A 56,880-nucleotide genomic window follows, 5' to 3' on the forward strand; every position below is an offset into this window, starting at 1 on the left:
GACATCTGTCATGGGATGAACTCCTGGTGAGGGGTTGGTCTTCAGCAACCAAATCCTCCCACCAGGGGGTCATTCCCGCCAGCCCCAAGGCGCCAGTCGAGCGTCAGCGAGTTCGTTCAATCTGGTCCGATCCCCCTAACAAGGTATGACAGAGACGGCGTCGAGGCATATATTGTCTTTGCGACCCGAAGGCTCGTGGCCTGTGCCTATGAGGCTTCTTTCTGGCCCGGTCATCCCAGCGATGATCGGGCCATTTTTCCGTCACGGATGGCGATCGCCTAGCCAATGCCGGATGACCGCCACGATATAGCGCTGGTCCTGGACGCTCAGCCTTTGACCGGCGGTGATCCCATGCCATTTGGAGAGGCAGCTTCGGCAGCAGGTCGCCGTTGCATGCTGGGCGACGAATACCGGATGTCCGCGCATCGGCGTCTGTTTGCCGTCATTGAGCGGCAAGGCCGGCGCCAGCCGCTGGGCGATGAAGTCTTCCGCATGGGCAAGGATCGTCTCGATGCCCCGGTCAGTCAGATAGGCCTGTTCCTTCGCGTTCAAACGGAAACGCGATCGGAATGCCGATCGGGCAAGGCGCGCGAAGATCGGGGTGAGATCGTCCATGGCGATGCCATATAGGGCGTCGCCACGATCTTGCATCTTGTTATCGATGCAACGGGCTGCACTTTTCTGATTGTGCCCGACGGGAGGCGCCCCGCGCTTACCGCGCGGAGCGCCGGATCGATCAGCCGTTTAACTCATCCTTGACCGCATGGGCTATCGTCCTCACCGGCACACCGGACTGATCGACGCCCTATCCCTCTACCGGGCTGATGTTACCTGGCTCCACCCCTGGCTGGTTCACCCTTTGAAAACGCGGCACCGGCAATCGCCCGCCGGTGCGCCGCATGGCGCCGTGCCTTCGATTTCAGCGCTTGCAGCAAGTATCGACCCGTCGATCACCCATTCCGCGCTCTCTCGCGGGGCGGAAGGGAGCGAGGTCGGTGAGGGCGTGCCCTTATGAGAGAGCCGCGTGTGAGGTGCGGGCAGGGACCAGAGTGGAGGAGGATTTTGGAGGGTGTCGCATTCGAATGGTCGAGAGCGGCATCATCCAAGGAGTTGAAGTCATGAATATCGGTGAAATTCAGAATGTGAACGGTCGTCTGACGGGTTCGATCGCCACGCGCACCATCGACCTGCCGCGCATTGGTCTACGCAAGGTCGAAAGCACGAGCGATCGCGCGCCGCTGTACGAAATCCTCACGCTCAATGTCGCCCGCCGCTGGGTCCAGATCGGCGCGCTCTGGGAAGCTGCCTCGAAAAAGACCGGGGAAGCCTTCCTTGCCGGTTCGGTTGACGATCCGGGCCTGCCCGAGCCACTCCCCGTCGCGCTCTTCCCGACTGACGAGGGCGGCTATACCATCGCCTGGCGCCGTGAGACGCTGCGTGCGGAGTTCAACGGTGGCTTCGGAACGTCGCAGCGTTCCTATGACGAGAGTGGGCAAACCGGCTTCGGTGAAAGCACCGCCGGCGCCGATGGCTCGCTGATGGGTAGGAATGATCTCGACGACGAGGTTCCCTACTGAGAACCCAGCGAAGCCAAATATGGGCCGGGAGAGCATCCGCTTTCCCGGCCTTTTTGCGTCCAATTTCCTTCCTTCAACTGTGAAAGGACCGCGCCATGGCCAGTGCCCCGCGCAGCAGCATCGATCGCTTTGCCGATCTGCCCACCCTTTATGCCGAGATGACCGCCACCCCTGAATTCCAGGCAGCCTTTGGCGACCCGCTCGGCCTGTCGATCGTCTCGCCGGGCGAGGAATCGGGGGAATATGACATGCCCGAACCCATCGCCGCGCAGGCGGAATGCGGCGGGATCGTCGCCGCCATCTTCGACCTGTTTTCGGATACCCGCCTTGAGGCGCTGGCGCCGGAAATCGCCTGGGGTATCGTTAACAGCTTCCATTTCGTTTCCGGGAAGCTCGAACGGCAAGAGGACCGACTTGGCCAGGAGGTCGGTGAACTGGCCCGTGAACCGGACGTCAGCGAAGTCTACACGACGTCCCTGGAGGAGAAGCAGCTCCTCTGCCAGTCAGTCGCCGAGCAGCGCCATGCGATCGAGTGCATGCGCGATTATGCCGCCGAAATGTATCGCGCCTTGTCGGGATGGCCCTGGTCGCCCGCCCGCGGCACTAAGGCGTCAACCGCATCGAGCGCCAGCCAGATCGCGGCCCTCGACTTTCTGCGTGCACGTACCCTTGCCACGCGCGAGAAGCACATGCCGCAGGGGCCGATCGTGGTCGTGACCGGGCCTGCCGACTGGCACGACTGGAAGCTCATCTGGGATCGGCTCGATCTCATCAAAGCGCGTATCCCGCACATGACCCTCATCACAACCGGACAGAGGCGAGGCGTCGATCAAATCGCGGCGGCTTGGGCGGCACGGACAGAAATTGGCGTCCCGGTCGTGGTCTACGGCCTGTACGGCTCGGGGCGGAAAACCGCCTTCAAGCGGAACAGGAAAATTCTCGAACTGAACCCCGTCGAGGCGCTGCTCTGTGAGGGGTCGGGGGTCCAGGCGAACCTCTACCAGTTGCTGCGGGAGGCCGCTGTTCCGATCCACGCCTTCCACCGGGGGGACCAGGCAGCCGACACGCCGGTGCTGGCGCGGCAACGCGGTCAGGCAAGCAATCTGAGGGAGGCGGCCTATGGCTATTCCCGAGTATCTGCGCACTAATTTCCAGACCCTCCTGCGCGCGGCGGGGGACGGCAATCTCGCCCTCATGGAATGCCAGGATGGGCAGACGGGTGAACCGCGCTTCGTGATCTGTGCCGTCGGCCGGGCTGGATCGGAATATGTGATGACCCCCTTCGGTCATCTGGTCGAAGGCAATCCCTATGACGCCTATGTCCCGCCGATCTGACGGAGCAGGCGCGAAACCAATATCCTCCCAGGGATCGGTAGCCCCCCGGCTGCCGGTCCCTTTTTTTTATCCGATGGGAGAGGGCGCACTGTCCGTTATGGGCCTGTTGGGCGGACGCTGCGCCTGGACCCAGCCTCCATGGGGGCATCGAGCCCCCATGGAGGCTGCCTCTCTTCTTCTCTCAACAAGCGGGATAAGTTTACACGGGGAACCCCGGCAGCCTCAAGGACGACGGGGCCCCACCATTTTTTCTCGCGGGCGGGTGTTAGCACGCCTTCGCCACCTCCGCGCGCGCGAGAAAAAATCGTGACCCCCATCGCCGCTTCGCGGTCGTGGCTGCGCCACGATCCTTGACCCCGCCGAGGCAAGCCCGTGTGGAAGAGGAGACCTCTTGAAGAGAGAATGAAGGAGGTTCCGATGCTTTACACGACCGACCGCGACGCAACCCTGGATCGTTTCGCCAACGCCTTTGTCGAGACGACCGAGAGCTACCGCATCACCCCCGGAGACGACGTAACGAGTGCGCCGATGCCCGATGGCGAGGTGGTCGCCCTCGCCACCGAGTTGCTGGTCACGACCATCTTCGACGTCCTGCGCGACACCCGGCTGGAGGCCATGGCCGACCGGATCGCGTGGGGGATCGTACACAGCTTCCACAAGGTCGCCGGCCAGATCGAGGGGGAAGCGGATAAGGCGGCGATGGCGGTCCGTCGGCTCATGGAACAGAATGACGGGAGCGAGATTGGCAGCGTCGAGTTGGAAGAAGCACAGCTGCTCTGCCAGTCACTCGACGAAACCCAGGATGCGCTGGCATGCATGCGGGACTATGCCGCAAAGACCTATCACGCCGAGACGGGACGGCCCTGGTCAGCCCCGCGCGCCTCGCTGGTTTCCTCCAAGCGGACCGCATCGGTGGTGGCGGCGACCGACTTCCTGGCGGCCCGGCGCAAGCGGCAGATCGATGCGCATGCGCCCCAGGGGCCGGTCGTGATCTTTTCGGGTGGACAGGTCTGGGAGGATCATCGGCTCCTCTTCGCGACGCTGGACAGCATCCGGGCGCGGGTGCCCACGATGATACTCGCGACGACCGCCCAGGACAAGGGCTGCGATGCGGTCGCGGCGGCATGGGCAGCGCGCAGCGGCTGTCATCTCATTCCCTTCAGCCTCGACCGGAAACTCGGGAAACGGGCGGGGTTCGCGCGCAATGAACAGCTGCTGAGGCTGCGTCCGGTAGAGGCGGTGGTGTGCCAGGGATCGGGGCTACAAAGCCATCTGGCGCGCGAGGTGCGGAGGCTCGGCGTTCCCGCGCATTTCTTCGCCCTGGCCGATCAACATCAGGCGCGCGTCGCACGATAGGAAAGGCTGCAAAAGGCAATGGAGGCGGTGGAGCATGCAGCTCCGCCGCCTCTTTTTTCGAGCGAGGGGAAAGGTCGTCGCGTTCAGGGACCCGGACAGAGGCCGCAAGCGCCCTCCGCCCGCGCCCGTTACGCGACGATGCAGGGTCAGCCAGGCTGACCCTGGCCAGCTGCGCGCGGCTTCGCCGTGCTCGCTGCAAGGTCGCCGTGCCGGCGAGAGTCAAGTCGAGGGAGCTGCCGTCGGTAGTGCCTTTAGCGCGGTCACGGCAGCGGCGCCGCCAACCCGGATCGCATGGGCAAGAACGTCCTTGAACTCGCGCTCGGACAGTTGCTCGACGGGTATGTCGCCAGTCAAAGCCACATATTGCGCGCGGAGCGCCCGGCGCACTGTCTCGGCCTCCTGAGCGAGCCTCTTCTGCTCACTGTCGATTTTGGCGAGCCGCTCGCGATCAGTCATCTTGGGCATGGATCATCCTTCACAATGAGGAAGATTGCCCGCCATCCTGTATTTTCCTCGAAAGGTCGCTGCGATGCAAGGATATGATATGGCCGGCGTGCCGCCGGCAGAAGTTAGGAAACCCCCTTCGGGGGTGCCCCGCGCCTCCCGGCACGAGGCAGCGCAGAGCACAAGGCTCTGCGAAGAGGGGACGCACGCCAGGGGCGTTTTGTAATGCACCGTACGCACGGGTGCTGCGGGCGTGAATTTCCAGCATTTGCGCGGGTTTCCGCTGGCACAATCTGGCGGCCATTTTGGCACAGCTCGGCAGCCGGCGGCTGCCACCGGGCGCGGAATGAAAGGTTAAGTCGCTGATCTGGCTTGGCACTTTCTGGCTGCCACTGGCAGTTTTCATAAGCTATTGAGTTTGCAGCATAATTGTGCTATAAAGATGGCGCTTCATCACGTTTTCGCGTGTCGGATCAGGAGTCCGGCGCGTGGCACGAATTACCATAAGAGTAGATGACGACCTCTTCGCGCGCCTCGCCAGTCAGGCGCGGGGCAGTGGCGTCGGCACGGCAACCTATTGCCGCGACATATTGGATCGGTTCGAAGGCGTCGACCCGAGCGGCTATCATGCCCGCTTCGACGAACTCCATGCGACCGCGATCCAGGCCTTCGCGATCCTCGCCACCTCGGTCGGTGAGCGCTCCCCCGAACTGCTCCAGAAAGGGCTGACCGAAGCCCGCCGTCTCCTCCGTGAAAGGGGGCTGCTCGATGTCGGGCAGGACCGGCCATGAGTATCTTCCGGCACGACACGCTTGGCTCCTGGACGAGGGGCGGGCAGGCCATCGTCCACAATGTTCGGATGACCACGCAGGTCTTCTACCAGACCTTCCTGGCCGGGCTGGTGATCTGGATCGGCGGTATCATCTGGTACGCCTGCGAGGTGTCATCCTCCTATGAGCGGTTCGTCCTGTTCAAGGTGGGGCAGGCAACAATCATGGGGGACGCCATACCGGGCAATGTCACCCCCATTCTTTTCGGGACACCAGAGGGGCGCCAATATTGGACCAGCCCCAAGGCGCTCGTTGAGTCGGGTATCGCCCACAAGACGCTAGCGGCTTTTGAGTCCTACCTCATCCACGGGGCGCTCATCTCCGGTGCCTTCACCCTCATGGTGCTGTTCTGGGCCTGGTTCTATTTCACTCGGACCGGGAAGGGCCTCGGCTCCAACCAGTTCTTGCGCGGTGCCCGATTCGGCACTGTCCGCCAGGTCCGGCGCGCACTCTGGCGGCATGCCAAGGGCAGCTTCGAAATCGGCGGGGTCAATGTTCCCGATGCCTTCGAACCGGAACATATTCTACTTTGCGGTGCCCCCGGAACCGGGAAGACCAACATCATCGTCAAGATGCTCGACGGCATCCGGCAGCGGAAGCGGCGGGCGATCGTCTATGACACCGCCGGCACCTTCGTGGAGAAATTCTACCGGCCCGGGATCGACGTTCTCCTCAATCCGCTCGACGCTCGGACGGACTGCTGGTCTCCCTGGGTCGATGTGCCGCGCGACTATCATTATGACCAGATCGCGGAATCTACGATCCCCGAAAAGACGGGCGATCCCTTCTGGGCCAAGGCTGCGAGGGGAACTCTCGTCGCCGTCCTGCGCAAGCTTGCCCGGGAAGAACGGCCCCTCATCTCGGTGCTTCTCGACATACTGTTGCGCTCGAAGCTCAAGGACCTTGCGACTTATGTGAGCGGGACGGAGGCAGCTGCCTTCATCAGCCCGGAAGGGGAGCGAACCTCGGCGGGTGTCCAGGCAGAACTGGCCTCGGTGATGCGCAGCTTCTCCTATCTAGACGATACCGCGGACGGGCTGTCGATCCGCGACTGGGTCGCCCATGACACGGACGACAGCTGGCTCTTCATCACCGTGAAGGCGGACCAACTTCCCTCGCTGCGGCCCCTCATAACCGTGTGGCTCGATATCGCCATCAGCGCCATCATGAGCATGACGCCGGACCGAAACCGTCGGCTATATTGCGTCATCGACGAGCTTCCGACGCTCCAGAAACTGCCGTCGCTCTCCGACTTTCTGGCCCGTGCCCGGAAATATGGCGGGTGCGGCATTCTCGGCTTTCAGAGCTATCCGCAGCTTGAAGCCACCTATGGCATCCAGGATGCCGCCGCGATCACCGGTTATTGTTCGACCTGGGTTGCGCTGCGCGCCAACGACACCCCGACGGCCAAGCATGTCAGTGAGAATCTGGGGCAGGTCGAGCAGATCGAAGCCAATGAGGGCATGTCCTACGGCGTCAACGATATGCGCGACGGCGTGAACCTTTCGCGCATGCAGGTAACCCGGCCGTTGGTGATGCACACGGAGGTGACCAACCTTCCCAATCTCGCCGGATATCTCCGATTCGGCCGTAGTCTCCCCGTCGTCCGGTTCGAGGACAGGTTCAACAAGGTCGCCTCGGTCAGTGCGGCTTTCGAGGAGCGCGTGGCGCCCGCCATCAGGCTTGAGGGCGAATCGGTCACGCCGCCGCAATCACCGCCTGTACCGCCGCCGCCGCCTCGACCGGCCGCCCCGAAACCCAAATCTCGTAAGCCCCGAATCGCGCGGGACGAGGCGGAGCGGCCCCTGCCGCCTGTCCCATCGACTGGCGCAGCGATGGGAGACATCACCCCTTCGGAAGGTGGTGATCCCGGCGAGAGGAACACCCCTGCGGGTAGGTCTGAAGCGGCACCGCAACTGGAACTGTTCGGTAAGCCGGCCGGGTTTCGGCTCCGTCAGCACGGCCGTCACCATGGCACCCGCAATTCGGCGAGGCCGGCATGATCCATCCACGCCGCCTCAAGGGCACCGCCGCCAATATCGCCCGCTACTATACGGTCGGCGACTATTATACGAAGGGTGACAGCGAACATAGCGAATGGGGCGGAGCGATTGCCCAGGATCTCGGCCTCGAGGGCAAGGTCGACAGCGCTATCTTCGCGCAACTGCTGCAAGGTAAAGTCGGGGGACAGCAACTCGGGCGCCGACGCGAAGGCGGCGAAATCCAGCACCATCCCGGATGGGACTTCGCCGTAAATGCTCCAAAATCGGTATCGGTCATGGCGCTCGTCGGCGGGGATGAGCGAATCATAGAAGCCCATGAACGGGCCGTTGGTGTCGCGCTTTCCTGGATTGAGGAGCATGCCGCGACTCGCCAACGAATCGACGGCGAGATCACCGAGCGCACGACCGGAAGGCTCATCTTCGCGCGTTTTACCGAGCACGCCTCGCGCGAACTTGATCCGCATCTCCACACCCATGTGGTGGTGATGAACATCACCAATGACGGGAATGCGGAGCGCTTCCTCAGCCTCGAAACACGGGCGATGTACGCCGAGCAGATGGTAGCGGGGCAGATCTACCGGAACGAGCTTGCCCATCTGCTGCGCGAGCGCGGCTATGAGGTCGAGTTTGATCCGCGCAAGGGGCTGTTTGAAATCCGCGGCGTTCCCCGTGACCTGATCGCGGACATGTCGCGGCGCTCTGAACAGATCGAAGCCCATGCCAGGGAGCATGGCCTCACCGGACAGGCTGCACGCCGCGTGTCCTTCTACGCGACTCGGGGCGCCAAGGAGAAGGTCTCGCTCGAAACGCTTCATGGTCAGTGGCATATGCGTCTCGGCCAGCATGAACAGGCGGTCAGCGAGACGCGGAGCGCAGCGGAACAAGTTGGGGAACGCGCCGTCGAAGTTGCGTCCCAACTGGCGGCTCGCTCCATGCTTTTCGGGATTCGGCAATCCGAGGGGAAGGAGGCGGTCAATAATCTCGGACGCTTGCTCCAGGTCGCCCTCGCATCTCATGTCGGCGAGGTCCGGTTGCGCGATTTGCGCCCCTTGGCCGAGGATCATGAGGCCCGGTGGAAACTCCTCGCGACGCGGCATCCAACGGGGGATGAAGTTCTCACCCGAGGTCGAACGACCAGGCGTGCGGCACGGTTGGAATTGGCCCTCTCGGATCAGCTTGCCCTCGCTCTTGGCGATTCGAGGCCGCTCGCATCGGCCGAGCGCTTGATCGAGGAGGCCAGGTCAGCCGGCCTCAATGCCGGGCAGCGGGAGGCGCTGCTTCATCTCGGGACCAGTGCCGATCGCGTGATCGGCGTGCACGGGGTCGCCGGGGCGGGCAAGTCGACGCTGGTCGGCGCTCTGCGCGAAGCCGCAGATCCAACGGCAATCCTGATTGCCGCCGCTCCCACATCATCGGCCGCCGATGAGCTAGGCAAGAAGGCGGAGATTGAATCGCGTACGGTCGCGAGCCTGCTTGCAGGCGGCGGGCGGGGATTGGATGATCGGCACACGCTCGTGATCGACGAGGCCGGACAGCTCGGTAACCGGCAGGCGATTCGCCTTCTGGAGATCAGTCGCCTCACGGGGGCTCGACTCATTCTTCTGGGCGACAATCTCCAGACCGGGGCGATCGAGCAGGGCAAGCCCTTCTGGTTGATGCAGAAGTTGGGCCTGCCCAAGGTTGAGCTCACCGAGTCGATCCGGCAGCAGAACCGGACCATGCGCGCGGCGGTGACCCAGGCGCGCCTCGGCAATTATGGGGAATCCATCGGGCATCTCGACAAGATCACGAGCGGCGAATCGAGCGAGATGCTTGCCGCGAGCCTGGTGGGTGAGTGGACCCGGCTCAGTGCCGAAAGCCGGGGGCATACGAACATTCTCGTCCTCGAAAACGCGACCCGCCTCATCGTCAACACGAAGGTCCGCGAGGCGCTCAAGAGGGAAGGGGCCGTTGCCGCCGAGGACGCTCGCCTGTCGATCCTGGCGCCCTCGGGCATGACCAACCAGGAGAAACAGTTCGCTCGTTTTTATACACGCGGGCAGGTGGTCACCTTCGCCCGCGACAATGCGGGTCTGGGGATCGCGCGTGACGCGGAATATCGCGTGACCGGCCTCATGCGCGATTCGCGTGGTCGGCAGAAGGTCAGTTTGGTCGACGAGAACGGTCGGACGATTCAGTGGGATCCAAGGCTCGGGCGCGCGTCCCAGATCAACGTTTTCAAGGAAGAGGACCGCGAACTCTCCGCCGGCGACCGGATACAGTGGCGGCTGGTGAACCATGAACTCGGCATGAAGAATGCCGAACGGGGAACGGTCGAACGTCTGGATGGGACCATCGCCGCGATTCGCTGGGACCGGGACGGCCAGGTGCTTCAGGTAGACCTGTCCCAGCACCGGACCTGGGACCATGGCTATGCCGAGACAATCTATGCAGCCCAGTCCAAGACTTATGATCGGGTTTATGTGCTGGCGCCGGTCAACTCGCCGCTGGTCACCGGCCAGAATTATTACACCGCCATCACGCGCGCCCGATTCGGCGTGAAGCTCTGGACCGAGGATCCGGGCCGGCTTGCGGAGAAGCTGACCCAGAAGTCGGGGGAGAAGACCTCTTCGCTGGAGGGGCTTGGACGGATCGATCGGAGCAGCGTCAGAGGCCGGACTCGCCAGCATGGCGAGCGGTTGGAGAGGCTCCGCGAGCAGCAGCGTCTCGACCGCGAGAATCGCAGGGCAGAGATGGCGGCGGCGCGTGCGAATCGCGCCAATCAGCGACCGACGGGCCTTGCCGGCCTCCTCGCCACAAGAGCGCAATCGGCGGCCCGCACTCTCGATCAATGGCTCGTGGCCCTTATTGATCGGGGGCGAAGCACCACGGAGCGCGAGCCTTCCCGGGAACCATCAGGTCGCGAGCCTCAAGCGCCCACGCCAACTCATGATGACGGTCAAAATCGGGGAGGCGGCCATGATCGCTGATCGAATCGGATTCCGCGCTCCGTTCATCCTTCTTTGTTGTGTCATTCAGCCTGCCTTTGCTCGGCCTAACCTCCCGCCGGATCATGAGAACAGGGTTGGGCAGTGCATTCGGCAAGCCGCCAATGGTCGGCCCTGGCTTGAGCGAACGCTTTGGGGGTTGAGAGATCAGGAGAGCGGTTGGATCGGCGCGGAAATCGCCAATAGCGACGGGAGCCACGATCTGGGGCCGCTTCAGATAAATAGCTGGTGGGTCCCCAAACTGGCGGCGATAATCGATCGACCACCGGGACAGGTCCGTGCTTGGCTCACGCATGAGCCCTGCTTCAATGTCCAGGCGGCGCGATGGATATTCCTGTCTGCGCTATCGGAGACGCATGATTATTGGAAAGCTGTGGGTGCCTATCATAGCCCAACCGACTGGCGGCAACGACGCTATGCTGGCCTGGTTGCGGCGAAACTGGTCAGGCGGTTTGGCTCTTCCACCTTCCTGGAGGGCGATCGTCATGTCGGGAACTGATAATGGCAATCAGGGGAATCAGGATCGCGCGATCAACATGCTGATGCGTCGCGCTTCGCGGAATAGGATCTTGCCGAAGAAGCCGCCGCCCATTGAGGTGCCGATCGAGGTGGCCCTGTTCGAGGGAAAGGCGGTAATGCAACCGTTCTGCGTCAGGATCATGGTGGCAGCGCAGATGCTCGGGGTCGGACGCACAAAAATCTACACGCTGATCAAACGCGGGGAGCTAAGGACAATAAAGCTGGACGGATCGGTGCTCATTACGATGACCAGCCTTGAAGCATTTGTTGAACGATACGCGAACGGTGGCCCCTCAGGGTCGAGATGAAAAGTCAAAACCCCGAATCGCGTGGCTATCCCAAAGGCGCCCGTGCCATAAGGGCGGCGTCTGATTTGAGAAATGCCTCCAACTCATTGAGGTGGCGTCGCCCAAATCGGAAGAGGCGCAAGATATGGGAAGGCCTGTCGGGTTCATCGATAGCCAGATATTGGCCGACCGTAAGGCTTGGCTCCTGGGCCAGAATTTGGCGAGTCTGCCAATTCAGGGGAAGCTCGCAGAGGGGTGTCTCCGATGTCACGTAGACATCGGGCGGTATGCGCTCGAGAGCTTCCAACGCCGCAGCGTGGAGCTGGGAAGCGCGACTCGGGGAAATCCCGAGCTCTCGGCCGATTTCTCTGAAGCTTACGCCACACTTTCGTCGGGTCAGAACGAATGCGCGCCGGGCCTCCACATCTGTCATGCAAACCTCCAGAAGGCAGATAACCTATCTAAAATGTTGGAAAATTCCTAGCCGGGCCGGTGGAAGCTCTGGACCGCATCAGGCTACCTCATCTAGGCTTTGCGCGTCAGCATGTTGCCCGCTCTCCGCGAGATTTTGTGATCTTCCCTGAAGATAGTCGGCCCAATCGGCCATGACCGACTTCCGCTTTTCGAAGGCATCCTTTCTGCGGTACGCGCGGGTGACTGAGCTTCCCACCTGATGCGCTAATGCATGCTCAATGACGGTTTCCGCATGATCGGTCTCATCGCCCATATAATCGCGAAAGCTACTGCGCATGCCATGAACAGTGAACTGCCCGAGATTCATCCGTCGCATAAGCAATGGCATCGCCATTTGCGACAAAGGGCTATCGGGCCTCTGACCGGGAAAAATATAGTCGTTGGGCTTGCAGGGCTTTCCGGTTGCAACCGCCTTGAGCACTGCGATTGCTGCGGGCGACAAGGGTACCCGGTGCTCGATCCGCATCTTCATCCGCTCAGCCGGGATGGTCCAAATGCGGCGATCCAGGTCTACCTCGCGCCAGCGAGCAAGCAAGGTTTCACTGGTCCGCGTCGCGCAAAGGACTGTCATTTCGAGGGCGCGGGCTGTCGGGGCTTCCCTCTTTTGCAGGGCTTCGAAGAACTCTGGCATATCCTCATACGGGATCGCTGCATGGTGCCCGGTAACGAGGCGCTTCCGCTTTGGCAGTAGAAATTGGAGGTTGCCCTTCCATCTTGCCGGGTTTTCCCAAGGGCTTTGAATGTGCCCCTCCGCCTTGGCAGCGTCGAGAACGTTTTCTATTCGCCCTCTGACCCGACCGGCAGTTTCAGCGAACGTCGTCCAACTGGGTTTCAGCGCTTCCGCGACATCCTGTGGGGAGATCTTATCAACCGGGATGTCGCGAATCCCCTTTGCGTGCTTCTCCAGCGAGTTGGTCCACTGCCAGATATGCTTCGCGTTGGACCAACCGCCCTCATGGGCGGCAATATATTTCTTGGCGTAATCAAGAAACGTTGGGGGGCCAGCCACTGGCCGCGCCTCCTGCTTCGCTTTTTCGCGCTCGACTTTTTCCTCTTCCTTTTCCGTCTGGCGCAGCTCGATGGGATCATGTCCCTCTTTCAGCAAATTTCTGGCCGCTGCCGCCATCTCTCTGGCGTCGTCGAGCGTATAGGCAGCGTAGGAGCCCAGGCCCATCTCACGTCGCACCTTGTCGCGGTTCCAAATGAACTTCCAGCTTTTGGAGCCGTTGGTCTTGATCCGGAGCCAGAGGCCACCTCCATCACCATACCAACCTGGCGTGCTGAGCGTCTCCAGCCGTCGCGCTTTTAGTTTGTGTATCGACCTGCTCATTCTTAATCTGCCTCACACATAGCCAAGGCCTAATTTGGGCCAAATATTTGAGCCCCATCCGGGACCTAAATTGGGGCCAATTTTCAGCGCGTATCTGTGCGAACAGATTTGAACGGAATTAAACGTTTCTGAACAAATGGCCTTGATTTTATATAACAAAATCAAGGGCTTTCGGCAAGATTTCTCTAGGTATTTCAGCGGCTTAAAAGGTCTAATTGGAACGACCTCGGCTCCACCAATCCCTTCCGGGATTGACCGGAAGGGACTTTACCGCCGGCGATTTCGATGCCTATGGCGGTTTCATGACAGATATGCTTTCCGAAGGCCGCGCCGCTGCGACGGTGGTCATCCTGCGCGACCGCGCGGATGCCGCCGCGGAAATCCTGATGATGGAACGGGCGTCCAGCATGGCCTTCGCCGCGGGCGCGCTGGTCTTTCCCGGTGGCGCGGTGGATGCGGGCGATCATGCTCTTGCAGCGAAGATCGCTGGTGGCCTGCCTCTGGACGAGGCGGCGGCGCGGATCGCCGCCATTCGGGAGACGCTGGAGGAAAGCGGTCTCGCCATTGCCTTCACATCGCCGCTGGCGGCCGATCGGATCGCGGCCATGCGGCAGGCGCTGGGGGCAGGGGCCGGGCTTGGCGACATCCTCAGCGATCATGGGCTGGAAATCGCGCTGGACCGGCTGCTGCCCTTTGCCCGCTGGCACCCCGCGCGCCTGGAGCAGGCGCAACGGGTGTTCGATACCCGCTTCTACATCGCTGAGGCGCCGGAAGGACAGGCCGCGAGCGTCGATGCCACCGAAAATGTGCAACTGTTCTGGAGCAGCGCAGCGGAAACGCTGGCCCGATGCGACCGGGGCGAGGGGCAGATCATCTTTCCGACGCGGCGCAATCTGGAGCGGCTCGCCCAATTCGGCCGCTTCGATGATCTGGCGGCGCATGCCCTGTCGATCCCGGTCGAGAAGGTGACGCCCTGGTTCGAGGAGAGAAATGGGGAACCGCATCTCTGCATTCCCGATCATCTCGGTTATCCGGTGACGTCGGAACCAATGGGGACGGTCCGGCGTGCTTGAGGCATGCGCCGAATCCACCTCTTCCTGCGCCGCCTTGTCCATGTCGCGGCGGTTCTGAGCCTTTGCCTGATCGGCTATGCCTATGTCAGCCGCCGGCCCCAGAATATCCCCTGGACTCGGCTTGATCTATCCCAGCCGATCGGCCTCTTCACCGGCCGCAAGCTTGCCTCGCTGACCGGCCGTCCTGCCGAGTGCCGCGCCCTGCTGGATCGGGCGGGCGTTGCCTATTCCCGCATGAAGCCGGGGGGCGAGGGCCAGTGCGCCCATGCCGACGCCGTGCGGCTGACTCCGGTCAAGGACGCCATCGCATGGGAACCGGCGGCGGTCGCGCCATCCTGTCCGGTTGCGGCGGCGCTCAAGCTCTGGGAATGGCAGGTGGTCCAGCCCGCCGCCCAGCGTCACTTCGGCCGCGCGGTTCGGAAGGTCACGCATTTCGGCGCTTATAGCTGCCGCCGCCTCTATGGACGCAGCGCAGGGGATTTCAGCGAGCATGCCACGGCCGACGCCATTGATGTGGCCGGTTTCATCCTGACGGACGGACACCGGATCGGCGTTGCGGCAGACTGGAAGGGAGGGGGAAAGGACGCGGATTTTCTGCATGAGGTTCGTGACGGCGCCTGCGGGTTGTTTTCGACCGTCCTTTCGCCCGACTATAATGCCGCACATCGCGATCATCTGCATCTCGATCAGGCGGAACGCGGCGCCTGGGGCGGGCGGGCCTGCCGATGAGGGCCTAGAGCATCGTGCGCAAAAGTGGGAACCGGTTTTGCGTTTAAAACGATGCGACAACAAAAGCTTAGAGCGCGTGGCCTGCGCACGATTTAACGCAGCGCGCTCTAGCCAATATCGCCCTCGAACAGGGAGCATGAAGGGTCTATGATCCATGCGCCTGTCAGACAGGGGAGGACATCATGCCGCAATTCGTGATCGAACGGGACATGCCCGGCGTCGGCCAATTATCGGGCGAGCAGCTCAAGGGCGCGTCGCAGGGCTCCTGCAATGTGCTGCGTCAGCTGGGCCCGGATATTCAATGGGTTCACAGCTATGTCACCGACGACAAGATCTATTGCGTCTATCGTGCGCCCAGCGAGGAATTGATCCGCCGGCATGCGGAAATGGCGGGATTCCCGGCCAACAGCATCGCCCAGATACGCGCGACGATCGATCCGACGACAGCGGACTGAACTTGTCCGGGGCGACGGGGTCCGCTGCGAGGCGCGCATGCTTTTTGACGGCAGCGGGCGATGGCAGAATTATCGCCAGGCTTCGACGACCTATTGCCGCAGTCTTTCGATCGCCTGCGCCAGCGCGACATAGAGCTTGCCCATGTCCGATGAAAGGATCGCAACGCCCAGCGCATTGCCGTCGCGGGCCGACAGGATGATCCGCAGCATCGATTCGAAATCGTGGATATAGCGGTTCACATGCTCCTGAAATTCAGGATCATTGTCGTAATGCAGGGCGATTTCGCGGGATTCGCCCGCGTCCAGCAGCTTGACCGCGCGGCGGGTGAAGACGCCGCGATCGCCCTTCAGATAGGCTGACCAGGCCGAGTCCGTGACATCGTTGGAGAGTATCTTCGATACGTCGATCGCCGTGCTGTTGAGCGATTCGATGATCAGCGCCGACCGTCGGGCGAAATGGTCGCGGTCGCGGTCCTCGGCGGCGCGCTCGGCTTCCTCAATTCGCGCTTCCACGCTGGCGCTGGTGTCCGCGATGGTCAGCAACTGGCGGGTCAGGCGGTCGGATGCCTGATGCGCGGCCTTCACCGCTTCCTCCGCCACCCTGGCGACCATTTCGATCTGGGCCGTGACCTTTTCGTCGATGGCGCGCTGCATCGCCTGCTCGCTGGCGTCGGCAAGCGCCTCCGCCGCTTCGGGAATGGCGCGGCTGAGCGCCTGGCGGGCGCGTTCGGCCGCCTGATCGGCGGTATCCTTGACGCGGAGCAGGGCGGTGACGAGCAGCGGTCCCGCGCCTTCGGTGATGCGCGTCGCGTCCTGATGCGCGTTGTCGAGCGCGCTGCGCAGCTTCTCCACCAGTTCGCGATTGGCATCGACGCCGCTTTGCGTGCTTTCCAGCCATTCGGTCAGGCGGCGTCCCTGGCCGCGCAGCAATTCCTCGGCCTCCTGCGTGCGCCCGAGCAACGCCTCCGAAATGGCCTCCAGCCGTTCGATCTCCGGCGCGGCGCTGTCGAGCAGGGTGCGGCTGGTCTCGATCCGGCCGTTGAAGCGCTGTAGCGCGGCAGGAAAGGTTTCGTCGAGTTCGCGCACGCTGGAATCAAGCGCGACCATCAGCGTTTCCGCACTGCCGATCAGCTTTTCGGCGGTCAGGCCGCCAGCCCCCAGGGCGGCATCGATGCGCTGCGTCTCGGCGGTCAGGCGCGACAGCGCTTCGGTCAACCGCTCATTGCGGGCGAGGGCTGACTGTTCCATCGCCGCAAAGCGCGACTGCGCGGAATCGACCGCATCGTCCAGGCTGCTTTGCAGGCCCGATACAAGCGTGCGCTGGCCTTCGACCAGATCGTTGATCTGGTGCAGGCGGTTTTCGATCTCGCCCACATGATCCGCTATACTGGTGACGGTCTCATCCCCGATGGCGGCGATGCTGTCGCGCGACCGGGCGATGAGCGCCTCCAGCGCCGCGCCATGGCGGGCGATGCCGTCGTCGGTCAGCCTGATGCCTTCATGGGTCTGCGCAATCGCCGCTTCCACCCGCCGGCGCAGTTCGGCCTCCACGGTTTCGGCGTCGCGCGCCAGGGTGGAGAGGGCGGATTGGCTGGTGGCGGCAATGCCGGCCTGCGCACCCTCGATCAGCGCCTTCAGCGACGCGGCCTGCGCGGTCAGATTGGCGTCGACCGCCGCCATGGTTTCCTGCGCGCGCCCATGGGTGGTTTCCAGACGGTGCAGCACGTCGATCTCGACGCGGTTCAATTCCTGCGTCAGCAGGGCGATGACCGACTGGGTGGTCTCTGCTATTTCCGACTTGGTTCGATCGGTAAGGCCGGTCAGCACGATCGACTTCTGCTCGATGTCGAGCCAGCTCTCCTCCATCGCCTTGCGCGCGCTCAGGGTCGTCGCCTCGATCCGGCCCGAAGCGACATCGGCCATGCCGGTCACTTCCTGCGTGGCCGAGCGCGTGGCTTCCTGAAGCTCGATAAGCTGGCTCGAAAGGCTCTTGGTTGCCGAAAGCGTGCGGCTGCGGGCATCGTCCGACAACTCGCCCAATGCATGCAGCCGAGCCTCCAACATGTCGATGCGTTCCGACAGGGCGTGGCCATTGTCGATGATCTGCGCGGACATGCGCGTCGCGCGATCCTCCAGCTCCGGGATGGAGGCGACCAGCGCTTCCATCCGCTGGACGAGCGCCAGCCCGGCGCGCTCGGCGGACTCGGCGCGTTCGGCGGTGCTGTTGGCGCGGCTTGCGATCAGTTCGGCCGACGCCTCCATATTGCTGCTGGCGGCGGCGCCATAGCTGTCGAGCAGTTCCGCCTGATCCTGCATGCTCTGGCGTGCGGTTTCCAACTGGCCGGCGATTCGGGCGACGCGCAGCTCCAGCAGTTCCGCCTCGGTCCTGAGCGCGCGGGCGGTGTCGAGATAGCGGCGGGCTTCGCTACGGCTGTTCCGCAGCAGCAGCAGATAACAGACGCCGAGCAGGATGAGCGGGACCAGGATGGTCGCGACCAGCCCCGGCCACGCCGCGGGCCCGGCGCGCCATTGTCCGGAGGACAGCGTCGCCCAACCGGCAAAGCCGATCCATCCAAGGCCGGCGGCGGGGAATGCCCATGTCGCGGCGCGCATCCCATGCTCGCCGCTTTCCGCAGGCACGCCCTCATCCTCCAGGTCAAGAACGGCCTGTTTCAAAAGCAAGGCGTCGTCTGCCTGCGCCGTATCATCGGTCGCTGCGTCCTTGTCCCGCCAGAATTCGACGATTGTGCTGCCCCCATTCATGCGTCCTATCCTAGCAGCTTTTGCGCGCACGAAAATGCCCTGTTACCAAAACTTAACGCAAGCCAGATAGCGTTGACCCCATGTCCTATGATCCAGGCGCCCTGAATGCCGCTCTTGCCGCCGCTGTCGGTGACGACAGACCGTTGATCGAGGATCTGCGCGTCGCCTTCATGGAAAGCGCGGAGCGGCAGGTCGATCTGCTGGGGCGGTCGCGATGCGATGCGAACTGGCAGCTTGCCGCCTGGCGGCTGAAGGGGCTGGCGGCCAGTTTCGGCCTCACCGGCCTGATGGCGATGGCCGATGAAGCGGCCGACGCGGCGCCGGGCGACCCACGCATATTGCGGCGCTTGCGTGCCGCGCTTGACGATCTTGCGCAGCGTTGAGGCGTGAGGCTGCTTGCGTGATTGCCTCCGCCTTGTAACAAGGTGGGCTGAACAACGATCGGGTCGGTTTCAACACGCATGACTTTTGCGGCTATTCTCAGCGCGAGCCGGGCCGGTGGCGATTCGGCCGGGTCGCTGCGCGCCAGCCTGCATTTCGCCGGGCAGACGCTGGTCGAATATCAGGCGCGGCAGGCGGTGCGCGCGGGCGCCGACCGGGTGATGATCCTGGTCAGCGTCATCACGCCCGCTTTGTCGCAGGCCGTCGACCGGCTGTCGGCGGACGGCATCGCCGTCGCGCTGGTCCGCGACATGGTGTCGATGGTGCGCGATGCGCCCCGCGACGCGGACACGCTGCTCGTCGCGGATGGGGCGATCATCGGACAGGGTTATTTCGAGGCGATGGCCGCTCAGCAGGGCGATGCGCTGCTGGTGGCGGACGACAGCAGGGCCAGCGCGCCGTTCGAACGGATCGATGCCGGACAGCGCTGGGCCGGCCTGGTCCGGGTCAGTCCGGACCTGCTGTTCAACACGCTCGACATGATCGGGGACTGGGATCTGGCGCTGACCCTGGTGCGGGGCGCGGTGCAGGCCGGCGCACGCCGGATCACCGTGCCGCAGGACGACCTGATGGAAGGGCGCGTCGCGCTGGTGGAGACGCAGGAGCAGGCGGACCTGGCCGCTCAGGCGGTGCTTTCCGGCGGGCCGCGGCTTCGGCGCGTCAGGGGCGCGGCCGAACAATATCTGCTGGGCCCGGCCGCCCGGTTGATCAGCCCGGCGCTGATGCGCATGCAGGTTCCGGCGCTGCAGGTGCGGATCGCCGCCATGGCGCTGGGTGCGATTGCGCTGGTGCCGATCGAACTGCTGTGGACAGGGACGGGCTTCTGCCTGCTGCTGCTGTCGCTGTTGCTGGCGGAAACCGCGGATCGGCTGGACGAGATGGCGCTGCGGCCGTTGCCCATGGGCTGGATGGCCTTTATCGCGCCGGCCTTCGCGCTTGGCGGGATCGCGCTCGCGGGCGGAGGAACGACGGCGGCCTATCTGGCGCTGATGCTGGCGATCATCCAGATGGCGGATCGCTGGCAGAAAACCGGGCCGTTGCGGCCGTGGATGATCTTCACGCCCGCCAGCGCGCTCATTCCCCTGTTGCTGGCGTCGCTGGCCGGGGCGCTGGGGCCGATGTTCGACCTGACGACGCTGTGCGCCATCGGGTCGCTTGGAACGATGATCCTGCTCCGCCGGAATTGAGCGATTTTGCTCGTTACGGTTTAGTGCATTTTAACGACGTGCCATTATGCTGGCCGGCATGAGCGTCTTTTCGTCCCTGATCGGACCGACCCGGGCGGACTGCTGGCCGATGGCGCAAGTCATGGCGGGCATGTCCGCCGTGCCTGTCGGCCATGCCATTGATCTGGCGTTTTTCTTTCCGGACGACGGGCGGGAGCGGCACGACGCTCTGGTGGCGGAGACCCGGCGGCATCTTGGCGGATGCCTGACCGCAATAGAGATCGGATTGCGCCTGGCGCTGGAGGATAGGCCGGAAATCGCGGCGGCGTTGGCGCAATGGCCGCAACCCGTTTGCTGGCCGACGCTGCGCGCGCAGCCGACCCTGTTGGGGCCGGCGCTGCTCGCCCATATGCAGATGCGGGGCGGGATCAGCCTGATGCTGCGCCAGTTCGGCGGGCCCGATGGCGGTTCGGGCAGCGAATCGGAGGCGGAGTCGCTCTTTCCCGCCGACGATCCCGCCTTGGGCGAAGCGCTTGCCGCGCTGATGCTGGCGGAAGGGCGCTGGCTGATGACCGCGGCGGAGGATCAGCCGATGCAGCCCGATCTGCCGGCCGGCTTCTTTGCGGAACTGCTGTGGACGGCGGCCGCCTGCCTGGCAGCGATCATCCAGCGGAGCGGCCTGATCGAAGCGGAAGCGGTGGTGCCGCTGGTCGAAGCCGCGGCGCAACGCCAACTGATCCGGCATGACGAGGCGCAGGGCCCCATCGCGGCGGCGGACAGGCTGGTCCGTCAATTGGGCGAGCGCGCCGATGCGCCCGAATTGATGGCCGCCGCGTTGCAGCACAGGCATTTCCTGCTGTTCGCCGCGCTCGCCGGGCGCCGGTTGCGGATGGAGAGCGCGCAGGTCGCGGACATACTGGTCATGGGTCCGGTGGGGCAGGTTGCCGCTCTATGCCGGGCGCTCGGGGGATCGGACAGCGACTACCGGCAATTGTTGCTGGCATTGCGGCCGGTGCGGCCTTCCTTGTCCGATGCGACCATCGTCGGGGAAGCCATGCGCTATCAGGAATTGAGCGTAACGCAGGCCGACGCGACGGTGGGCGCCCTGCGCGCGCCTGCGGCGCTGCGGGCCAAGCTGGATCATCTGCGGCGGATCGCCGGTTGATGAACATGCCCGCGCATCCCGCCATCATCCGGGCGACGGTTGCTGCGGATGGCCGGCTGCTGAGTGCGGATGCACCCGTGCTGGCCCTTCAGCAGGAGGCGGGCGGCGATCTCGGCAGCGCGCTGGCGGTCCCGCAATTGGCGGCGATGGCGCGGCTGGCGGCGCATCTGGGCATTGCCCTGTCCCGCCCGGTCGTGGCCGCGGCGGAGCGTGGTGACATCGACATGTGGGTGCGCGCCAAGCCCGAGGCCGAACGGGTGCAGCTTTCCATCATCGACTGGCATGAGCGGCAGGCGGTCGCGGCGCCGCTGGATCTGGCGCGGCGAGAGACCGACATCGCTGCCCTGTCCGACGGCTGGACGTGGCAGATCGATACCCAGTTGCGCTTCCAGATGGTGCATGAGGGGTTGGGCGGCGAGGGCGCATTGCCATCCGCCCCGCCTTTGCCGGGCAGCCGCTTCACGAGCTATTTCGAATTGCGCCCGGATGCCGAAGGCGACCTGGCGATCCTGCGCGGCTTCGCGCAGCGGCGCGCCTTTCGCGATCAGGTGGCGGGATTGACGAGCGATCCGGCGCAGCGTTTCATGCTGTCGGGCTTTCCGATGTTCGATCTCGCGGGCCAGTTGGTGGGTTATCGCGGCAAGGCTTTGCCCGTCGACCGCGCGGTGACGGCGCCGCTCGCCACGCCGGAACCGCTGCCATTCTATCCCGCCGAGTTCGGAAAGAGGCTGGACCGATCTTTGCGACGGCCTTTGGGGCGGATCATCGCCAATGCGGATTCGATCGGCGCGCAATTGGAGGGGCCGTTGCGGCCGGACTATCTGGGCTATGCCAGCGACATTTCGGCGGCGGGGCGTCATCTGATGGCGCTGATCGACGATCTGGCGGACCTGCAAGCGATCGACCGGCCGGATTTCAGCGTGACCGCGGAAGAGATCGACCTGGCCGATGTCGGGCGGCGGGCCGCCGGGCTGTTCCTCGTAAAGGCGCAGGATCGGGGGATCAGCATCCTCGCCCCTGCGCTGACGGTCGCGGAACCGGCCATCGGTGAATTTCGCCGCGCCTTGCAGATCCTGATGAACCTTGTCGGCAATGCCGTGCGCTATGCGCCCGAAGGGTCTGCCGTTCGGATAGAGACAGGCCGGTCGGACGGCGAGGCCTGGATCGCGGTGCTGGACCAGGGCGATGGCATAGCCGCCGACAGCAGGGAACGCATCTTCGACAAGTTCGAGCGACTGGGCCGCAGCGACGCGGGCGGCAGCGGCCTTGGCCTCTACATTTCGCGGCGTCTGGCGCGCGCCATGGGCGGCGACATCCGTATCGACGACGCGCCCGAAGGCGGGGCGCGGTTCACGCTGCTGCTGCCGGCTTTGAGCGTATAGCGGACATCGATATTCGGTCTGGGTAAACCGTACTCCTGCCAAGGAGGAGCACGGATCAGACGGGGCAATGATCCCTTGAAGCCGGGACCGGGTTCCCGCCTGTGCGGGATCATGGGGCGCTCCCTGTCAGCAAACGGCCAACTCCCCGCCAAAACAAAAGCGGCGTCCAAACGGACGCCGCTTCCCTGCCTTATTGCCGGTGCAGACTAGCGCTTGTCGACGGGGACATAATCGCGCTGCGCCGGGCCGGTGTAGAGCTGGCGCGGACGGCCGATCTTCTGCGCAGGGTCGGAGATCATTTCGTTCCACTGCGCGACCCAGCCGACGGTGCGGGCAAGGGCAAAGAGCACGGTGAACATCTCGGTCGGGAAACCGATGGCCGAGAGGATCACGCCCGAATAGAAGTCGACATTCGGATAGAGCTTCTTTTCGATGAAATAAGGATCGTGAAGCGCGATCTGCTCCAGTTCCTTCGCCACGTCGAAGATCGGATCGTCGACACCCAGCTTCGCCAGGACGTCCTTCGCGGTCTTCTGCATCACGGTCGCGCGCGGATCGTAATTTTTGTAGACGCGATGGCCGAAGCCCATCAGGCGGAACGGATCGTCCTTGTTCTTGGCGCGGGCGATATATTCCGGAATGCGGTCGACGGTGCCGATTTCGCGCAGCATGTTGAGCGCGGCTTCGTTGGCGCCGCCATGCGCCGGACCCCAGAGGCAGGCGATGCCCGCCGCGATGCACGCGAAGGGGTTGGCGCCGGACGAACCCGCCAGACGCACGGTCGATGTCGACGCGTTCTGCTCATGGTCGGCGTGCAGCGTGAAGATCTTGTCCATCGCGTCGACGACGACCGGATCGATGACATATTCCTCCGCCGGGACCGAGAAGGTCATGTTCAGGAAGTTGGCGGTGTAGCTGAGGTCGTTGCGCGGATAGACGAAGGGCTGGCCCACCGAATATTTATACGCCATCGCCGCGATCGTCGGCATCTTGGCGATCAGGCGGTGGCTGGCGATCTTGCGCTGTTCCGGATCGTTGATGTCGGTGGAGTCGTGATAGAAGGCCGAGAGCGCACCGACCACGCCGCACATGATCGCCATCGGGTGGGCATCGCGGCGGAAACCGCGGTAGAAGGTGGTGAGCTGCTCATGCACCATGGTGTGGCGCGTGATGGTGCGCGTGAAATCCTCCAGTTCCTTCTTCGAGGGCAGTTCGCCGTTGAGGAGGAGGTAGGACACTTCCATGAAGCTCGACTGTTCGGCAAGCTGGTCGATCGGATAGCCGCGATGCAGCAGCACACCGGCGTCGCCGTCGATATAGGTCAGGCCCGAATCGCAGCTCGCGGTCGAGGTGAAGCCGGGGTCGTAGGTAAACATGCCGGTGTTGGCGTAGAGCTTGCGAACGTCGATGACCTGCGGTCCGACCGTGCCGTTCAGAATGGCATAGTCTTTCGCGTTGCCGTCGACGCTCAAAGTGGCATTGTTATCCGACATGGTATTCTCCTGATACTTCAATTGGCCGATGCGTGCCTCACAGCGGCCAATCGTTCCAAGCTCTCCGTCTTCCCCAGAAGGAAAAGGACGTCGAAAATTCCCGGCGAAACCGTGCGACCGGTCAGCGCCGCGCGCAAAGGCTGCGCGACCTTTCCAAGCCCGAGGCCGGCATCCTCTGCCACGCGGCGAATGGCTTCTTCGATCGCTTCGACCGTCCAGGACTGGACGGGTGCAAGAGCGTCGGCTGTCTGTCCCAGCAGCGCGCGTGCGGAATCGTCTAGCAGAGCAAGCGCCTTCTCGTCAAAATCGAGCGGGCAATTTTTGAACAAGAATTCGGCGCCCTCCGCAATTTCGTTAAGCGTCCTGGCGCGCGGCTTGAGCGACGGCATGGCCTCGGCAAGCCGTTTCTCGCCATCCTCCGGCAGGTCGATGTTCAACCTTGCCGCAACCCTTGGCGCGACCAGCGCGGCAAGGCGCGCGTCATCCGCCTCCCGCAGATAATGGCCGTTCAGATTCTCCAGCTTCTTGATGTCGAAGCGAGAGGGCGAGCGGCCGACACCTGAAATATCAAAGAGTTCCACCGCACGCTCGCGGGAAATGATCTCCTCATCGCCATGGCCCCAGCCGAGTCGCAGCAGATAGTTGAACACCGCTTCGGGCAGCATGCCCAACTCGTCGCGATAGGCATCGACGCCAAGCGCGCCGTGCCGCTTGGACAGCTTCGCGCCGTCGGCTCCGTGGATCAGCGGGATATGGGCGTAGATGGGCTCTTCCCAATTCATCGCCTTTATGATGCCTAGCTGGCGGAACGCATTGTTGAGATGGTCGTCGCCGCGAATGACATGGGTGACGCCCATGTCATGGTCGTCGACCACCACCGCCAGCATATAGGTGGGCGTGCCGTCCGAACGCAGCAGGATCATGTCGTCCAGCTCCGCATTCTGGACGACGACGCGGCCCTGCACGGCGTCCTCGATCACCGTCTCACCTTCGCGCGGCGCTTTCAGGCGGATGACGAAGGGCGCGCCTTCCGGGGCTTCGGAGGGATCGCGGTCCCGCCACCGTCCGTCATAGCGCATCGGCTGCTTGGCGGCGCGCTGCCGCTCGCGCAGTTCCGCCAGTTCCTCGGGCGTCGCATAGCAGCGATAGGCATGGCCGGAGGCGAGCATCTGGTTCGCCACTTCGGCATGGCGTGGCGTGCGCTCGAACTGGAAGACCGCCGGTTCGTCGCCGCCCAGCCCCAGCCATTCCAGCCCGTCGAAGATGGCGGCGACCGCTTCCTCGGTGGAGCGGGCCCGGTCTGTGTCCTCGATCCGCAGCAGGAACTTGCCGCCGTGATGACGTGCGAACAGCCAGTTGAATAGCGCGGTGCGCGCGCCGCCGATGTGAAGAAAACCGGTAGGCGACGGCGCAAAACGGGTTACTACCTGCTTGTTCGAACCTGTAGCACTCACCGTTTCATTCCCTGCCATTCGCCCGGATACCACCCGACCCATCCATGATCGCGACGCCCCCTAGCATGGCTTTCGAGCCACGACAAACCTCCGTTGTCAGTTCGGCCCGGGGGAAAGCGGCGCGGATTTGGCGCGGCGTGGAGCTGTGGCTGGAGGAGGAGCGCGAACGGTTGCCGCTATGGGTTCCAGTCGCCCTGGCTGCGGGAATCGCGGCCTGGTTCCTTCTGCCTAATCGACTGGAATGGCTGGCCTTTTGCTGCGTGACGCTTGCGGTTGCCTGCGCCGCGCTGCTTTTGCCGCCCGGTGGCCGGGTGCGTCAGGCGATCGTCGTCGGTGGCATTCTTGCCTGTGCGGGGTGCCTGCTGGTCTGGGGGAAAGCGACGATCGTCGGATCGCCGCCCCTCGACCGCCCGGCCTTCATCTCGCTGAAGGGGGAGGTCCGGTCGGTCGAAAGGCTGCCCGCGCAGCACATGAGTCGCGTGCTGGTCCGGCCTGTCGGCGTGCCTGCCCTGCCGCCCCTGGTGCGCGTCAATCTTGACGATGCGTCGATGCCGCCGGGGGTCGGAGAGGGAGCCATCATAGCCTTCCGCACAAGGCTGATGCCGCCTGCGCCGCCCAGCCTGCCGGGCGGCTATGATTTTGCGCGCCGCGCCTATTTCGAGGGCGTCGGCGCGACCGGGCGTGTGCTGCCGCCGGTTACGGTCCTGCGGCCGGCCACGGCCGGCCCCCGGTTGAGGGCGCGTCTGTTCGAGCATATCCTGGAGCGCGTTCCGGGACAGGGCGCCGGCATCGCCGCTGCCCTGGCCACCGGCGATCAGGGCGCGATCGCGCAGGCAGATGCGGAGGCGATGCGGCGGAGCGGCCTTGCGCATCTGCTGTCGATCAGCGGTCTGCATGTCACGGCCCTGATCGCTGCGGTGATCTTCCTGTTGATGCGGATGATGGCGCTCAGCCGCCGGGCGGCTCTCGACTGGCCGCTGATGCTGCTGGCCGCGGGCGGCGGCGCTCTGGCGGGCATCGGCTATACGCTTCTGACTGGCGCAGAGGTGCCGACCGTGCGATCCTGCGTCGCTGCCCTGCTTGTGCTGGGCGGACTGGCGATGGGACGGGACGCAATCACGCTCAGGCTCGTGGCGGCGGGGGCGCTGGTGGTGCTGATCCTCTGGCCAGAAGCACTGGTGGGGCCGAGCTTCCAGATGAGCTTCGCGGCCGTGATAGCCCTGGTGTCGCTGGGCGAGCATCCCGCCTTCCGCGCCTTTCTCGCGCCGCGTGACGAAGGGGTGGGGCGCCGGATCGGACGCAATCTTGCGGGCATGCTGGCGACCGGCCTGGTCGTGGAGCTGGTGCTGGCGCCGATCGCGCTGTTCCATTTCCACAAGGCGGGCATGTTGGGGTCGATGGCCAATCTGGTGGCCATACCGCTTACGACCCTGGTGGTCATGCCGCTGGAGGCGACGGCCTTGCTGCTGGACCTAGGCGGGTGGGGTGCGCCCTTCTGGTGGCTTGCCGCGCGATCGATCGACCTGCTGTTGCTGATTGCCCATGGCGTGGCGTCCAGCCCTTGGGCGGTGGTACTGGCGCCCGCCCAGTCGGGCGTGGTGTTCGGCCTGATGCTGCTGGGCATGCTGTGGTGCCTGCTATGGCGAAGCCGGTGGCGCTGGGCGGGTCTGATGCCCGTGACCACCGGCGTCATGATGGTGCTGACCAGCCCGATGCCCGCCATATTGATAAGCGGGGACGGCCGGCATGTCGCGGTGCGCACTGCCGATGGCGGCATGGCGATGCTGCGGGCGCGAGCCGGCGGCTATGCGCGCGACGTCATAGCGGAAAGCGCGGGTTATGACGGTACCTTGCAGGCATTGACGGCGCTGCCCCAGGCCCGCTGTTCTCCCGATCTATGCGCCGTTCGCCTGAAGGGAGGGGGCCGAAACTGGAACCTGTTGCTGACGCGAAGCAGCGTGAGGATCGATAATGCGATACTGGCGCGGGATTGCGCCTATTCAGACATCGTCGTCAGCGACCGCCGCCTGCCGGGCGCCTGTCGCCCACGCTGGCTGAAGGTGGATCGACGCTTCCTCGCCAGGACGGGTGGCCTGACCATCGATCTGGACCATGGCACCATGCGCAGCGCGAAGGCGTGGCATGACGAGCACCCCTGGGTCGCGCGGCCTTCCAGCCGGCCGCGCGAATACAGGAAGCATCAGTTATAGCGGCGCAGCAACCCGGCCAGCTTGCCCTGGATGCGAACCTGCCGAGGGTCGTAGATCTGCGGTTCATAGGCGCTGTTGGCGGGATCGAGCCTGACCTTCGGACCCTCACGCCGGAAATATTTCAGCGTCGCTTCATTTTCGTCGATCAGGGCGACCACGATCTGCCCCTCGCGCGCGACGTCGGTGCGCTGGATAAGCGCGAAATCGCCGTCCAGAATGCCCGCTTCGACCATTGAATCCCCTGCCACTTCCAGCGCATAATGATCCCCGGTGCCCAGCAGCGCGGCGGGAACGGAAAGCATGTTCTGCCCCTCCAGCGCCTCGATCGGCACGCCCGCCGCGATCCGGCCGTGCAGCGGAATCTCCAATATGTCGTTGGCGGCGACCGGGGGTCTGCTGGCTACCGGACCGGGCGTCAGCGGCGGCTTGGCAGGCACGACGACCTTGGGAGCGCGATGCATGGCATCGGGCAGCTTGAGCACTTCCAGTGCGCGGGCGCGATTGGGCAGGCGGCGGATGAAGCCGCGTTCCTCCAACGCATTGATCAGGCGGTGGATGCCGGATTTGGACCGCAGGTCCAGCGCTTCCTTCATCTCCTCGAAAGAGGGGGATACGCCTCCCTCCTCCAGCCGGGTCTGAATGAAGCTCAGCAATTCCTGTTGCTTGGGTGTCAACATCTCGCCTTGCCCTCCTTGGAACGGATGGAGAACGCATAGGAAACGGAACGGGGCAAGTCAAGCGCCTAACCGTTGGGCGCTTTTGCTGGAACGCGGGAGGCCCCAGGCCGTTTAACGCCTGCCTTCCACGAAGAAGGTGAATAGGAGAGAAAGATGGCCAACCAGAACAACCAGGGCGGCGGTCAACGTCGCGACCAGCAGGGCGGCGACCGCTCCAGCCAGGGTGGACGCCAGCAGCAGCAGGAAGACCGGCAGGGCCAGATGGGCGATGAACGCCGTCAGGACAAGTCGCCCGGCAAGCAGCAGCGTTGAAGGAACGGCGGCGGTCCAGCAGGGCTGACATCGCCGCCATCCGTCAGGACTGCACTGGAAGGGGTCGCGCGGCGGCCCCTTTCCTTATGCGAGGGGAAGGACCGTGACGGGATCGCCGGCGGCAGCCGGAGCAGAGCCGGCGGGGCGCAGGATGAGGCAGTCGGCCATCGCCATGGCCGCGGTGGCGGCGCTGTCCTGCGATGTCACGGAAACGATGCCCGCTTCCGTGCGGAACGCGCGGAGGTAATCGTCGCGTTCCCCCGTGGCGGGCAGCGGCGCGGCGAGCGTCGCCGGCGCGGTGCGGGGCAGGGGCGATGCCGCGCCCATCATGTTGCGGACCAGCGGCAACAGGAACAGCGTCGCCGTCACGAAGGCCGATACCGGATTGCCCGGCAGGCCCAGGAAGACGGCGGAACCCAATGTCCCCGCCATCAACGGCTTGCCCGGACGCATGCGGATCTTCCAGAAATCGAGCGAACCCCCGGCCTGGACGAAAGCCGGGCGGACGATGTCGTGATCGCCCACCGATGCGCCGCCGGTCGAAACGATGATGTCCGCCTGGCTGGCGCGGGCAAAGGCCTTGACCATGCCGGGGAGATCGTCCGGCACGATCCCCAGATCGATGACATCGCAGGAAAGGCCGGCGAGCAGGGCGGCCAGCATGGGCGCGTTGGAGGAGGGAAGCTGGCCGGGCTGCGTCGGCGCACCGGGGGGCACGAGTTCGTTGCCGGTCGAGAGCAGGGCGACCCGCGCCCGGCGCGATACGGGCAGCGTCCCATGCCCGGCCAGCACGGCGAGCGCGATCTGCGCCGCCCCCAATGCGCTGCCGGCCTTCAGCAAAAGGCCGTCCTTGCGGAAGTCGGAACCGGCCGGACGCACATGACGCCCCTTCGTCAGCGCCTCCTCCAGCCCGCGCAGCATGTCCCCCTCCCGCGCGGCATTTTCCTGAATCAGGATGCTGTCGGCGCCCTGCGGCAAGGGCGCGCCGGTGAAGATGCGGCAGGCCTGGCCGGGTTCTAGGGGCGGAGGCGGCGGGCCGCCCGCCGCGCTTTCGGCGGCGACCTGCCATGGCCCGGGCCATTCGGCGGCGCGCACGGCATAGCCGTCCATGGCGGAAAGATCGGCCCAGGGCTGATCACGCAGCGCAACGACATCTTCCTTCAGCCATCGTCCGGCGCAGGCGGGAATGGGCATATGCTCCGTCGGCAGCGGCCTTGCCAGCGCCATCAGGCGGCTCTGCGCCTCCGCGACCGGAAGCAGGCTCATGATGCCGGCCCGTCCCCAGCCGTCCAGTCGCCGGACTTGCCGCCGCTCTTGGCCAGCAGGCGCACGTCGCTGATGATCATGCCCTTGTCCAGCGCCTTGGCCATGTCATAGACCGTCAGCAACGCGACCGACGCGGCGGTCAGCGCCTCCATCTCGACGCCGGTCTGACCGGCGGTCTTCGCGGTCGCCGTCACGGTCACGCCGCTGCCGTCGAGATCGAGGTCGATGCTGACCGAACTGAGCGGAATCGGGTGGCAGAGCGGGATGAGGTCGGCGGTCCGCTTGGCCGCCATGATGCCCGCCACGCGGGCCACGGCCAGCACGTCGCCCTTCTTCACCAATCCCTGCTCGATCGCTGCTGCTGCATCGGGACTCATGCTGATGCGGCCGCTCGCGACAGCCTTGCGCGCGGTCGTCGCCTTGGCGGAAACATCGACCATATGGGCCGACCCCTCCTCGTCCAGATGGGTGAGCTTGCTCATCGCCCCGTCAGCAGCCTGCGCGTGGCGGTTTCGACATCCGCCTGCCTCATCAGGGTTTCCCCCACCAGAAAGCAGCGCACGCCATGGTCCGACATGGCGATCAGGTCGTCATGGCTGCCGATGCCGCTTTCCGCAACGAAGGTGCATCCTTCCGGAGCCTGTCCGACCAGTTCGTAGGTGCGGGCGAAATCGACCGTGAAGTCGCGCAAGTCGCGATTATTGACGCCGATCAGGCGCGAGCGGAGCTTCATCGCGCGCTCCAGTTCCTGCGCATCATGCACTTCAACCAGCGCATCCATGCCCAGGCCAAGGGCGGCGTCCTCTATCTCCGCCATCTGATTGTCGTCCAGCGCGGCGGCGATGATCAGGATCGCGTCGGCGCCGAGCGATCGGCTTTCCAGCACCTGCCAGGGATCGACCATGAAATCCTTGCGCAGCACCGGCAGGGCGCAGGCCGATCGGGCCGCGACCAGATAATCGTCATGCCCCTGGAAATAAGGTTCGTCGGTCAGCACCGACAGGCAGGCCGCGCCACCCGCCGCATAGGCGCGGGCATGGGCGGGCGGATCGAAATCGGGGCGGATCAGGCCCTTGGACGGGCTGGCCTTCTTGATCTCCGCGATCAGGCCGAATCCGGAGCGGGCGGCACCGTCCAGCGCCTTGCGGAAGCCGCGCGGAGGCGTCTGTTCGGCGGCGCGGGCGTGAAGCGAGGAGATGGGCGTGGCGGCCTTGCGCCGGGCGACTTCCTCCCGCTTTACATCGCAGATTTCGATCAGCTTGTTCGTCATTTATAGGCTATCCAGCAATTGAGCAGCGCGTTGGCAAGGCCGCGGTCGATGGTTTCGGCGGCTTCCTCCACGCCTTCGCGGAAATCGGACACGGCGTCGGCCACGACAAGGGCGGCGGCGGCGTTCAGCAGCACCGCGTCACGATAAGGCCCCGCTTCGCCTTGCAACAGGGCGCGCAGGGCGGCGGCGTTATAGGCGGGGTCGCCCCCCCTGATCGCCTCGACCGGATGGGTGGACAGGCCGAGTTCGGCAGCGGTCAGGCGGCGCGTCGCAACCAGCCTGCCGCCTTTCACCTCCGCCAGAGCATTGCCGCCGGCCAGCGACAGTTCGTCAAGCCCTTCGTCGCCTGAAACGATCATCGCATGATCGACGCCCAGTTCCGCAAGCGCCTCCGCATAGACGGGGACATAGTCCGGACGCGCTATGCCGACCAGTTGACGGCGCACCCCGGCCGGATTGGCGAGCGGCCCCATCAGGTTGAAGATGGTGCGTTCCCCGATCGCCCTGCGGATGGGGCCAAGCCGTTTGAGCGCGGGATGATAATTCTGCGCAAAAAGGAAACAGATGCCAAGATCGGCCAGCGTCGCTTCGGCTGTCGTGGCGGCGCGGTCCAGGTCCAGGCCGAGCGCTTCCAGCGTATCGGCTGCGCCGGCCTTGGAGGAAGCGGCGCGGTTGCCATGCTTGGCCACGGGCACGCCCGCCGACGCAACCACCAGCGACACGGCGGTCGAAACGTTGAGGGTATGATGGCCATCGCCGCCCGTGCCGCAGACATCGATCGTGCCCGCCGACGCCGTGACTGGGATCATGCGGTGGCGCATGGCGCGGGCGGCGGCGGCGATTTCCGTTGCCGTCTCGCCACGCCGGGCCATAGCGATGAGAAAGCCCGCGATCTCCTCTTCCGGCAGGTTGGCGTCGAACAGCAGGTCGAAAGCCTTTGCGGCCTGTTGCGCGTCGAGTGGGGTGGCGGGATCGGGCAGGTGGGTCATCGACGCTGCCTTAATCATGGGAAGGAGCCGGAGTCGAGATGGGGAAGCGCGAAAGTCGTTATGGCAGCGCAATATGGTGCGCTAGGCGATGCGGTCGCAGGCGGCGAGATTTGCGGGTTTGCCGCCGCGGTCCCGCCTTCGCGTGATTTGCCGGACTGGCTGATTTGGGGGGTAATCGGACACCCCCTTATCCCTCTCCCTTGAGGGAGAGGGCTGCGCAGACTTGGCAGCTTGCTGCTTAGTCGTAGCTGGGTGAGGGGGTTGCGATCCAGGGGATCGCGCGGGCCACAGGCCCGCTCCCCCTCATCAAACTCCGCCCAGGCTCCTTCATCGCCAAGGCTTCCTGTCCTTCCCCCTCAAGGGAGAAGGAAGGTCCTGAATTGGCCATTCCCCCCAAATTCCGAACTTGGCCTAAGGTGAGGCCGCTTCAGGCCGCCGCGCGTTCGCGAACCGGAATGCCGGCGATCCGCATGAAGTTCGCCAGCATGTCATGACCATGTTCGGTGGCGATGCTTTCCGGGTGGAACTGGACCGAATGGATCGGCAGGTCGCGATGCCGGAAACCCATGACCGAGCCGTCCTCGCTGGTGGCGTTGACGATCAGCGTTTCGGGAATCTCCTCGACGATCAGCGAATGGTAGCGGGTGGCCGTGAAGGGCGAAGGCAGCCCCTGAAACAGACCCGTGCCGTCATGGGTGACGGGAGAGGTCTTGCCGTGCATCAGGCCGCCGCGCACCACCTTGCCGCCGAAATGCTGGCCGATCGACTGATGGCCCAGGCACACACCCAGCAGCGGCGCACCCGCATCGGCGCAGGCGGCCACGAGATCGAGGCTGACGCCCGCTTCATTGGGCGTGCACGGACCGGGCGACAGCAGAAATGCCTGCGCGCCGGTGGAAAGGGCCTGGCCGGCGGAAATGGCGTCGTTGCGGACAACCTCCACCTGCGCTCCCAATTCCATGAGATAATGGACGAGGTTCCAGGTGAAGCTGTCATAATTGTCGATGACGAGGATCATGCAGCGGCTTTAGCGCGGGATCGAAGCTTGGGGAAGGGCCGCATTTCCGCAGCGGCGGCGATTTGGGCGGGAAGCCGGACAGGGAGTGTCGACCCCAAGCGCATGTGCTTCCGCGAAGGCAGGGGGCAAGCATCGACTGGCGGCAGCGAATGGATTTCCCTTCATTCGCCCATCTCGTCCCATTTGAAAGCCAAGCGGGTTTCACCGGTCTGCACGCCGTCCGGGTCGAAGCGGCGCTCTGAAATGACGCCTTGTCCCCGCGCGTCGACTGCGACGATCGTGCTGCATCGCGTGCCATAGACGGGATTGCGGATGAAGATGGGCGAGATCATCGCCTCCGCCGGAATGTCGGAGGGCGCATCGGGGGCAATGCCGGCGTGGGGCAGGCTTTCCGCGCGGAGGGCGCCGAACAGCGCCAGAGGATCTTCGGCTCCGGCGACCAGCCAGTCGAGCAAGGCGGATTTGAGGGCGAGCGTCTTCGGCCAAGGCGCATCGAGCGTGCCGTTGGAAAGGCCATATAGGCCAGGCGTGAGTTCCGTGCGCAGGAGGTGAGGGCGGTTGGTCAGGAACAGCGCCCGGTCCCGGTCGATCAGGATGAGATTGAACGGATTGAAATCCCCCAGCGGAGCCGTCTCGTCGCCGCTCAGAAGGTCCGTCACCAACGCGCCGCGGGACGCGCGATCGGGATCGGGCCCGCCATAGCCGCGCAGGTTGGTGACGATCGCGGCGCGCCCCTGTTCGGAAACGCCCAGCCAGGTTCCGCCGGAAAGCAGGTCCCGGCCTGCGATCAGATGGTCCGCCTGTTCCCAGCGGGCGAGCGGCGCTGCGGGGCGCGCGTGCAGTTCGTCGCGATTGCCGATGAGGATCAGCCGCCAGCGGGGGTGCGCGTCCCAAGCCATTGCCATGATGCACATGCGTGTTTTCCTCCGGATCGGGAGCGGCTTGATAAACGGTCCGCGCCTCTCCATATAGGCCGGTGCCGGGTTCGCCCGGCTATGGTGATAAATCGTATCGTGCAATAGGCGCAGCGGACCCGGGGGCGGTACCCGGCGGCTCCACCACATTCCCCGTCGTTCCGGGGCGCGTGACGGGGCCGAACTAGGATCGACGTGTGTTGAAAAGCGATGCCTTCACCCGGCCTGAGTACGCCGTAAAAAGGTTCAAAACTCACAAGTGCCAACGATAACGAGGCTCTTGCTCTTGCTGCGTAATTGATGGCCTCACGGCCGGACATTACTCAAAAAGAACGCGGTTGAACCCACCGGGCAACAGAAGGGAATTCAGCGGCCGCCGGAGGGGCCGGGCAACAGAACCCTCCGGACCTTCCCTCACAATTCCACTTTTTCCAGTCGGCTGGTCGCGGGATCGCTGGCTCCCGCGCGGCTGCTCGCGAATCGATGAAGTCCGGAACGACTTCATTCGATTACACTTTTATGACAGTTAAAAGAAAAAGATATAAGATGTTGAATATAGGGCGATAAAAATCCTTTTCAGCGGATGCTCCAGCCCTTGCTCCCATGTCATCAAAGTGAAATACTTACAGCTATTATAGAAGGTTTTTTCCGGAGGTTTTGGATGAGGAAGGCCGCAGCAATTTGTGGGTTGGCTCTGGCGGCGATGGCCCCGGCTGTGGCATCAGCTGCCGATGATACCATCATAGTGGGCGTGTCCGACAAGGGGCTGGCCTCCAAGGCGCTGGCAGCGGGAGACTATCAGGTCGCTGCTCGCCGGCTGGAGGCGCTACGGTCCGATTTCCCCGACGATCCGGCTCGACTCATTAATTTGGGAAATGCCTATGCCGGAATGGGGAAGGCAAAGGCGGCACGCAATGCATATCAGGCGGCGCGCTTCGCTCCTGACGCCGTGCTGGTGACGGCTGATGGGCAGGAAGGATCATCGCGGGAGATCGCTCGCAAGGCGATCGGCCGTCTGCAGACAAGTTACGCCATGCGCTGAACAGGCGCAAAGGCGGACACCCTGGGTGCAGGGAGCGGGGGCGTCGTCCTTTTGGGACGGCGCCCCTTTGTCCTTGCGGCTTGGAAGCTGTTCCGCCTTCACCAGGTGTCTAGATCACGCTGCGTTCAATCTTACGCAGGCCGCGCGCTGCGGATGGCCCGATCCCATGGCAAGCAAAGCAAAGATCGGGGCGATGTCGCAAAAGTGAAACATGCGTCTTCAAACTGTCATTTGAAAGACTTCGATATGTCATAGAAGCGGCACAACCCTGTCATCTGTCGCGCCTAACTGCCGCCAGCAGGGCGACAGGGGGCGTTGTCCGATTCGAGTTTCTCCCCTGCGCTCCGCAACCTTTATGAAGCCGGCGAGCGCCGGGGCGGAGACTCCATGGTCAAGAATAACCGTTTCAACACCATCCTGATGGCGGGCTGTGCCTGTGCCGCGCTCAGCGCATGCGGCGCCAATGACGTCGCCTCGCCCGGCAGCGGCGGTGACATCACCATCAACTATCCCACCCCCACGCCGACTCCGACACCCACGCCGACCCCGTCGGCTACGGTGACCCCGGCAGGCGGTTGTCCGACCCTTCCGGCTGGCGCCAATCCGCTGGTCGATAGGGGCACCACCGCCACGACACCGACCGGTGTATGGCGCATCTGCGAACTGCCGTCGCGCATCAACCAGTCGATCACCCTGCCGAAGCTTGCCGGCCTGCTCTATTCGCTCCCCGGCCGCGTCGATGTCGGTTGCGACCGCGGACCCAGCGACAGCCAGATTCCCGCCGGCTGCACGCTGCCGTCCGTCACGCTCACCATCGAACCCGGCGTTATCGTCTATGGTGCCACCGGCACGTCCTGGCTCGCGGTCAATCGCGGCAACAAGATCAATGCCGTCGGCACGGCCGACAAGCCGATCATCTTCACCAGCAAGAGCAATATCGACGGCGCAGTGAACGACAATTCCATCGGTCAGTGGGGCGGCGTCGTGCTGATGGGCCGTGCCCGCATCACCGACTGCACCACCGGCTCGGTCGGCGCGGGCACCTGCGAGCGCCAGACCGAAGGCGCGGCGGACCCGGCGATCTATGGCGGTACCCTCGACACCGACAATAGCGGCACGATGAAATATGTGCAGATCCGCTATTCGGGCTATGTGCTGGGCGCCAACACCGAATTGCAGGCGCTGACCACGGAAGGCATCGGCAGCGGCACCACGCTGGAATATATCCAGAGCCACAACAGTTCGGACGACGGCGCCGAATTCTTTGGCGGCACCGTCAAGATGAAGCACTACATCGCCACCGGCGCGGATGACGACAGCCTCGACATCGACACCGGCTTGCAGGGCTTCTTCCAATATGTGCTGATCGTGCAGCGCCCTGGTCAGGGCGACGCGCTGATGGAGGTCGACAGCAACGGCTTTGAAGGCGATACGCCGCGCCAGAAGACCATCGTTGCCAACTTCACCGCGATCCAGGCGCAGTCGAGCGCCAATAACGACGCCAATGACCAGGCCTCGATCCTGTTGCGCGGCAATGCGGACCTGACTCTCGTTAACGGCATCGTCAACTCCCCGAACAACGAGTGCCTTCGCATGAACGGCAGCGGCACCACTCCGGCGACGCTGACCGCCCGTTCGGTCGTGATGGCGTGCAACGCCACCAAATATCTCGGCACGGGCAGCATCACCGCGGCGCAGGTCGCGACAGCCTTCGGTTCGGGTTCGAACGGCAATAACGACGCTTTCACCATCTCGCTGAGCAGCCTGTTCATCAATGGTGCCGGCGAAACGGCTGTGACTCCGTTCGATGCCAAGACGCTGGACGCCTATTTCGACACGACCAGCTATGTCGGGGCGGTCAAGGACGCGAATGACAATTGGTACAAGGGTTGGACCTGCAACTCCGCCACGGCAGCGTTCGACACCACCAGCAACGCCAACCGCGCCTGCACTTCGCTGCCGGTCACCTAAGCGCCCGACGCAGCCATGAACGGGGCGGGCGCGGCTTTCAAACGAGCCGTTTCCCGCCCCGATCTCGCAATTCCAATATTTAGGGGACATTCGATGGCGACGCCGCTCAAGCTTGCGGGCCTGCTGCTCATTTCATCCGCGCTGGTCGCACCGGCTGCAATCGCGCAAACCGCCAGCGCACCGGCCGCCGGTTCTCAGCCGACCGATCCCGCCCCGGTGCCGGGCCAGCCCGCAAAGGAAGCGGATCAGGGTTCCGTGCCCGACATTTCCATTCCCGGCAGCGACATCATCGTCACGGGCCGCCGCGGCGCGAATATCCAGAAGAGCGCGCCCGCCGTCGTGTCGATCCTGTCGTCCGCCGATATTGCTCGGACAGGCGACGGCAACATCGCCGGCGCCCTGGGCCGCGTCACCGGCCTTAGCGTGGTGGGTAGCGGCTATGTCTATGTGCGCGGCCTTGGCGACCGCTATTCGCTGGCGCTCCTGAACGGCTCCCCCCTGCCGAGCCCCGAACCGCTGAAGCGGGTCGTGCCGCTCGACCTGTTCCCGACCAATATCGTCTCGTCCTCACTGGTGCAGAAGAGCTATTCGGCCAATTACCCAGGCGAGTTCGGCGGTGGGGTCATCAATCTCACGACCAGCGTCATCCCGGCAGAAAGCTTCGTCACGGTGAGCGGTGGCATCGGCGCCAATGATGAGACGACCGCGCAGATGGGTTACACCTATTATGGCAGCGGCAGCGACTGGACCGGCTTCGACAACGGTTCGCGCGACATTCCGCCGGCGCTCAAGGCCTTCTTCCGGAGCGGCGAGCGGATCAGCTCGGGCAATGTCGACACCGGCGCGATCGCCAGCCAGCTCGTCAGCTTCGACAATGCACTGGTCCAGCGGGTGCAGGACGTGGCGCCCAACTATAGCGCGACCATCTCCGGCGGGACCTCCTTCGATCTGGGCGGGGCGGTGTTGGGCCTGATCGCGACGGCGGGCTACAGCAACCGTTGGGTGACGCGTGACCAGACGCAACAGAACTCGCTGACGCCTGATCTTGGAACGCTGGAAAATGATTTCCGGCGGGTGACGACCGACAATCGCATCATCGTCAACGGGCTGCTGGGTGTTGGTCTGGAATTCGGGGACAACAAGATCCGCTGGACCAACCTCTATATACGCGACACGCTGAAGCATACGCGGCTGGGCGTCGGCCATCGGCAGGAAACGGCCGTCGACTTCATGCAGCAGGATACCGCCTGGTATGAAAGGCAGTTGATCGACACGCAGGTCGTCGGTGAGTTCAAGTTGACGCCGGAACTGAGCCTGGACGTGCGGGGCGGCTTCGCCAACTCACAACGCGAGGCTCCGGCCGAACTGACCCTGGAATATGTCCGCACCAATTCGGCGTCCGATCCCTTGGGCCAATATTTCGTGAACCGCCTGAACAATGGCAATGGTGGCGACGCGACGATCAGCTATTCCGACCTTAACGAGGATCTGTGGTCGAGCGGCATCGACCTCAGCTATCGGCCGACGCCCGAACTGTCGCTGACCGCGGGCTATGCCTTCCTGAACACCAGCCGCACAAGCTCCCGCCGCGACTTCCAGTTCACGGCGCCCAGCACTTTCCCTGAAGGGGTGGCGCTGCTGCGACCGGACCTGTTGCTTCGGCCGAGCGTAATCGACACCTTCGACATCGTCCTGATCGAAACCAATGAGGGCAATCCGGCTTTCCGAGCGCGGCTGCGCAATCATGCGGGCTATGGCAAGTTCAATTGGCAGATCACTCCGGAACTGTCGATCGATGCCGGCGTCCGCTATGAAAAAGCGAAGGAGACGGTGTCGCCGATCCAGGTGTTCAGCACGCCCGGTGCCAGCCTTGCCGCGACCAGTCTGAAGAACGATTATTGGCTGCCGTCGGCTACAGTGACCTGGCAGGTCCGCCCTGACATGCAGTTCCGCGTCAATGCATCGAAGACCATCGCCCGGCCGCAGTTCCGCGAGTTGATCTATCAATTCTACTTCGATCCGGATACGAACCGCCGTTATCAGGGCAATCCCTACCTTCAGGACAGCCAGCTTTATAATGGCGAGGCGCGTTTCGAATGGTATTTTGCCCGAGACCAGCGCTTCTCGCTATCGGGTTTTTACAAGCGGATCAAGAATCCGATCGAAACCTTCATCTCGGGAGGCGAGTTCATCACCAGCTTTGCCAATGCGCCCAAGGCGAATCTGTATGGCGGCGAAGTCGAATTGCAGAAATATGTCGATCTGTCGGGCGTCGGCAGCGATGCGTTTTTCGCAACGCGGCGTTTGGTGGCGATCGCCAATTATACCTATACCAAGTCAAAGCTGAAGGTCGGCGCCGATGATCCGGTTGCGGTGTTCGGTTCCTCGTCGGGCAACGCGACCGACTTCTTCCGCGATGGAGCGCCGCTGACGGGCCAGTCAGATCATCTGGTAAACCTGCAACTTGGGATCGAAGATCAGGAAAGCCTGTCGCAGCAGACGCTGATCCTGTCCTATGCCAGCAAGCGCGTGACCAGCCGTGGTCTGGCTAACCAGAACCAGCCGGATGTCTATGAACGGCCACCGATCAATCTGGACTTCGTCGCACGGCAGGGCGTGCATGTGGCGGGTCGCCAGTTCGACGTGAAGTTCGAGGCCCGTAACATCCTGGATAAGGATTATAAGGAAACGCAATCGAACGGGACCAATATGGTCGTCTATAACGCGTATCGCATCGGACGGACGTTCAATTTTTCGCTCTCGACGACCTTCTGAAAGCCCGTTGTCGAGGGGATGGGGATGCCGCCTCTCGACCCTCCGCCGGTCTTTGCCTGATCCTCCTCATGTCTCCGCATGGGGAGGATTGCGTTTGCTAATGGGCTGATTGGCGCGACGGGGCTGTTCGTGATAGTTCGAACTCCAGGCAGATGCGCGGAGGCGGCGCATGAATTGGGAAGTCGAACTGAAGCTGGAACTGGCGCCCGATGCGGCGGATGCTTTCGGGCGACTGGACTGGCTCCCGGCGGACAGCGACGTGGCGACATTGCGGTCCATCTATTTCGACACGGCGCAGCGGGATCTGGCGGGCCGGGGGATCAGCCTGCGTATTCGCCGGTCGAACGGCCAGCGGGTGCAGACGGTCAAGGCCGATGGAGAGGGCGGCGCGGGGCTGTTCGCGCGGGCGGAATGGGAAATGCCGGTCGCGGACGATGCGCCGGTGCTGGATGCCCGGACGCCGATAGCCGAGCTGCTGGGGCAGGGGGTGCATGGCATCCAGCCTGTCTTCCATGCCGAAGTCGAGCGGCGCAGATGGATCGTGCGGCAGGATGATGCCCTGATCGAACTGGTGCTGGACCGGGGGCATGTGAGCGCCGGGGACCGGCAGGCCGCGATCTGCGAAGTCGAACTGGAACTGAAATCCGGCTCACCGGGCGCCCTGTTCCTCCTCGCGCGGCGGATCGACGCCGAAATGCCGGTCCGTCCCGGCGTGCTGACGAAGGCGGAGCGAGGATACCGGCTGCGCGACCGGCTTGCCGCCTTCGTCAAGGCGGAACCGGTGGCGCTCGACCCGTCGATGCGGACGGAGGAGGCATTGTCGCGGATCGCGGGAAGCTGCCTGCGGCACTATCGGCTGAACGAGGCGCTGCTGCTGGATCATTATGATCCAGGGGCGCTGCACCAGGCACGGGTGGCGATCCGCCGGTTACGCTCGGCCCTTTCGCTGTTCAGGCCCATGCTGGCTCCTGCGGATGTGGAGCGCTTCCAGGGCGAGCTCAAATGGCTGGCGGCCATGCTGGGCGAGGCGCGCAATCTGGATGTGCTGGCCGAACGGATCGAGACGGAGGAACTGCGCGAGCGATGGGATGCGGTTCGGGGCGAGGTGCATGGCCGCGTGCAGGAATGGCTGCGCTCGGCCCGGGTTCGGATGCTGCTGATCGATCTTGTCGAATGGCTGACCCTGGGCGCGGGGCTTGGCCGGGGCAAGGCGCTGGCGATGCGGGACGAGCCGGCGGCGGACTTTGCCGCACGGCGCTTGCGGCGGCTGCGCAGGCGGATCGCGAAGGAGGGCAGGGGGCTTGCCGGATTGAGCGACGAAGCGCGCCACGAGGTGCGCAAGGATGCCAAGAAACTGCGCTACGCCTCCGAATTCTTCGCCGGACTGTTCGAGGGCAGGAAGGCGCGGCGGCGGCGGGGCAAATTCATCGCCGCGCTGGAACAGGTGCAGTCGGAACTGGGCGCATTGAATGATCTGGTCGCCGCGCCGGGGTTGCTGGCGCATTATGGGCTGGGGGGAGAGGAAGCCAGGCTGCGCCCGAAGCGGAAACGGAAATTATTGGGCGCCGCGGCCCGCGCCCATGAGGATTTGCTGGAGGCCCCTCGCTTCTGGCGGTGAGGGTATTTGCGGCGAGGGATGGAGAGCGGATGGTCTGAGCGCCCCCCCTCCATGAAGCATGTCGCGCTTGATGGGCTGCCAATGGTCATTCGCGACCCACCCCCGATCACCCCCAGGGCCGTTCGCGATACCATTTGGTGATCACATGCTTGACGCCGCTGCGTACTTTCATGCCGTGGTGGATGCTGGCGGGATTATAGGCCCCCGGACCCAGCCGGTTGTTCCACGCCAGCAGCTTGCCGGTTTCGGGCTGTACCGTCTTGCCGATCTTGACGAAGCGGGTCGCGCCGCCCGCCGCCGGTTCGTTCAGATAGACCATCAGCGTCCATGTGCGGTTCCCGGAAACCGCGCAGAAGCGTTCGAAATCGGGGCCCTTGGGTTCGAAATAGTCGGTATGCGCCTTGAATTCCTGACCGACGGAATAGCGCTGCCCCTGAATGGGTTCGCCATGGGCGGGATCGATGCCGGCGAAGGCGGCAAGCTTCGCGTCGATCCTCGCCACAAGCGGGTCGGAAGCGTCCAGGTCGCATGTCTCGCTGGTGCGGAAATATCCGTCGCCATTCGCGTCCGCGATGGTGGAGGGGCGGCGGTGGGCGTCGATCCGTTCGATCAGGCCGGCACATTCCTCCGCCGACAGGAAATGGCGCTGGATGAACAGGACCAGGTCGCGGCTGGGCACGCGCTGGATGCGGGGGTGGGATGCGATCCAGGCAGGATCGGCGTCGGGCGCGGCGGGAGGGAGGCTATCGGCCATCGGCAGGGTCCAGGAAGCGGAAATCCGGCCTTTTGCTATCGCTGGCCGCGCGAAATGCAAGCGCCGTCGCTTCGGCCGTTGCGATTGTCATCAAAGCGTCACAATAGTGTCATCCGGTAGTAAAACCAATTTTCTAGCAGGCGCCGATATCAAGGGGGATGAACGACGCGCATGCGTGTGGCTTTCAGCGAGAATATCCGGAACATGGGCGGACGGTTGCGGCCGATCGACTGGTTGTCGGCGGTCGAGAAGCTGTTGCTGGGCCTGCTGGCGCTGCAATGCGCGGCGCTCGTCTGGACGGTGCTGACGCCCGTCGGCAGTTTCGGCCCCTGGGAAGGGAGGCAGGCCCGCTTCCTTTCCGTCGCGGAACGGCAGGCGCTGTTTTCCAGCTTCGATCCCTTTTATCGCGGCGGTCCGCAACAGGCGGGCGGCGGCGTCGTGACCTCCCTGGCGCTGACCGTTTACGGCATCCGCCTGAACGAAGGGTCCGGACTGGGCTCCGCGATCGTGGCGGGGCCGGATGGGGTGCAGAACAGCTTTGCCGTGGGTGAGGAGATCATGCCCGGCGTGGTGTTGAAGGCGGTCGCCTTCGACCATATCACCATCGACCGCGGCGGGGCGGAGGAGCAGGTGTTTCTCGACCAGTCGCAGCCCGCGCCGACGGCCATGCCGGATGGCGGAACGCCCGCAGGTTCGCCGCCTTCGCCGGTGACGGGAACGGACAATCCGACCGCCGACATGCTGAAACGCGACGTCGGCTACACCCCCCGGATGCAGAATGGGCGCGTGACCGGCCTCATCCTGACGGCCAAGGGGCCCGGCTTCCAACAGGCCGGCTTCCAGCCCGGCGACATCGTCACCCAGGTCGACGGCCAGCCCATCGGATCGGTGAGCGATCTTCAGGCGCTGCAGGGCAGGATCATGCCCGGCGCCCGCATTTCCCTGACGGTGGAGCGCGGCGCGGCCATGTCCTCCGTCAACCTGACACTGCAAGGCCAATGACCAGAAAACTGCTTCTTTCCGCCGCCATGGCCCTCGCGCTGGCGGCTCCCATCGCATCGCCGGTCATGGCGCAGCAGACGCTGAACGTGCGCGACGCCGACATCCGCGCCTTCATCCAGGATGCGGCGCGGGTGACCGGGCGGACCTTCATCATCGACAATCGCGTGGCGGGGAAGGTGTCGGTCGTGACCGACCGGCCGCTGTCGCGATCCGAATATTTCGAGATTTTCCTGTCGACGCTGCGGGCGAACGGGCTGGTGGCGGTGCCGGCGCCCGGCGGCGCCTATCGCATCCAGCCGGCGGACGGTGCGGCGGGCCAGCCCAGCGCCGTGGGCCGCGCGGCCAATCGCAACCAGTTCGTGACGGAGGTTTTCCGCCTGCGTTCCATCGACGCGGCGAGCGCGCTGGAAACGCTGCGGCCGCTGGTCAGCAAGGATGGCTCCGTGACGGCGAACCGGGCCGGGAACAGCGTGGTCGTGGCGGACTATGCCGACAATATCGGGCGCATCCGGCAGGTGATCGCGCGGATCGACCGGGATACGGCCTCGACCACCACGGTCGTGCTGAAAAATGCCGGGGCGCGGGAGATCGCGACGTCCCTGCAGGCGCTGGTGACGACGGGCGGGGAAGGGGCGGCGAAGCCCGCGACCATCGTGCCCATCGACAGCAGCAATGCCGTCGCGATCCGTGGCGATGCCGGGACGGTGGCGCGGCTGGCGCAGATGGCGCGCGACCTCGACCGGCAGGCCGCGAGCGGGACCGAGATCCGCGTCTACTGGCTGGAACATGCCGATGCCGAAAAGCTGCTGCCGGTGTTGCAGCAACTGGTGGGGCAGGCGACCGCTTCGTCCGTGACCGCCTCCACCCCTGCGGCGGGAACCGCGCCCTCCGCCGTCCCAGCCGCCGCTTCAACCGTGGTGGCGGGGCCGGGCGGTTCGGGCGGCAGCGGGATTTCGTCGCGCGGGCCCGCCATCGTCACCCGCTATGAGGGCGCCAATGCGATCATCGTCGCGGCCAACAGCGACGTGCAGCGGATGCTGGGCGAGACGATCCGCCAGATCGACACGCGGCGCGAACAGGTGCTGGTGGAGGCGATCATCGTCGAGATCAGCGACGCCGCCGCCAAGAAGCTGGGCGTGCAATTCCTGATCGGCAGCACCAAGACCGGTTTTGCCGCGACCAATTATTCCAATGCTTCGCCCAATATCTTGACTTTGGCAGGCGCGATCGCCGCCGATCGGCTGGGCGAGACGACGACGACCGTCGTGGCGCCGGATGGCACCCGAACGGAGACGAGGACGCGGGAAAATGGCGACCTTGCCAATACGCTGCAACAGGCGGCGGTCGACAGCCTGATGAACGCGACCGGCGGCTTCGGCGGCGTGGCGACCTCGCTGGGCAGGAACGGGATTTTCGGCGCGATCATCAATGCCGTCAAATCCGATACCGACAGCAACATCCTCTCCACGCCCTCGGTGATGACGCTGGACAATCAGAAGGCGTCGATACTGGTCGGCCAGCAGGTGCCGGTGACCACGGGCGAGGCGCTGAGCCAGAATTTCGACAACCAGTTCCGCACCGTCCAGCGTCAGGATGTCGGCATCAAGCTGGAGGTGAAGCCGCAGATCAACACTGGCGGCGCGATCAAGCTGTTCCTCAAGCAGGAAGTGTCCAGCGTCGCCGGGCCAGTGTCGAACAACAACAGCGACCTCATCATCAACAAGCGTGAGATCGAGACGACCGTGACGGTCGACGATGGCGAGATATTGGCGCTGGGCGGCCTGCTGGACGACAATGAGCGCAAGACGATAGAGCGCATTCCGCTGCTGTCCGACATTCCCGGCATCGGCGAATTGTTCAAGTCGCGCAGCAAGAGCCGGACCAAGACCAACCTCATGGTCTTCATCCGCCCCACCATATTGCGGTCGAAGGAAGATGCGCAGAAGCTGACGCAGCAGCGCTACGGCTATATCCGCGGCATGCAGTTGCAGCGCAACCCGGAACAGGAACCGGGCATAGACGAGCTGGTGCGCGACTATATGGGCGCGACGCCCCCCGCCGCCGCGCCGCAGCCGGGCGACGCCGTGGTGCAGCCGCCCGCCGAGATCATCGAACCGACCGCCCGCCACTCCAGCGGCGTGGTGCGGCCCATGGACATCCCGGAAAGCGAGCAACGGAAATGATCGGGAAGCGGGCTTCCTCTCCGTTCGGGCTGAGCTTGTCGAAGCCCTTCGCTTTTCTTCCTTTCAGGAAAGGACTGGGCTTCGACAAGCTCAGCCCGAACGGAGGTTAGGGTGCAGGAAGCCGCTTCTGCTTCTGGCGATATCCCCCCGCATATCGCGCCGCGCGCCGTCGACATACCCTATGTCTTCGCGCGAAAGCACGGCGTGGTCATGCTGCCGCCGGATGGAGAGCGGCTGACCATCGCCGTGCGCGAAGGCAGCGATCCGCGCGTCCTGCTGGAGGTGCGGCGGCATCTGGCGCGCAGCTTCGACGTGCGTTTCGTCGACGCCGCGCAGTTCGACCGGCATCTGTCGGATCATTATGCGATGGAGGGCAGCGCCGCCGCCATGGCGGGATCGCTCGATGTCGGGGCGGACGAGCTGGACATCCTCGCCGCCGACATTCCGACCGCCGACGATCTGCTCGACAGCGCCGATGACGCACCCGCCATCCGCCTCATCAACGGCATCATTGCCGAAGCGGCGCGGCAGGGCGTGTCGGACATCCATATCGAACCCTATGAGACCGGGCTGATTGTGCGGATGCGCGTCGACGGCGTGCTGCGGGAGACGCTGCGCATGCCGCCCCATGTCGCGCCGGTCGTCGTCAGCCGCATCAAGGTGATGGCCCGCCTCGACATAGCCGAGCGGCGCGTGCCGCAGGACGGGCGGATCGGGCTGACGCTGGGCGGGAAACTGCTCGACGTGCGCGTTTCCACCCTGCCGAGTCGGGCGGGAGAGCGGGTGGTGCTGCGTATTCTCGACAAGGAGAATGCGGGCATGAACCTCGACCTGCTGGGCATGGCCGGGGCGGCGGACCGGATTTTCCGGGAGGGGTTGCAGGAACCCAATGGCATCATCCTCGTCACCGGGCCGACGGGGTCGGGCAAGACGACGACGCTCTATGCGGGCCTCAGGCAGCTCAACGACGGCACGCGCAACATCCTGACGGTCGAGGACCCGGTCGAATATGCGATCGAGGGCGTCGGCCAGACGCAGGTGAATGCGAAGGTGGGCCTGACCTTCGCGGCCGGCCTGCGCGCCATCCTGCGTCAGGACCCCGATGTGGTGATGGTGGGCGAAATCCGTGACCGGGAGACTGCCGAAATCGCCGTGCAGGCATCCCTGACGGGGCATCTGGTGCTGTCCACCGTCCACACCAATGACGCGGTGGGTGCGATCACGCGGATGCGCGACATGCGGGTGGAACCGTTCCTGCTCGCCTCCACCCTGCGCGCCGTGATCGCGCAGCGGCTGGTGCGGCGGCTCTGCCAGCATTGCCGGGAGCCGGTGCAGGCGGACAAGTCGGCCAGCGCCTTGCTGGGCTTCGATCCGGGCACGATCATCTATCGGGCGCGGGGATGCGAGTCATGCAACGGCACCGGCTACAAGGGCCGCATCGGCGTGTTCGAGGCGATCCGGGTGGACGATACGATCCGGCGGCTGATCAATGACGGCGGCGATGAATCGCTGATCGCGCGCCATGCTTTCCTGAACGCGCCCAATCTGGGTTCGGCGGCGCGTGCGCTGGTGCGCGACGGCCAGACGACGGCGGAAGAAGCGATCCGCGTGTCGCGGCGCGACGCGGGCGAGGTGGAAACCATCACCGATGGCTGAGTTCGACTATATCGCCATCGACCCCGCCGGGCGCGAGCGCAAGGGCGCGATCAAGGCTGAAACGGTCGAGGATGCGCGGGCGAAGCTGGACTCGCGCAAGCTGTTCATCGTGCGGATCGAGCCGGGCGCGGTGGAAAAGGCGCGCAGGCGGGCAGGGCTGTCGTTCGGCGCGCCGCGCCTTTCGGCCAAGGAACTGACGCTGTTCACCCGGCAGTTGTCGACGCTGATCCAGGTCAGTCCGCTGGAGGAATCGCTCCGCACCATCGGGCGGCAGAGCGAGCAGGCGCATGTGCAGGCGATTGTCGGCAAGGTGCATTCGGGCGTGCTGGAGGGGCGGCGGTTGGCCGACGCCCTGGGCGCCGAGCCGAGGAGCTTTCCGCCGCTCTACCGCGCGATGATTTCAGCGGGCGAGAGTTCCGGCAGCCTGCCCACGATCATGGAGCGCCTGTCCGACCTCATGGAGCGGCAGGCGGTGATCCGGTCGAAGGTGCTGACCGCCATAGCCTATCCTTCCGTGCTTGCCGCCTTTGCGGTGTGCGTGGTCGCGGCGCTGATGATCTTCGTCGTGCCCAAGGTGGTGGAGCAGTTCGATACGGTGGGCCAGCAACTGCCGCTGCTCACCCGCATGGTGATGGGGATTTCCGCCTTTCTGGCGGGCTATTGGTGGCTGCTGGCGATCCTGCTGGGGGTGGCTGGCTTCGGCTTCTGGCGGGCGCTGAAGGTCGAAAGCTTCCGCTATCGCTTCGATGCGATGCTGCTGCGCCTGCCATTGCTGGGGCGGCTGATCCGCGACCTGCATGCGGCGCGGATGGCGCGCACCCTGTCGACCATGGTGGCGAGCCGCCTGCCGCTGATGGAGGGCTTGTCGCTTACCGCCCAGACGGTGCACAACCGGGTGCTGCGGCAGGCTTCGGAGGAGATCGTGGAGGCCATTCGCGGCGGCGGCAGCCTGTCGGCGGCGCTGCGGCGGGCGGGCGTGTTTCCGCCTTTGCTCGTCTATCTGGCGGCGAGCGGGGAGAGCGCGGGGCGGCTGGACACCATGCTGGAGAGGGCGGCGGACTATCTGGAGCGGGAATTCGACAGCTTCACCTCTGCCGCGCTCGCCATGCTGGAGCCGGTCATCATCATCGCCATGGGCGGCATCGTCGCCGTCATCATCCTGTCCATCCTGCTGCCCATCCTGCAATTGCAGAGCCTTACCGGGGCCTGAGGAGTGTTTATGCGCAAGATCCTTTCTCTCCGTCATTCCCGCGAAGGCGGGAATCCATCGCCTGAACGTTCCCCCTGGCGTTTGTTGTGGGAGATGGATTGGCTGCGCCGAACTGGCGTTTCCCGCCTTTGCGGGAATGACGTCAGGAGAGGGGAAGGAGAGAACGGCTTCGGGTCTCTCAGGCGCTCCGCCGAACACGGCTTCGAGTCTTTGGGGCGTTCCGCCGAACACGGCTTCACGCCCGTGAGGCGTTCCGCCGAACACGGCTTCACGCTGGTCGAACTGATGGTCGTGATCGTCATCATCGGCCTGCTTGCCACCATCGTGGCGATCAACGTCATCCCGGCGACGGATACCGCGCGGGTGGAGAAGGCGAAGGCCGACATCGCCACCATCGAACAGGCGCTGGAACAATATCGGCTCGACAATCTGGCCTATCCGTCCGCGACCGATGGATTGCAGGCGCTGATCAACCCGCCGGCCGCGCTCGCCCAGCCGCAGCGTTACCGGCGCGGGGGATATATCAAGAAGCTGCCGAACGATCCCTGGGGCCGGCCGTACCACTATGCGGCGCCGGGGCGGAAGGGCGCGTTCGACATCAGTTCGCTGGGAGCGGACGGGCAGCCGGGTGGCGACAATGAAAATGCCGACATCTATTCCAGCGAGCTTTGATCGCCGGGGGCACGGCTCCGGATCTTTAAGGCGTTCCGCCGAACACGGCTTCGAGTCTTTGAGGCGTTCCGCCGAACACGGCTTCAGGTCTTTTAGACGTTCCGCCGAACACGGCTTCACGTTGATCGAGCTGATGGTCGTGCTGACGATCATCGGCTTCATTTCGGCCGCAGTGGTGTTGGCGATCCCCGACCCTCGCGGCCGGGTGATCGAGGATGCCGACCGCTTCGCCGCTCGCCTTGCCGCGGCGCGCGACGAAGCGGTCGTTACCGCGCGGCCCATGGGGGTATGGGTATCGGCCTCGGGCTATGGCTTTCAACGCCGCGATGGCGGGCAATGGGTGGGGCTGGAGGACAAGCCCTTCGCCACCGCCAACTGGAAGGCCGGGACGCGGGCGCTGGTCGGGAAGGACGGACGGCAGCAGATCGGCTTCGACGGCACGGGGCTTCCGACCGATCCCATGACGGTGATCCTTGCCCGCGAGGGAGAGCGGGTCTCGATTTCGGTCGATATGGCCGGAAAGGTCGTTGTCGGTGGGTAGGATGCGCTTCATGCGGTCATGCTGCCGCAAGGCGCGTGGGGAGGAGCAAGGCTTCACCCTGCTCGAAATGCTCGTCGCGCTCGCGGTCTTCAGCCTGGCCGCCCTGGCGCTCGTCCGCCTGCAAGGGGTGACTCTGCACACCGCCGCAGACCTCGACAGCAAGGCGATGGGTCAGATCGTCGCGCGCAACCTGATGGTGGAGGTGCAGACCGATCCCGCGCCGCCTTCGCTCGGCAGTGAAGAAGGCGATGTCGACAATGGCGGGCGGCGCTGGCACTGGACACGGCAGGTCAAGGCGACCGATGACAAGCGCCTGCTGCAAGTCGATCTTGCCGTCGACGGCCAGGCGGGCTCCTCCCCCGTGGTGCTGAGCTTCGTGCGGGTGGTGCAATGAGGCAGGCAGGTTCCGCCGGACACGGCTTCGGGTCTCTGAGACGTTCCGCCGAACACGGCTTCGGGTCTTTTAGACGTTCCGCCGAACACGGCTTCGAGTCTCCGAGACGTTCCGCCGAACACGGCTTCACGCTGATCGAACTGCTCGTCGCCCTGATGATCTTCGCCATGCTGGCGGCGGCGGGGGTGCTGCTGCTGGGCAATAGCGTATCGGCAGAGGCTCAGATCAAGCTGCGGCTGGACGACATGGCGGCGGTGCAGCGGGCGAGTGGGGCGCTGGCGGCCGATCTGGGGCAGGCGGTGCCGCGCATCAGCCGCACGGAGGCAGGCACGCTGGCGCCCGCCTTCTGGTCGCATCGCGAGGGGGAGAGCCAGCCCATCCTCCAGTTCGTGCGCGGCGGCTGGGACAATCTGGGCGATCTGCCGCGGCCGTCGCTCCAGAAGGTCGAATATTGGGTGCGGCAGGGGCGGCTGGAACGGCGCACCTATGCGCAGGTCGACGGCGCGGCGGGCGACGAGCCGGCCGCGCTGCTCACCGGGGTCGGCGACGTCGCGTTGCGCTTCCGCGACTCCAGCGGCGACTGGCGCGACGAATGGGTGCCGACCCAGCCCGACCTGATGCCCCGTGCCGTGGAGATGACGGTGACGCGAACCGGCGAGCCGCCGGTGACGCTGCGTTTCCTGGTGGGGCCGGGTCCGGCGGAAAAGCAGGAAGGGGTGCCAGCCAATGGTTGACCCCCGCAAGCCGGGAGAGCGCGGCGCGGCGCTGTTGACCGTGCTGCTGCTGGTGGCGGTGATGGCGGTGGTCGCTTCCACCGCGCTGGAGCGGCTGGCGCTGGCCACGCGGATGACCGGCAATGGCGGCGCGGTCGATCAGGCGCGCGCCTTTGCCGATGCCGGCACGGAGATCGCCCGGATGCGCATAGGCGATCTGGTTGCGGCCAATCCGGGCAAGATGACGCTGGCCGGCAACTGGATGGGCACGCCGCAGGCCATATCCGTGCCGGGCGGGGTGGCCACGGCGCGGGTGACGGACGGGGGCAATTGCTTCAACCTCAACAGCGTGGTCGCGGGCGAGACCGAGGCTGATCTGAAGGTGCGCCCGGTGGGCGTATCGCAGTTCCAGGCGCTGTTGCAGGCGCTGGGCGTCGACGCGCGGCAGGCGCAGGTGGCGGCGGCGTCGCTGGCGGACTGGATCGACACGGACGGCGTGCCGCAGCCCGGCGGCGCGGAGGACGAGACCTATGCGCGGGCGCCGCGGCCTTATCGCACGGCCAACCGTTTCATGGTCGATCCAAGCGAATTGCGGGCGGTCAACGGGGTGACGCCGGCCATTTACGGGCTGGTGCGGCCATGGGTCTGCGCCCTGCCGACCGCCGATCTGTCGCCCATCAACATCAATACGCTGCTGCCCGATCAGGCGCCGCTTTTCGCCATGCTGATGCAGGGGCAGCTGAGCGTCGCGCAGGCGCGGCAATTGCTGGCGCAGCGGCCGGTGGATGGCTACGGCAGTACGGTGGAATTCTGGCGCGCCCCGTCGCTGGCGGGGCTCAGCCCGCTGGAAGAGGCGGCACAGCAGGTCAGGTTGACGACGGGATTTTTCGGAGTGGAAGTGTCGGTGGATGTCGGGGGAACGCAGGTGGTCGAACGGGCGCTGATCGATGCGCGGCAAAGTCCGGCCAAGCTGATACGCCGCAATTGGGGGACCGGCGCGTGAGCGAGGGATTGATCGTCGCCCTGCCGGAACGGCCGGGCGCGGAGCCGCTGTGGATGCGGGTGGCGAACGGCGCCGTGGTGCAGAAAGGGGCGGGGACGAACTGGCTCGCGGCTTGCGGCCTCACGGCGCTGCCCGGGGATATGACGGTGATGCTGGTGCCGCCGGCGGCGCTGGTGACGCTGCATCGGGGCGCCTATCCCGATCTGCCTGCCCGGCAGGGAAGGGCGGCGGCGCGGCTTGCGGCCATGGCGGGCGGGATCGTGCCCGCGGACCAGCTTTTCGCCGCAGCCGACGACAATGACGATCCGGCGCGGCCGCATTGCGTCGCCGTGGCTGCGAGGGCCGACATGCAGCACTGGCTGCTCTGGGCGCAGCATCATGGGCTTGATCCGGACATCATCGTGCCTGCCCCGCTGCTGTTGCCCGAACCGCAGGAGGGGTTCGAGCGTGCTCTGGTCGGCGGCGAAGCGGTGCTGCGCGGGAGCGACCTGGCGCTGGCGGGCGACCTGGCCCTGCCGGAACTGATCGGGGATGCCGCAGTGCGCGACGTTCCCGCGGACCAGATCGAAGCGCGGGCGATTGCCGCGCTGGACCGGCCGCCGCTCGACTTGCGGCAGGGCGACTTCGCCAAGCGGGTGCGGCGGTCCTTCGATAAACGGACGATGGCGCGCATCGCGGTCTGGAGCGGGCTGATCCTGCTGGTCAGCCTGTCCATCGCGCTGGTCGGCCTTGCCAAGCAGCATATTGCGGCGAGCGCGCTGGACGCGGAAAGCCTGGCCCTGGCGCGGCAGGTGGTGCCGGGGGCGAACGACGTCCTCCAGGCGGAGGCGGAAATGGACCGTCAACTCGCTGCGCGCGGGGCGGGCGGCTATGCCTTCACCGCGCCGGTTTCGGGCCTGTTGAGCGCGATGCAGGATGTGCCGGGCGTGTCGCTGACGGCTTTGTCGCGCGATCCGGACGGGATGATCCGCGCCACGCTGGCGGCGGCGAAGGGGGATGACATCAACAGCGTGCTGCTGGCCTTGCAGGCGGCGGGCTTCGCCATCACGGCGACGCCTTCGCAGGACCCCGGCGGGCGGATGCTCGCGGACATAACGGTGCGGTCATGATGGAACGGTTGCAGGCATTATGGGGCGAACGGAGTCCCCGCGAGCAGTGGATGCTGGGCGTAATGTTCGCGCTGCTGGCGGTGGTGATCCTGTGGCTGGGCGTGGTGCGGCCGCTCGACGCTGCACAGCGTTCGGCCCGCGACGGGTTGCGGGAGGCGACCGACCGCAATGCCGCCATCCGCGCCAAGGTGAAGCTGCTGAAGTCGCTGCCGCGCACGGCGGCGACGGTCGACGCGGGCGTGCCGTTGGACCAGTTCATCGGCCAGAGCGCCGGCGAGGCGGGGCTGACGCTGGAACGCGCGCAGGCGCAGGGCGCCGACCGGGTCGACATGGCCATCGCCTCGGTGCGGCCGGTCGCGCTGTTGTCATGGCTCTCCGTCCTGGAGGCAGAGGGCGTCCGGATCGAAACGATAAGCGCGCGGCCGGCGGCGACGGCGGGCAGCGTCGCGGTGCAGGCGGTGCTGGTGCGGGGCGGGCAATGATGGGGTTCAGCCTTTCGCGGCGGGTGCGCATCGCGCTCATCGCTGTGTTCGCATCGGGATTCCTCATCTTCCTGCCGATGCGCGTCGCGCTCGGCATGGCGGGTCTGGAGCGGCTGGGCGTGGCGGCGCGGGAGGTGCGCGGCACGGTGTGGAGCGGCGGGATCGACCGGCTGATGCTGGGCACGGTGTCGCTGGGGTCGGTCCATGCGGGCCTGTCGCCCGTGTCGCTGCTGGTCGGACGGGCGCGGTTCGACGTCTGGCGCCGCAATGGCGCAGCGGACGATCTGAGCGGCGCGCTGACGGTCGGTTTCGGACGCATGGGGATCGACGATGTGACGGGCGCGGTGCCGCTGGGCCGGACCTTCGCGCCGCTGCCGGTAAGCAGCTTCGTCATGGACGATGTGTCGGCCTGGTTCTCCGGCGACCGCTGCGGCCATGCCGAGGGACGGGTCCGTGCGCAGATGGCGGGGCAGTTTCCGGGACTGAACCTGTCGCAGGGCCTTTCGGGCGTGGCCAGTTGCGACGGTGATGCGCTGCTGTTGCCGCTGGTCAGCCAGTCGGGGCTGGAAAAGGTCAATCTGCGCATCTGGCGATCGGGCCGCTATCAGGCGGAAATGCGGGTGGAAACCGCCGACGCGACGCTGGGCGAGGCGTTGGCCAAGGCGGGCTTTGCCGATGCCGGGGGCGCGCGGGTACTGAAGATCGAAGGGACGCTGTGATTGAGGTCTTCCCCGCCCTGCTGGGCGCTATAGCCGGAGCCATAGCCGGGAGTTTCCTCGCCACGATCGTCCTGCGTTGGCCGCGGGGGCGCAGCGTGCTGCGCGGCCGGTCGGCCTGTGACGGCTGCGGGCGGATTCTCAGCGTCTTCGATCTCGTGCCGATGGCAAGCGCGCTGGCGCAGCGAGGGCGGTGCCGGACCTGCGGCGCGCCCATCGATCCGCTGCATGGACGGGTGGAGGCGGGATGCGCGATCATCGGCGCGCTCGCCCTGGGCTTTTCGCCCGATCCGGGCGGGGCGGGATGGGCTCTGCTGGGCTGGCTGCTCCTGACGCTGGCGGTGCTCGACCGGCGGCATTTCTGGCTGCCCGACGCGCTGACCCTGCCATTGGCGTTCCTGGGCTTCACCCTTGGTCCCTGGACGACCGACGCGACGATGGGGGATCGGGCGATCGGCGCGCTGACTGGCTATCTGACGCTGCTGCTGGTCGCGCTCGGCTATCGGCGCTTCCGGAGGCGCGACGGGCTGGGTCTGGGCGATGCCAAGCTGCTGGGTGCGCTCGGCGCCTGGTTCGGCTGGCAGGCCTTGCCCTTCATCCTGCTGCTGGCGGCGAGCGTGGGACTGCTGGCGGTCCTCGCGGTCATGGCGACGGGCGGGAGGGTGGACGGCACGACGCGCGTGCCGCTGGGGACTTTCCTCGCCCTGGCCGCGGTGCCGGGATGGTGGCTTGCCACCGTCCTTGCCAGTGCAGGCGGATGACCCGGCCAGAGAAATTTCACGATGCTGTGAAACCCCGTTGACCCATCAGCCCGCTCTGCTTATAGCGCCGCCTCACCGCAGGGCATGGCCCGGCGGACGGCCCATGGGGCGGAGTAGCTCAGCTGGTTAGAGCAGCGGAATCATAATCCGCGTGTCGGGGGTTCAAGTCCCTCCTCCGCTACCACCTTTACAGACAGTCAGGCCCAGGCGGATTTTCCGCTTGCATTCGTCCTTTCCTGTTGCACTAATGTTGCAATGCACAACCAGCCGATGGCCGGCTGAGGGAGGATCGATACTTTGCCCTTCCACGAAATGTTTGAGCCGGATGGTTCGATACGCCCCTGCTACGCGGAAGTGCAGAATTGGGTGGATCGGACCGGCATTGCCGGGCTCAATCGTCGAATGGATGAGGCGGAGGCGATCTTCCGGCGCATCGGCATCACCTTCGCCGTCTATGGGGAGGGGGGCGATCCGGAACGACTGATCCCCTTCGACCTGCTGCCCCGCATCTTCATGGCCCAGGAATGGCGCGTTCTGGACAAGGGCATCCGGCAACGGGCGCGGGCGCTCAACGCCTTCCTCCACGACGTCTATCATCGCGGAGAGATCGTGAAGGCGGGGGTCATGCCCGCGGACATCATCTATCAGAACAGCGCCTATCTGGCGGAAATGGCCGACTTCACCCCGCCGGGGAAGGTGTACAGCCATATCGTCGGCATCGACATCGTCCGCACCGGGCCAGCCCGGTTCGAGGTGCTGGAGGATAATTGCCGCACCCCCTCCGGCGTGTCCTACATGCTGGAAAATCGTGAGATCATGACCCGCATGTTCCCGGAACTGTTCGCGCAGGGCGTGGTCGCGCCGGTCGACGATTATCCCGCGGAATTGCTGAAAAGCCTGAAGGAAGTCGCGCCGCCCGCCTGCAAGGGCGATCCGGTGGTGGTGGTGCTGACGCCCGGTTCGCTCAACAGCGCCTATTATGAGCACAGCTTCCTTGCCGACCTGATGGGCGTGGAACTGGTGGAGCCGGCGGACCTGTTCGTCGACGACGACCGGGTGTGGATGAAGACCACGCTGGGGCCGAAGGCGGTCGACGTCATCTACCGGCGCATCGACGATGAATATATCGACCCGCTGGTCTTCCGGCCGGACAGCCTGCTGGGCGTGCCCGGCATCTTCAACGTCTATCGCAATGGCGGGGTGACGCTGGCCTCCGCGCCGGGATCGGGGATCGCGGACGACAAGGCCGTGTACATCTATGTGCCGGAAATGATCCGCTTCTATCTGGGCGAGCAGCCGATCCTGGACAATATCCAGACCTGGCAATGCGGGAAGCCGGACGAATGCGCCTATGTGCTGGAAAATCTGCACGAACTGGTGGCGAAGGAAGTCCATGGATCGGGCGGCTACGGCATGCTGATCGGGCCGAAATCGACCAAGGACGAGATCGCGGCCTATGCCGACCGCATCCGCGCCAATCCGGGCGAGTTCATCGCCCAGCCGACGCTGGATCTGTCGACCGTGCCCACGCTGGGACCGGCGGCGGTGGTGGGGCGCCATGCGGATTTCCGCCCCTATTGCCTGGTGGGCAAGCAGATCAGGCTGGTGCCCGGCGGGCTGACGCGGGTGGCGCTGACCGAAGGATCGCTGGTGGTGAACTCCAGCCAGGGGGGCGGGGTGAAGGACACCTGGGTATTGCAGGATTGATGATGTTTAGAACCTTCATCACCCTTCTTCGTCATTCCCGCGAAGGCGGGAATACATCTCCTGATCTCACCCCTGGCGGCACGCTTGGGAGATGGATTGGCTTCGCCGTACTGGCGTTTCCCGCCTTCGCGGGAATGACGGAAGAGTGGGAGCGGGCCCCATGCTGAGCCGGACGGCCGAAAATCTCTTCTGGATGGCCCGCTACATGGAGCGGGCCGAGGCCACCGCCCGCCTGCTGACCATGGGCCAGCGCATGGCGATCCTGCCCGGCGCGCATCATCGCGACGAGTGGCGATCGGTGGTGCGGGCCACGGGCGCGCTCAACCATTTCCCCGAAGGCGCGCAGGTGACGGAGAGCGACGCCATCGCCTTCCTGATGCTGGACCTCGACAATCCCTCCTCCATCCGGTCCTGCCTGCTGAAAGCGCGCGCCAACGCCAAATCGGCCCGCACCATGTTGACGCAGGACATGTGGGAGGCGCTGAACGAAGGCTGGCGCAAGCTCGACAGCTATGACGTGGCGGAGGCGCGGCAGCAGCTTCCCGCGCTGATCGACTGGGTGAAGACGCGGGTGATGACCTTCCGCGGCGCGGCCCATTCGGGGCAGCTCCGCAATGAGGGGCATGATTTCCTGCGCACCGGCTCCGCGCTG

Annotated in this window: 51 protein-coding genes, 1 tRNA gene and 1 other RNA gene (1 of these 53 only partly in view); 38 read left to right on the plus strand and 15 right to left on the minus strand. The window is 65.0% G+C overall.

Annotated features, from left to right (window positions below; translation table 11 throughout):
- Positions 1-261: 261 nt before the first annotated feature.
- Positions 262-651, minus strand: coding sequence for a DUF4186 domain-containing protein (locus A8G00_RS11140; RefSeq protein ID WP_253257973.1), 390 nt, complete (start codon positions 649-651; stop codon positions 262-264).
- Between the two features lie 467 nt (positions 652-1,118).
- Here A8G00_RS11140 and A8G00_RS11145 point away from each other — a divergent pair, with 467 nt between their 5' ends.
- From A8G00_RS11145 to A8G00_RS11160, 4 genes are all read left to right on the plus strand, one after another.
- Positions 1,119-1,577 carry a DUF736 domain-containing protein gene (locus A8G00_RS11145; protein ID WP_103000733.1) on the plus strand — a complete coding sequence of 153 codons (459 nt, stop codon included), beginning with the start codon at positions 1,119-1,121 and terminating at the stop codon, positions 1,575-1,577.
- A 95-nt stretch (positions 1,578-1,672) separates the two neighbouring features.
- On the plus strand, positions 1,673-2,725 hold the full coding sequence (locus tag A8G00_RS11150; RefSeq protein WP_103000718.1) for a DUF2493 domain-containing protein: 1,053 nt from the start codon (positions 1,673-1,675) through the stop codon (positions 2,723-2,725).
- A complete protein-coding gene (locus A8G00_RS11155; RefSeq protein ID WP_103000719.1) occupies positions 2,697-2,912 on the plus strand; it encodes a DUF6117 family protein in 216 nt (71 codons plus the stop codon). The genes A8G00_RS11150 and A8G00_RS11155 overlap by 29 nt, the downstream gene beginning before the upstream one ends.
- A 417-nt stretch (positions 2,913-3,329) precedes the next feature.
- Entirely contained in the window at positions 3,330-4,268 is a 939-nt protein-coding gene (locus A8G00_RS11160; RefSeq protein ID WP_253257974.1) for a DUF2493 domain-containing protein, read from the plus strand.
- Between the two features lie 219 nt (positions 4,269-4,487).
- Here A8G00_RS11160 and A8G00_RS11165 read toward each other — a convergent pair whose 3' ends face one another.
- Complete coding sequence (locus A8G00_RS11165; RefSeq protein WP_103000721.1) at positions 4,488-4,733, minus strand: hypothetical protein; 246 nt, start codon at positions 4,731-4,733, stop codon at positions 4,488-4,490.
- 467 nt (positions 4,734-5,200) lie between these two features.
- Between A8G00_RS11165 and A8G00_RS11170 the strand changes: the two genes are divergently transcribed.
- The 4 genes from A8G00_RS11170 to A8G00_RS25890 all read left to right on the plus strand — a co-directional run bounded on the left by A8G00_RS11170 (position 5,201) and on the right by A8G00_RS25890 (position 11,359).
- On the plus strand, positions 5,201-5,503 hold the full coding sequence (locus A8G00_RS11170) for a hypothetical protein (protein ID WP_103000722.1): 303 nt from the start codon (positions 5,201-5,203) through the stop codon (positions 5,501-5,503).
- Positions 5,500-7,545, plus strand: coding sequence for a type IV secretion system DNA-binding domain-containing protein (locus A8G00_RS11175; protein ID WP_103000723.1), 2,046 nt, complete (start codon positions 5,500-5,502; stop codon positions 7,543-7,545). The genes A8G00_RS11170 and A8G00_RS11175 overlap by 4 nt, the downstream gene beginning before the upstream one ends.
- Entirely contained in the window at positions 7,542-10,514 is a 2,973-nt protein-coding gene (gene mobF, locus A8G00_RS11180) for a MobF family relaxase (protein WP_103000724.1), read from the plus strand. Before A8G00_RS11175 ends, mobF begins: the two co-directional genes overlap by 4 nt.
- Positions 10,515-10,888: 374 nt before the next feature.
- On the plus strand, positions 10,889-11,359 hold the full coding sequence (locus tag A8G00_RS25890; RefSeq protein ID WP_367379451.1) for a helix-turn-helix domain-containing protein: 471 nt from the start codon (positions 10,889-10,891) through the stop codon (positions 11,357-11,359).
- Between the two features lie 25 nt (positions 11,360-11,384).
- Here the strand turns inward: A8G00_RS25890 and A8G00_RS25895 are convergent, their stop codons facing one another.
- Entirely contained in the window at positions 11,385-11,771 is a 387-nt protein-coding gene (locus A8G00_RS25895) for a sigma factor-like helix-turn-helix DNA-binding protein (RefSeq protein WP_103000725.1), read from the minus strand.
- A gap of 78 nt (positions 11,772-11,849) precedes the next feature.
- The gene (locus tag A8G00_RS11200; RefSeq protein ID WP_103000726.1) at positions 11,850-13,142 is read right to left on the minus strand and encodes an integrase arm-type DNA-binding domain-containing protein; all 1,293 of its coding nucleotides are present in this window, start codon (positions 13,140-13,142) and stop codon (positions 11,850-11,852) included.
- A gap of 302 nt (positions 13,143-13,444) precedes the next feature.
- Here A8G00_RS11200 and A8G00_RS11205 point away from each other — a divergent pair, with 302 nt between their 5' ends.
- The 3 genes from A8G00_RS11205 to A8G00_RS11215 all read left to right on the plus strand — a co-directional run bounded on the left by A8G00_RS11205 (position 13,445) and on the right by A8G00_RS11215 (position 15,399).
- On the plus strand, positions 13,445-14,215 hold the full coding sequence (locus tag A8G00_RS11205) for an NUDIX domain-containing protein (protein WP_253257975.1): 771 nt from the start codon (positions 13,445-13,447) through the stop codon (positions 14,213-14,215).
- A 3-nt stretch (positions 14,216-14,218) separates the two neighbouring features.
- On the plus strand, positions 14,219-14,944 hold the full coding sequence (locus A8G00_RS11210) for an extensin family protein (protein ID WP_103000727.1): 726 nt from the start codon (positions 14,219-14,221) through the stop codon (positions 14,942-14,944).
- A 182-nt stretch (positions 14,945-15,126) separates the two neighbouring features.
- Positions 15,127-15,399, plus strand: a complete 273-nt coding sequence (locus A8G00_RS11215) for a DUF4242 domain-containing protein (protein WP_099186316.1) — start codon at positions 15,127-15,129, stop codon at positions 15,397-15,399.
- A 90-nt stretch (positions 15,400-15,489) separates the two neighbouring features.
- On the opposite strand, the gene A8G00_RS11220 is transcribed toward A8G00_RS11215, so the two are convergent.
- A complete protein-coding gene (locus A8G00_RS11220) occupies positions 15,490-18,162 on the minus strand; it encodes a hypothetical protein (protein ID WP_172451844.1) in 2,673 nt (890 codons plus the stop codon).
- A gap of 80 nt (positions 18,163-18,242) precedes the next feature.
- Here A8G00_RS11220 and A8G00_RS11225 point away from each other — a divergent pair, with 80 nt between their 5' ends.
- The 4 genes from A8G00_RS11225 to A8G00_RS11240 all read left to right on the plus strand — a co-directional run bounded on the left by A8G00_RS11225 (position 18,243) and on the right by A8G00_RS11240 (position 22,316).
- A complete protein-coding gene (locus tag A8G00_RS11225) occupies positions 18,243-18,545 on the plus strand; it encodes a hypothetical protein (RefSeq protein ID WP_025549274.1) in 303 nt (100 codons plus the stop codon).
- Between the two features lie 78 nt (positions 18,546-18,623).
- Positions 18,624-19,790 (plus strand): hypothetical protein, encoded by a 1,167-nt coding sequence (locus tag A8G00_RS11230; RefSeq protein WP_044661818.1) that lies wholly within the window; start codon positions 18,624-18,626, stop codon positions 19,788-19,790.
- A gap of 46 nt (positions 19,791-19,836) precedes the next feature.
- The gene (locus A8G00_RS11235; protein WP_103000728.1) at positions 19,837-20,934 is read left to right on the plus strand and encodes a DUF2336 domain-containing protein; all 1,098 of its coding nucleotides are present in this window, start codon (positions 19,837-19,839) and stop codon (positions 20,932-20,934) included.
- Positions 20,934-22,316, plus strand: a complete 1,383-nt coding sequence (locus A8G00_RS11240; RefSeq protein WP_099186314.1) for a sensor histidine kinase KdpD — start codon at positions 20,934-20,936, stop codon at positions 22,314-22,316. Before A8G00_RS11235 ends, A8G00_RS11240 begins: the two co-directional genes overlap by 1 nt.
- A gap of 206 nt (positions 22,317-22,522) precedes the next feature.
- Here A8G00_RS11240 and A8G00_RS11245 read toward each other — a convergent pair whose 3' ends face one another.
- Positions 22,523-23,809 carry a citrate synthase gene (locus A8G00_RS11245; RefSeq protein ID WP_025549270.1) on the minus strand — a complete coding sequence of 429 codons (1,287 nt, stop codon included), beginning with the start codon at positions 23,807-23,809 and terminating at the stop codon, positions 22,523-22,525.
- Positions 23,810-23,826: 17 nt separating this feature from the next.
- Positions 23,827-25,281: a glutamate--tRNA ligase gene (gene gltX, locus A8G00_RS11250; protein ID WP_025549268.1), complete on the minus strand. Its 1,455-nt coding sequence runs from the start codon at positions 25,279-25,281 to the stop codon at positions 23,827-23,829.
- Between the two features lie 47 nt (positions 25,282-25,328).
- On the opposite strand from gltX, the gene A8G00_RS11255 reads away from it, so the two are divergent.
- A complete protein-coding gene (locus A8G00_RS11255) occupies positions 25,329-27,473 on the plus strand; it encodes a ComEC/Rec2 family competence protein (protein WP_099187009.1) in 2,145 nt (714 codons plus the stop codon).
- Here the strand turns inward: A8G00_RS11255 and lexA are convergent.
- Positions 27,464-28,150 carry a transcriptional repressor LexA gene (gene lexA / locus A8G00_RS11260; protein ID WP_044661822.1) on the minus strand — a complete coding sequence of 229 codons (687 nt, stop codon included), beginning with the start codon at positions 28,148-28,150 and terminating at the stop codon, positions 27,464-27,466. The two genes, A8G00_RS11255 and lexA, sit on opposite strands and share 10 nt — an antisense overlap.
- Positions 28,151-28,303: 153 nt before the next feature.
- Between lexA and A8G00_RS25150 the strand changes: the two genes are divergently transcribed.
- Positions 28,304-28,462: a hypothetical protein gene (locus tag A8G00_RS25150; RefSeq protein WP_165363390.1), complete on the plus strand. Its 159-nt coding sequence runs from the start codon at positions 28,304-28,306 to the stop codon at positions 28,460-28,462.
- An 84-nt stretch (positions 28,463-28,546) separates the two neighbouring features.
- Here A8G00_RS25150 and glp read toward each other — a convergent pair whose 3' ends face one another.
- The 6 genes from glp to A8G00_RS11290 form a co-directional block, all read right to left on the minus strand.
- Positions 28,547-29,728, minus strand: a complete 1,182-nt coding sequence (glp, locus tag A8G00_RS11265) for a gephyrin-like molybdotransferase Glp (protein ID WP_099186313.1) — start codon at positions 29,726-29,728, stop codon at positions 28,547-28,549.
- On the minus strand, positions 29,725-30,210 hold the full coding sequence (moaC, locus tag A8G00_RS11270) for a cyclic pyranopterin monophosphate synthase MoaC (RefSeq protein WP_025549266.1): 486 nt from the start codon (positions 30,208-30,210) through the stop codon (positions 29,725-29,727). The genes glp and moaC overlap by 4 nt, the downstream gene beginning before the upstream one ends.
- The gene (gene trpC, locus A8G00_RS11275; protein ID WP_099186312.1) at positions 30,207-30,998 is read right to left on the minus strand and encodes an indole-3-glycerol phosphate synthase TrpC; all 792 of its coding nucleotides are present in this window, start codon (positions 30,996-30,998) and stop codon (positions 30,207-30,209) included. The genes moaC and trpC overlap by 4 nt, the downstream gene beginning before the upstream one ends.
- Positions 30,995-31,987, minus strand: a complete 993-nt coding sequence (gene trpD, locus A8G00_RS11280; RefSeq protein WP_099187008.1) for an anthranilate phosphoribosyltransferase — start codon at positions 31,985-31,987, stop codon at positions 30,995-30,997. Before trpD ends, trpC begins: the two co-directional genes overlap by 4 nt.
- A gap of 427 nt (positions 31,988-32,414) precedes the next feature.
- Positions 32,415-33,005, minus strand: coding sequence for an aminodeoxychorismate/anthranilate synthase component II (locus tag A8G00_RS11285; protein ID WP_025551081.1), 591 nt, complete (start codon positions 33,003-33,005; stop codon positions 32,415-32,417).
- 161 nt (positions 33,006-33,166) lie between these two features.
- Positions 33,167-33,919: an NRDE family protein gene (locus A8G00_RS11290; RefSeq protein ID WP_103000729.1), complete on the minus strand. Its 753-nt coding sequence runs from the start codon at positions 33,917-33,919 to the stop codon at positions 33,167-33,169.
- 24 nt (positions 33,920-33,943) lie between these two features.
- Here A8G00_RS11290 and ssrA point away from each other — a divergent pair.
- From ssrA to A8G00_RS11315, 5 genes are all read left to right on the plus strand, one after another.
- Positions 33,944-34,288, plus strand: a transfer-messenger RNA (tmRNA) gene (gene ssrA / locus A8G00_RS11295).
- 292 nt (positions 34,289-34,580) lie between these two features.
- Complete coding sequence (locus A8G00_RS11300) at positions 34,581-34,961, plus strand: tetratricopeptide repeat protein (RefSeq protein WP_048575384.1); 381 nt, start codon at positions 34,581-34,583, stop codon at positions 34,959-34,961.
- A 387-nt stretch (positions 34,962-35,348) separates the two neighbouring features.
- Complete coding sequence (locus tag A8G00_RS11305) at positions 35,349-36,932, plus strand: hypothetical protein (RefSeq protein ID WP_048575382.1); 1,584 nt, start codon at positions 35,349-35,351, stop codon at positions 36,930-36,932.
- Between the two features lie 93 nt (positions 36,933-37,025).
- Positions 37,026-39,707 (plus strand): TonB-dependent receptor, encoded by a 2,682-nt coding sequence (locus A8G00_RS11310; protein WP_099186309.1) that lies wholly within the window; start codon positions 37,026-37,028, stop codon positions 39,705-39,707.
- A gap of 169 nt (positions 39,708-39,876) precedes the next feature.
- Complete coding sequence (locus A8G00_RS11315) at positions 39,877-41,325, plus strand: CYTH and CHAD domain-containing protein (RefSeq protein ID WP_099186308.1); 1,449 nt, start codon at positions 39,877-39,879, stop codon at positions 41,323-41,325.
- 106 nt (positions 41,326-41,431) lie between these two features.
- On the opposite strand, the gene A8G00_RS11320 is transcribed toward A8G00_RS11315, so the two are convergent.
- Positions 41,432-42,085, minus strand: a complete 654-nt coding sequence (locus tag A8G00_RS11320) for a 2OG-Fe(II) oxygenase (protein ID WP_025551089.1) — start codon at positions 42,083-42,085, stop codon at positions 41,432-41,434.
- Between the two features lie 165 nt (positions 42,086-42,250).
- On the opposite strand from A8G00_RS11320, the gene A8G00_RS11325 reads away from it, so the two are divergent.
- The 16 genes from A8G00_RS11325 to A8G00_RS11400 all read left to right on the plus strand — a co-directional run.
- Complete coding sequence (locus tag A8G00_RS11325; RefSeq protein WP_099186307.1) at positions 42,251-43,081, plus strand: type II secretion system protein N; 831 nt, start codon at positions 42,251-42,253, stop codon at positions 43,079-43,081.
- On the plus strand, positions 43,078-45,264 hold the full coding sequence (gene gspD, locus A8G00_RS11330) for a type II secretion system secretin GspD (RefSeq protein ID WP_099186306.1): 2,187 nt from the start codon (positions 43,078-43,080) through the stop codon (positions 45,262-45,264). The genes A8G00_RS11325 and gspD overlap by 4 nt, the downstream gene beginning before the upstream one ends.
- 111 nt (positions 45,265-45,375) lie before the next feature.
- Positions 45,376-46,920: a type II secretion system ATPase GspE gene (gspE, locus tag A8G00_RS11335; protein WP_272481264.1), complete on the plus strand. Its 1,545-nt coding sequence runs from the start codon at positions 45,376-45,378 to the stop codon at positions 46,918-46,920.
- Positions 46,913-48,130 carry a type II secretion system inner membrane protein GspF gene (gspF, locus tag A8G00_RS11340; protein ID WP_025551095.1) on the plus strand — a complete coding sequence of 406 codons (1,218 nt, stop codon included), beginning with the start codon at positions 46,913-46,915 and terminating at the stop codon, positions 48,128-48,130. The genes gspE and gspF overlap by 8 nt, the downstream gene beginning before the upstream one ends.
- 210 nt (positions 48,131-48,340) lie before the next feature.
- Positions 48,341-48,802 carry a type II secretion system major pseudopilin GspG gene (gene gspG, locus A8G00_RS11345; protein WP_061940356.1) on the plus strand — a complete coding sequence of 154 codons (462 nt, stop codon included), beginning with the start codon at positions 48,341-48,343 and terminating at the stop codon, positions 48,800-48,802.
- Positions 48,774-49,343, plus strand: coding sequence for a GspH/FimT family pseudopilin (locus A8G00_RS11350; protein WP_076605787.1), 570 nt, complete (start codon positions 48,774-48,776; stop codon positions 49,341-49,343). Before gspG ends, A8G00_RS11350 begins: the two co-directional genes overlap by 29 nt.
- A 10-nt stretch (positions 49,344-49,353) precedes the next feature.
- The gene (gspI, locus tag A8G00_RS11355; RefSeq protein ID WP_076605788.1) at positions 49,354-49,737 is read left to right on the plus strand and encodes a type II secretion system minor pseudopilin GspI; all 384 of its coding nucleotides are present in this window, start codon (positions 49,354-49,356) and stop codon (positions 49,735-49,737) included.
- Between the two features lie 35 nt (positions 49,738-49,772).
- Complete coding sequence (gene gspJ, locus A8G00_RS11360; RefSeq protein ID WP_099187006.1) at positions 49,773-50,471, plus strand: type II secretion system minor pseudopilin GspJ; 699 nt, start codon at positions 49,773-49,775, stop codon at positions 50,469-50,471.
- Complete coding sequence (gene gspK, locus A8G00_RS11365) at positions 50,464-51,453, plus strand: type II secretion system minor pseudopilin GspK (RefSeq protein ID WP_099186305.1); 990 nt, start codon at positions 50,464-50,466, stop codon at positions 51,451-51,453. Before gspJ ends, gspK begins: the two co-directional genes overlap by 8 nt.
- Entirely contained in the window at positions 51,450-52,562 is a 1,113-nt protein-coding gene (gene gspL / locus A8G00_RS11370; protein ID WP_099187007.1) for a type II secretion system protein GspL, read from the plus strand. Before gspK ends, gspL begins: the two co-directional genes overlap by 4 nt.
- The gene (gspM, locus tag A8G00_RS11375; protein ID WP_099186304.1) at positions 52,559-53,044 is read left to right on the plus strand and encodes a type II secretion system protein GspM; all 486 of its coding nucleotides are present in this window, start codon (positions 52,559-52,561) and stop codon (positions 53,042-53,044) included. Before gspL ends, gspM begins: the two co-directional genes overlap by 4 nt.
- Complete coding sequence (gene gspN, locus A8G00_RS11380) at positions 53,041-53,763, plus strand: type II secretion system protein N (protein WP_099186303.1); 723 nt, start codon at positions 53,041-53,043, stop codon at positions 53,761-53,763. Before gspM ends, gspN begins: the two co-directional genes overlap by 4 nt.
- The gene (locus A8G00_RS11385) at positions 53,760-54,521 is read left to right on the plus strand and encodes an A24 family peptidase (protein WP_099186302.1); all 762 of its coding nucleotides are present in this window, start codon (positions 53,760-53,762) and stop codon (positions 54,519-54,521) included. Before gspN ends, A8G00_RS11385 begins: the two co-directional genes overlap by 4 nt.
- Before the next feature lie 107 nt (positions 54,522-54,628).
- Positions 54,629-54,705, plus strand: a tRNA-Met gene (locus A8G00_RS11390).
- 113 nt (positions 54,706-54,818) lie between these two features.
- A complete protein-coding gene (locus A8G00_RS11395) occupies positions 54,819-56,228 on the plus strand; it encodes a circularly permuted type 2 ATP-grasp protein (RefSeq protein ID WP_048575374.1) in 1,410 nt (469 codons plus the stop codon).
- Positions 56,229-56,388: 160 nt separating this feature from the next.
- Positions 56,389-56,880, plus strand: the 5' portion of a protein-coding gene (locus A8G00_RS11400) for an alpha-E domain-containing protein (RefSeq protein ID WP_025550183.1). Its footprint extends 441 nt past the window's final position; only the first 492 of its 933 coding nucleotides appear in the window; the start codon lies at positions 56,389-56,391; the stop codon falls past the right edge of the window.

This window comes from Sphingobium sp. SA916 (assembly GCF_002894065.1).
Taxonomy (GTDB): Bacteria; Pseudomonadota; Alphaproteobacteria; order Sphingomonadales; family Sphingomonadaceae; genus Sphingobium; species Sphingobium fuliginis.

Excerpts from the sequence above, each read along its gene's own strand:
- gltX (WP_025549268.1), bottom strand. The coding sequence starts at position 25,281 with ATGGCAGGGAATGAAACGGTGAGTGCTACAGGTTCGAACAAGCAGGTA.
- A8G00_RS11315 (WP_099186308.1), top strand. The coding sequence starts at position 39,877 with ATGAATTGGGAAGTCGAACTGAAGCTGGAACTGGCGCCCGATGCGGCG.
- A8G00_RS11225 (WP_025549274.1), top strand. The coding sequence starts at position 18,243 with ATGTCCTATGATCCAGGCGCCCTGAATGCCGCTCTTGCCGCCGCTGTC.
- A8G00_RS11300 (WP_048575384.1), top strand. The coding sequence starts at position 34,581 with ATGAGGAAGGCCGCAGCAATTTGTGGGTTGGCTCTGGCGGCGATGGCC.
- A8G00_RS11215 (WP_099186316.1), top strand. The coding sequence starts at position 15,127 with ATGCCGCAATTCGTGATCGAACGGGACATGCCCGGCGTCGGCCAATTA.
- A8G00_RS11200 (WP_103000726.1), bottom strand. The coding sequence starts at position 13,142 with ATGAGCAGGTCGATACACAAACTAAAAGCGCGACGGCTGGAGACGCTC.
- A8G00_RS11240 (WP_099186314.1), top strand. The coding sequence starts at position 20,934 with ATGAACATGCCCGCGCATCCCGCCATCATCCGGGCGACGGTTGCTGCG.
- A8G00_RS11160 (WP_253257974.1), top strand. The coding sequence starts at position 3,330 with ATGCTTTACACGACCGACCGCGACGCAACCCTGGATCGTTTCGCCAAC.
- A8G00_RS11220 (WP_172451844.1), bottom strand. The coding sequence starts at position 18,162 with ATGAATGGGGGCAGCACAATCGTCGAATTCTGGCGGGACAAGGACGCA.
- gspF (WP_025551095.1), top strand. The coding sequence starts at position 46,913 with ATGGCTGAGTTCGACTATATCGCCATCGACCCCGCCGGGCGCGAGCGC.
- gspM (WP_099186304.1), top strand. The coding sequence starts at position 52,559 with ATGATGGAACGGTTGCAGGCATTATGGGGCGAACGGAGTCCCCGCGAG.
- trpC (WP_099186312.1), bottom strand. The coding sequence starts at position 30,998 with ATGACGAACAAGCTGATCGAAATCTGCGATGTAAAGCGGGAGGAAGTC.
- A8G00_RS11155 (WP_103000719.1), top strand. The coding sequence starts at position 2,697 with ATGGCTATTCCCGAGTATCTGCGCACTAATTTCCAGACCCTCCTGCGC.
- A8G00_RS11175 (WP_103000723.1), top strand. The coding sequence starts at position 5,500 with ATGAGTATCTTCCGGCACGACACGCTTGGCTCCTGGACGAGGGGCGGG.
- A8G00_RS11235 (WP_103000728.1), top strand. The coding sequence starts at position 19,837 with ATGCTGGCCGGCATGAGCGTCTTTTCGTCCCTGATCGGACCGACCCGG.
- A8G00_RS11245 (WP_025549270.1), bottom strand. The coding sequence starts at position 23,809 with ATGTCGGATAACAATGCCACTTTGAGCGTCGACGGCAACGCGAAAGAC.
- gspN (WP_099186303.1), top strand. The coding sequence starts at position 53,041 with ATGATGGGGTTCAGCCTTTCGCGGCGGGTGCGCATCGCGCTCATCGCT.
- gspI (WP_076605788.1), top strand. The coding sequence starts at position 49,354 with ATGCGGTCATGCTGCCGCAAGGCGCGTGGGGAGGAGCAAGGCTTCACC.
- mobF (WP_103000724.1), top strand. The coding sequence starts at position 7,542 with ATGATCCATCCACGCCGCCTCAAGGGCACCGCCGCCAATATCGCCCGC.
- A8G00_RS25895 (WP_103000725.1), bottom strand. The coding sequence starts at position 11,771 with ATGACAGATGTGGAGGCCCGGCGCGCATTCGTTCTGACCCGACGAAAG.
- A8G00_RS25150 (WP_165363390.1), top strand. The coding sequence starts at position 28,304 with ATGGCCAACCAGAACAACCAGGGCGGCGGTCAACGTCGCGACCAGCAG.
- A8G00_RS11350 (WP_076605787.1), top strand. The coding sequence starts at position 48,774 with ATGCCGACATCTATTCCAGCGAGCTTTGATCGCCGGGGGCACGGCTCC.
- A8G00_RS25890 (WP_367379451.1), top strand. The coding sequence starts at position 10,889 with ATGATTATTGGAAAGCTGTGGGTGCCTATCATAGCCCAACCGACTGGC.
- moaC (WP_025549266.1), bottom strand. The coding sequence starts at position 30,210 with ATGAGCAAGCTCACCCATCTGGACGAGGAGGGGTCGGCCCATATGGTC.
- gspD (WP_099186306.1), top strand. The coding sequence starts at position 43,078 with ATGACCAGAAAACTGCTTCTTTCCGCCGCCATGGCCCTCGCGCTGGCG.
- A8G00_RS11150 (WP_103000718.1), top strand. The coding sequence starts at position 1,673 with ATGGCCAGTGCCCCGCGCAGCAGCATCGATCGCTTTGCCGATCTGCCC.
- A8G00_RS11140 (WP_253257973.1), bottom strand. The coding sequence starts at position 651 with ATGCAAGATCGTGGCGACGCCCTATATGGCATCGCCATGGACGATCTC.
- A8G00_RS11305 (WP_048575382.1), top strand. The coding sequence starts at position 35,349 with ATGGTCAAGAATAACCGTTTCAACACCATCCTGATGGCGGGCTGTGCC.
- A8G00_RS11230 (WP_044661818.1), top strand. The coding sequence starts at position 18,624 with ATGACTTTTGCGGCTATTCTCAGCGCGAGCCGGGCCGGTGGCGATTCG.
- trpD (WP_099187008.1), bottom strand. The coding sequence starts at position 31,987 with ATGACCCACCTGCCCGATCCCGCCACCCCACTCGACGCGCAACAGGCC.
- A8G00_RS11165 (WP_103000721.1), bottom strand. The coding sequence starts at position 4,733 with ATGCCCAAGATGACTGATCGCGAGCGGCTCGCCAAAATCGACAGTGAG.
- A8G00_RS11310 (WP_099186309.1), top strand. The coding sequence starts at position 37,026 with ATGGCGACGCCGCTCAAGCTTGCGGGCCTGCTGCTCATTTCATCCGCG.
- glp (WP_099186313.1), bottom strand. The coding sequence starts at position 29,728 with ATGAGCCTGCTTCCGGTCGCGGAGGCGCAGAGCCGCCTGATGGCGCTG.
- A8G00_RS11210 (WP_103000727.1), top strand. The coding sequence starts at position 14,219 with ATGCGCCGAATCCACCTCTTCCTGCGCCGCCTTGTCCATGTCGCGGCG.
- A8G00_RS11255 (WP_099187009.1), top strand. The coding sequence starts at position 25,329 with ATGGCTTTCGAGCCACGACAAACCTCCGTTGTCAGTTCGGCCCGGGGG.
- lexA (WP_044661822.1), bottom strand. The coding sequence starts at position 28,150 with ATGTTGACACCCAAGCAACAGGAATTGCTGAGCTTCATTCAGACCCGG.
- A8G00_RS11285 (WP_025551081.1), bottom strand. The coding sequence starts at position 33,005 with ATGATCCTCGTCATCGACAATTATGACAGCTTCACCTGGAACCTCGTC.
- A8G00_RS11325 (WP_099186307.1), top strand. The coding sequence starts at position 42,251 with ATGCGTGTGGCTTTCAGCGAGAATATCCGGAACATGGGCGGACGGTTG.
- gspK (WP_099186305.1), top strand. The coding sequence starts at position 50,464 with ATGGTTGACCCCCGCAAGCCGGGAGAGCGCGGCGCGGCGCTGTTGACC.
- A8G00_RS11205 (WP_253257975.1), top strand. The coding sequence starts at position 13,445 with ATGACAGATATGCTTTCCGAAGGCCGCGCCGCTGCGACGGTGGTCATC.
- A8G00_RS11290 (WP_103000729.1), bottom strand. The coding sequence starts at position 33,919 with ATGTGCATCATGGCAATGGCTTGGGACGCGCACCCCCGCTGGCGGCTG.
- A8G00_RS11145 (WP_103000733.1), top strand. The coding sequence starts at position 1,119 with ATGAATATCGGTGAAATTCAGAATGTGAACGGTCGTCTGACGGGTTCG.